Annotated in this window: 38 protein-coding genes (2 of these 38 only partly in view); 24 read left to right on the top strand and 14 right to left on the bottom strand. The window is 63.0% G+C overall.

Annotation, left to right across the window (positions count from 1 at the left end; translation table 11 throughout):
* The 3 genes in view from LJX93_RS12455 to LJX93_RS12465 are tightly spaced (at most 20 nt apart) and all read left to right on the top strand, a layout consistent with a single transcriptional unit that may run on beyond the window.
* A protein-coding gene (locus tag LJX93_RS12455; RefSeq protein WP_033697639.1) for a surface lipoprotein assembly modifier crosses the window boundary here: on the top strand, nt 1–832 show its 3' portion. 284 nt of this gene lie to the left of the window's left edge; only the last 832 of its 1,116 coding nucleotides appear in the window; the start codon falls outside the window, past its left edge; its stop codon occupies nt 830–832.
* A 20-nt stretch (nt 833–852) separates the two neighbouring features.
* Nucleotides 853–2,418, top strand: a complete 1,566-nt coding sequence (locus LJX93_RS12460) for a GumC family protein (protein WP_033697640.1) — start codon at nt 853–855, stop codon at nt 2,416–2,418.
* Between the two features lie 11 nt (nt 2,419–2,429).
* Nucleotides 2,430–3,236, top strand: a complete 807-nt coding sequence (locus LJX93_RS12465; RefSeq protein ID WP_227697242.1) for a CpsD/CapB family tyrosine-protein kinase — start codon at nt 2,430–2,432, stop codon at nt 3,234–3,236.
* A 77-nt stretch (nt 3,237–3,313) separates the two neighbouring features.
* Here the strand turns inward: LJX93_RS12465 and galE are convergent, their stop codons facing one another.
* The 3 genes from galE to LJX93_RS12480 all read right to left on the bottom strand — a co-directional run bounded on the left by galE (nt 3,314) and on the right by LJX93_RS12480 (nt 8,517).
* The gene (gene galE / locus LJX93_RS12470) at nt 3,314–4,276 is read right to left on the bottom strand and encodes a UDP-glucose 4-epimerase GalE (protein WP_227697243.1); all 963 of its coding nucleotides are present in this window, start codon (nt 4,274–4,276) and stop codon (nt 3,314–3,316) included.
* 108 nt (nt 4,277–4,384) lie between these two features.
* Complete coding sequence (locus LJX93_RS12475; protein WP_227697244.1) at nt 4,385–6,985, bottom strand: cellulase family glycosylhydrolase; 2,601 nt, start codon at nt 6,983–6,985, stop codon at nt 4,385–4,387.
* Nucleotides 6,986–6,990: 5 nt separating this feature from the next.
* The gene (locus tag LJX93_RS12480; RefSeq protein WP_033697648.1) at nt 6,991–8,517 is read right to left on the bottom strand and encodes an O-antigen ligase family protein; all 1,527 of its coding nucleotides are present in this window, start codon (nt 8,515–8,517) and stop codon (nt 6,991–6,993) included.
* A gap of 94 nt (nt 8,518–8,611) precedes the next feature.
* Between LJX93_RS12480 and LJX93_RS12485 the strand changes: the two genes are divergently transcribed.
* The 11 genes from LJX93_RS12485 to LJX93_RS12535 all read left to right on the top strand — a co-directional run bounded on the left by LJX93_RS12485 (nt 8,612) and on the right by LJX93_RS12535 (nt 20,762).
* Nucleotides 8,612–9,988 (top strand): oligosaccharide flippase family protein, encoded by a 1,377-nt coding sequence (locus tag LJX93_RS12485; RefSeq protein WP_227697245.1) that lies wholly within the window; start codon nt 8,612–8,614, stop codon nt 9,986–9,988.
* A gap of 275 nt (nt 9,989–10,263) precedes the next feature.
* Nucleotides 10,264–11,730 (top strand): FAD-dependent oxidoreductase, encoded by a 1,467-nt coding sequence (locus tag LJX93_RS12490; protein ID WP_033697655.1) that lies wholly within the window; start codon nt 10,264–10,266, stop codon nt 11,728–11,730.
* A gap of 106 nt (nt 11,731–11,836) precedes the next feature.
* Nucleotides 11,837–12,454: an acyltransferase gene (locus tag LJX93_RS12495; protein WP_033697657.1), complete on the top strand. Its 618-nt coding sequence runs from the start codon at nt 11,837–11,839 to the stop codon at nt 12,452–12,454.
* Entirely contained in the window at nt 12,447–13,403 is a 957-nt protein-coding gene (locus LJX93_RS12500; RefSeq protein ID WP_033697658.1) for a glycosyltransferase family 2 protein, read from the top strand. Before LJX93_RS12495 ends, LJX93_RS12500 begins: the two co-directional genes overlap by 8 nt.
* An 8-nt stretch (nt 13,404–13,411) precedes the next feature.
* Nucleotides 13,412–13,942 carry a serine O-acetyltransferase gene (locus LJX93_RS12505; RefSeq protein WP_033697659.1) on the top strand — a complete coding sequence of 177 codons (531 nt, stop codon included), beginning with the start codon at nt 13,412–13,414 and terminating at the stop codon, nt 13,940–13,942.
* A 5-nt stretch (nt 13,943–13,947) separates the two neighbouring features.
* A complete protein-coding gene (locus LJX93_RS12510; protein ID WP_033697660.1) occupies nt 13,948–14,925 on the top strand; it encodes a glycosyltransferase family 2 protein in 978 nt (325 codons plus the stop codon).
* Nucleotides 14,926–14,932: 7 nt separating this feature from the next.
* A complete protein-coding gene (locus LJX93_RS12515; protein ID WP_227697246.1) occupies nt 14,933–15,934 on the top strand; it encodes a DUF535 family protein in 1,002 nt (333 codons plus the stop codon).
* 49 nt (nt 15,935–15,983) lie between these two features.
* On the top strand, nt 15,984–17,186 hold the full coding sequence (locus tag LJX93_RS12520; protein ID WP_095065069.1) for a glycosyltransferase family 4 protein: 1,203 nt from the start codon (nt 15,984–15,986) through the stop codon (nt 17,184–17,186).
* Complete coding sequence (locus tag LJX93_RS12525; RefSeq protein WP_033697663.1) at nt 17,183–18,370, top strand: glycosyltransferase family 2 protein; 1,188 nt, start codon at nt 17,183–17,185, stop codon at nt 18,368–18,370. The genes LJX93_RS12520 and LJX93_RS12525 overlap by 4 nt, the downstream gene beginning before the upstream one ends.
* The gene (locus tag LJX93_RS12530; RefSeq protein WP_227697247.1) at nt 18,370–19,134 is read left to right on the top strand and encodes a WecB/TagA/CpsF family glycosyltransferase; all 765 of its coding nucleotides are present in this window, start codon (nt 18,370–18,372) and stop codon (nt 19,132–19,134) included. Before LJX93_RS12525 ends, LJX93_RS12530 begins: the two co-directional genes overlap by 1 nt.
* Nucleotides 19,135–19,346: 212 nt before the next feature.
* Nucleotides 19,347–20,762 (top strand): undecaprenyl-phosphate glucose phosphotransferase, encoded by a 1,416-nt coding sequence (locus LJX93_RS12535; RefSeq protein ID WP_033697665.1) that lies wholly within the window; start codon nt 19,347–19,349, stop codon nt 20,760–20,762.
* Nucleotides 20,763–20,779: 17 nt separating this feature from the next.
* On the opposite strand, the gene LJX93_RS12540 is transcribed toward LJX93_RS12535, so the two are convergent.
* Nucleotides 20,780–21,715, bottom strand: a complete 936-nt coding sequence (locus LJX93_RS12540; RefSeq protein ID WP_033697667.1) for a LysR substrate-binding domain-containing protein — start codon at nt 21,713–21,715, stop codon at nt 20,780–20,782.
* A gap of 146 nt (nt 21,716–21,861) precedes the next feature.
* On the opposite strand from LJX93_RS12540, the gene LJX93_RS12545 reads away from it, so the two are divergent.
* On the top strand, nt 21,862–23,238 hold the full coding sequence (locus LJX93_RS12545) for an L-serine ammonia-lyase (protein WP_033697668.1): 1,377 nt from the start codon (nt 21,862–21,864) through the stop codon (nt 23,236–23,238).
* A 39-nt stretch (nt 23,239–23,277) separates the two neighbouring features.
* Here LJX93_RS12545 and LJX93_RS12550 read toward each other — a convergent pair whose 3' ends face one another.
* The gene (locus tag LJX93_RS12550) at nt 23,278–23,955 is read right to left on the bottom strand and encodes a DUF3313 domain-containing protein (RefSeq protein WP_033697669.1); all 678 of its coding nucleotides are present in this window, start codon (nt 23,953–23,955) and stop codon (nt 23,278–23,280) included.
* Nucleotides 23,956–24,149: 194 nt separating this feature from the next.
* On the opposite strand from LJX93_RS12550, the gene LJX93_RS12555 reads away from it, so the two are divergent.
* Nucleotides 24,150–24,455 carry a helix-turn-helix domain-containing protein gene (locus LJX93_RS12555; protein WP_227697248.1) on the top strand — a complete coding sequence of 102 codons (306 nt, stop codon included), beginning with the start codon at nt 24,150–24,152 and terminating at the stop codon, nt 24,453–24,455.
* Nucleotides 24,456–24,582: 127 nt separating this feature from the next.
* Here the strand turns inward: LJX93_RS12555 and LJX93_RS12560 are convergent, their stop codons facing one another.
* The 3 genes from LJX93_RS12560 to LJX93_RS12570 all read right to left on the bottom strand — a co-directional run bounded on the left by LJX93_RS12560 (nt 24,583) and on the right by LJX93_RS12570 (nt 28,404).
* Nucleotides 24,583–25,878 carry an NAD(P)/FAD-dependent oxidoreductase gene (locus LJX93_RS12560; RefSeq protein WP_227697249.1) on the bottom strand — a complete coding sequence of 432 codons (1,296 nt, stop codon included), beginning with the start codon at nt 25,876–25,878 and terminating at the stop codon, nt 24,583–24,585.
* 13 nt (nt 25,879–25,891) lie between these two features.
* Nucleotides 25,892–26,980 carry a polyamine ABC transporter substrate-binding protein gene (locus LJX93_RS12565; RefSeq protein ID WP_047583321.1) on the bottom strand — a complete coding sequence of 363 codons (1,089 nt, stop codon included), beginning with the start codon at nt 26,978–26,980 and terminating at the stop codon, nt 25,892–25,894.
* 65 nt (nt 26,981–27,045) lie between these two features.
* Nucleotides 27,046–28,404, bottom strand: coding sequence for a glutamine synthetase family protein (locus LJX93_RS12570; protein WP_227697250.1), 1,359 nt, complete (start codon nt 28,402–28,404; stop codon nt 27,046–27,048).
* Nucleotides 28,405–28,554: 150 nt separating this feature from the next.
* Between LJX93_RS12570 and LJX93_RS12575 the strand changes: the two genes are divergently transcribed.
* Together LJX93_RS12575 and LJX93_RS12580 are read left to right on the top strand one after the other, a co-directional pair.
* The gene (locus LJX93_RS12575) at nt 28,555–29,454 is read left to right on the top strand and encodes a helix-turn-helix domain-containing protein (protein WP_033697677.1); all 900 of its coding nucleotides are present in this window, start codon (nt 28,555–28,557) and stop codon (nt 29,452–29,454) included.
* 71 nt (nt 29,455–29,525) lie between these two features.
* Entirely contained in the window at nt 29,526–31,439 is a 1,914-nt protein-coding gene (locus LJX93_RS12580; RefSeq protein WP_033697679.1) for an AAA family ATPase, read from the top strand.
* 36 nt (nt 31,440–31,475) lie between these two features.
* Here the strand turns inward: LJX93_RS12580 and LJX93_RS12585 are convergent, their stop codons facing one another.
* Nucleotides 31,476–32,861, bottom strand: a complete 1,386-nt coding sequence (locus tag LJX93_RS12585) for an aldehyde dehydrogenase family protein (RefSeq protein WP_156310293.1) — start codon at nt 32,859–32,861, stop codon at nt 31,476–31,478.
* Between the two features lie 106 nt (nt 32,862–32,967).
* Between LJX93_RS12585 and ptrR the strand changes: the two genes are divergently transcribed.
* Nucleotides 32,968–33,834: a putrescine utilization regulator PtrR gene (gene ptrR / locus LJX93_RS12590; RefSeq protein ID WP_227697251.1), complete on the top strand. Its 867-nt coding sequence runs from the start codon at nt 32,968–32,970 to the stop codon at nt 33,832–33,834.
* Nucleotides 33,835–34,130: 296 nt separating this feature from the next.
* On the opposite strand, the gene LJX93_RS12595 is transcribed toward ptrR, so the two are convergent.
* A complete protein-coding gene (locus tag LJX93_RS12595; protein ID WP_033697683.1) occupies nt 34,131–35,339 on the bottom strand; it encodes an FAD-dependent oxidoreductase in 1,209 nt (402 codons plus the stop codon).
* A 660-nt stretch (nt 35,340–35,999) separates the two neighbouring features.
* On the opposite strand from LJX93_RS12595, the gene LJX93_RS12600 reads away from it, so the two are divergent.
* From LJX93_RS12600 to LJX93_RS12610, 3 genes are all read left to right on the top strand, one after another.
* Nucleotides 36,000–36,443, top strand: a complete 444-nt coding sequence (locus tag LJX93_RS12600; RefSeq protein ID WP_033697685.1) for a hypothetical protein — start codon at nt 36,000–36,002, stop codon at nt 36,441–36,443.
* A gap of 57 nt (nt 36,444–36,500) precedes the next feature.
* On the top strand, nt 36,501–37,247 hold the full coding sequence (locus LJX93_RS12605; protein WP_033697686.1) for a phytanoyl-CoA dioxygenase family protein: 747 nt from the start codon (nt 36,501–36,503) through the stop codon (nt 37,245–37,247).
* A 197-nt stretch (nt 37,248–37,444) separates the two neighbouring features.
* Entirely contained in the window at nt 37,445–37,966 is a 522-nt protein-coding gene (locus tag LJX93_RS12610) for an acyloxyacyl hydrolase (protein ID WP_033697688.1), read from the top strand.
* Between the two features lie 145 nt (nt 37,967–38,111).
* Here LJX93_RS12610 and LJX93_RS12615 read toward each other — a convergent pair whose 3' ends face one another.
* From LJX93_RS12615 to LJX93_RS12630, 4 genes are all read right to left on the bottom strand, one after another.
* Nucleotides 38,112–40,238: a TonB-dependent siderophore receptor gene (locus tag LJX93_RS12615; protein WP_227697252.1), complete on the bottom strand. Its 2,127-nt coding sequence runs from the start codon at nt 40,236–40,238 to the stop codon at nt 38,112–38,114.
* Nucleotides 40,239–40,411: 173 nt separating this feature from the next.
* On the bottom strand, nt 40,412–41,302 hold the full coding sequence (locus tag LJX93_RS12620; protein WP_227697253.1) for a universal stress protein: 891 nt from the start codon (nt 41,300–41,302) through the stop codon (nt 40,412–40,414).
* A 55-nt stretch (nt 41,303–41,357) separates the two neighbouring features.
* Nucleotides 41,358–42,806: an efflux transporter outer membrane subunit gene (locus tag LJX93_RS12625; RefSeq protein ID WP_227697254.1), complete on the bottom strand. Its 1,449-nt coding sequence runs from the start codon at nt 42,804–42,806 to the stop codon at nt 41,358–41,360.
* A 17-nt stretch (nt 42,807–42,823) separates the two neighbouring features.
* Nucleotides 42,824–43,606, bottom strand: coding sequence for a helix-turn-helix transcriptional regulator (locus tag LJX93_RS12630; protein WP_186664619.1), 783 nt, complete (start codon nt 43,604–43,606; stop codon nt 42,824–42,826).
* A 415-nt stretch (nt 43,607–44,021) separates the two neighbouring features.
* On the opposite strand from LJX93_RS12630, the gene LJX93_RS12635 reads away from it, so the two are divergent.
* Nucleotides 44,022–50,381, top strand: coding sequence for a non-ribosomal peptide synthetase (locus LJX93_RS12635; RefSeq protein ID WP_227697255.1), 6,360 nt, complete (start codon nt 44,022–44,024; stop codon nt 50,379–50,381).
* A gap of 129 nt (nt 50,382–50,510) precedes the next feature.
* Nucleotides 50,511–57,671: the start of a non-ribosomal peptide synthase/polyketide synthase gene (locus tag LJX93_RS27350; RefSeq protein ID WP_320442646.1), read on the top strand. It continues 15,162 nt past the right edge of the window; 7,161 of the gene's 22,323 nt are visible here — the first part of the coding sequence; its start codon is at nt 50,511–50,513; its stop codon lies off the right edge, out of view.

The following is a 57,671-nucleotide window of genomic DNA, read 5'->3' on the forward strand; positions in this document are numbered from 1 at the left end:
CCCGAACGTGAGCCTTGGCTGGCAGCGAGACACCGAGAAAGGGCGTTTTGGCCTGGTAGCCCTCTACAACGAAAGCTCCACGTTATCCGGCACCGTCCAGGACACCGGTGTGGTGACGACCGATGGCACGCAAAAGCTGTATTCGCTGGCAGGCAACTGGAGCAGCGCCATCACCGAGCGCAGCACGTTGTCCAACGAAACCAAGTACACCCGTGCCCGTTATGACATCGACACCCTGACCGGCTACAACGAACTGGGCAACGTATTCACTTGGACCTACGCCTGGAGTGAGCGGGCCGACCTCTATACGCGCTTTGGCGCAAGGCGTTATGAGCCCGAGGAAGACCTTACTGCCACGGCCTCCAACAGTTACACGCCTGCGGTCGGGGTCAAGTATCAGTTTTCCGAACGCCTGAGTGCGGATGCGCACCTGGGTGTCAACAAGGTGTCCGGGTCCGAGGGCGGCCGGCGCGGTGAGGGCGGTGCTTCGCTGCTGTATACCGGGGTGCGCTCCGATGCCAGTTTCAGCGCCGAACGCAGCACGGTCGCCAGTGCCGAGGGTGGTTTTGCCCAGCTCGACATGGTGCGCGGTATCTACAGTTATGCGGTCAACGAACTGACCCGTGTCGGGGCCGATGCGTCATGGCAAGACAGCAAGGGGCAAACGCCCAATACCCTGCAAACCTACAGCATTTGGGCCAGCCGGGAATTTTCGCCTTTTTGGGATCTGCGCCTATCGTTGATGTACAAGGAACGGCGCCAGGATGATGCACCCGATGCGACCGCTACGATTGTTGGTTTGACGTTGACGTATAGGTACCCCGACCTCTGAACTTCAGCCTGGTGGCCTTTATGAAGTCTGACTACGAGCTCTCCCTCAAAGATTACATCGCCATAATCAAGGATCGGGCCCTGTTATTGGGGATCAGTATCGTAGTCATTCTTGCCGCCACCGTGGTGGTGGCGCTGAGTGTGCCGCCTATCTATCAGTCCACCGGTACCATTCTGGTGGAGTCGCAGCAGATTTCGCCGGAGCTGGTCTCGGCGAATAACAACAGCTTTGCCGATGAGCGCATCGAGGTCATCCGCCAGCGGGTCATGACCCGCGAGAACCTGCTGCGGATCATCGACAAGTACAACCTGTTCGCCGACAAGGGCAAGCAGCTCAGCGAGAGCGACAAGATCGAGCAGATGCGCAATGCCATCGTGGTCGCCTCGCTCAGTACCTTCGTCAGAGGGCGCGGTGAGGCCACGGTCGCCTTCACCGTGTCGTTCGAACACAAGAAGCCGGAAGTCGCCAAGGAAGTGGCCAGCGAACTGGTCACGCTGTTTCTCAATGAAAACCTGAAGCAGCGCACCGAGCGGGCGAACGAGACCACTGAGTTCCTGACCCAGGAAGCGAACAAACTGGGTGCCGAACTCGCCAGCCTGGAGAACCAGTTGGCAGACTTCAAGCAAGCCCATGCCAATGCCTTGCCCGAGCACCAATCGCTGCGCATGAGCATGTTGTCGCGCTCGGAGCTTGAGTTCAGGGAGGTCGACCGCGACTACAAGACGGCGCAGGAAGAGCTGCGTTACCTCGAGCTTGAGTTGTCCGCAGCCAATGCCGGGCTGACCACCAAGGCCGACGGTACGCGGCCGGCCAGTGCAGACCTGCCGCAGGACCTGCCCAGCCTCAAGGCCGAGTACACCCGGCTGCTGAGCCGGTATAAAGAAGCGCACCCGGATGTGGTGGCGGTAAAACGCAAGATCCAGGCGCTCGAAGCCAGTGGCGGCAACAGCAAGGCTGCGTCTTCGGTGAGCCTTGACGTGGCCCGCGTTCGTGCAAGGATCGGCGCCGCCCAGGAGCGCATCGCTTCGTTGGCCGAGCAAAAGCGAGAGCTGGTGAAGAAGATGGAAGGCTACGAGGCAGAGATTCTCGAAGCCCCGCAAGTCGAGCGTGGCCTGGTCACCTTGATGCGTGACCACGACAACGCCCGCAAGAAGTACGAGGAAATCCGCGCCAAGGAGATGGGCGCGAAAATTACCGAAAGCTTGGAGCAGGAAAACAAGGCAGAGCGCTTCGTGCTGCTCGAACCACCACTGCTGCCCGAGAAGCCAATCAAGCCCAACCGCAAGAAAATCGCTGCCTTGGGCCTGGTGTTGGCACCGGCAGGTGGCGGTGCGCTGGTGATGCTGCTGGAAATCCTCAATCAACGGGTGCGTGGCGTCGGTGCGCTGGAAAGCGTGCTGGGCAAGCGCGTGCTGGTCACGGTGCCGTTCATCACCACCCAGGCGGAACTGGCCAAGCGCCGGCGCTGGCGCAACCTGCTGATCATCGCGGGGCTTGTGCTGATTGCTATGCTGGTAGTGCTGGTGCACGTGTTCTACATGCCGTTGGATGTGTTGCTGTTCAAGGCTATGGCGCGGTTTGAATAGGGAAAGCAGTGATGGACAGGATCAAGCCGGTAGTTGGCAATAATATTCATCAAGTTTCTCCAGGTGCCACCCAGGCACCGCAAACCGCCCACGGGGCGGAGCAACCCGAGGTGCCTGGGCAGTTCGATTATGTGCAGACCAAGGTGGTGCCGTTGCATGCGGAGCACCTTGAGCGTCATCGCATCGTCGCTTACAACAAGAACTCGAACATGAGTGGGCCCATTGACCTGTTGCGCACGCAGGTGTTGAAGGCCATGGAGGAAAACGGCTGGCGTACCTTGGCCATCACCTCGCCAACGCCTGAAGCAGGCAAGACAGTCCTGGCCATCAACCTGGCCATGAGCATTGCCCACCACACGACCAAGACGGCGCTGCTGGTGGACTTCGATTTGCGTCGGCCCAAGGTCGGCAGCAGCCTGGGCTTGCCGATGGACAAGGCGCTCAACGAATTGTTGGCTGACGAAGCCGGGCTGGAAGAAGTGTTGGTCAACCCGACGTTGCCCCGCTTTGTGGTACTGCCGACACGGGTGCCTATTCCGCTGTCTACCGAAGTGCTGTCCTCACCCCGGGTGAGCAACCTGATCGGTGATTTGCGCAACCGCTATGAGTCGCGGATCTGCATCTTCGACCTGCCGCCGCTGTTGAGCTCTGACGATGCGATCACGGTGATGCCCAAGTTCGACTGCGTGCTGCTGGTGGTGGCCAACGGCATGAACAGCAAGCAGGAGATCGAGGAATGTCTGCACCATCTGGCGGGGGTCAATCTGATTGGCACCGTGTTGAACAAGGCGGATGAAAAACCCCGCACGTACTACTGAGACCCTGCGGTCTGTAGGAGCGGCCTTGTGTCGCGAACGGGCCGCGAAGCAGCCCCAGGGAATTGAGCAGGCAGCTCTCAATGCCAGGGGTACTGCAACTCCCACTGCCAGGCATGCGCCACAATCCGTTCAAGCGACGCATACGCAGGCTGCCATCCCAGCACCTGCATTGCCTTGCTGGCATCCGCCACCAACCTGGGCGGGTCGCCGGCGCGGCGTGGCGCATCGAGCGTAGGGATCTGCCGGCCTGTGACTGCACGGGCGGTATCGATCACCTGTTGCACTGAAAAGCCCAACCCATTACCTAGGTTGAATGCCGTGCTGGCGCCGCCTGCCATCAGGTAGTCCACCGCCAGCGCGTGCGCCGATGCCAGGTCGGCGACATGGACATAGTCACGGATGCAGGTGCCATCTGCAGTGTCGTAGTCACGACCAAACACCGTCACCGCATCACGTCGGCCGGAGGCTGCCTGGAGAATCAGCGGTATCAGGTGGGTTTCCGGGTCATGGCGTTCGCCCAACTGGCCGTCAGGGTCAGCCCCCGCAGCGTTGAAGTAACGCAGGCAAACCGACTTCAGCCCGTAGGCGCGGTCGAAATCCTCAAGGATCTGCTCGACCATCCATTTGCTGAGGCCGTAAGGGTTGATCGGTGCCTTGCCATGCGCTTCGTCGATGGGCACGTAGTGGGGGTTGCCGTACACGGCAGCGCTGGAGGAAAACACCAAGCGCTTGATACCCGCATTCACCATGGCCTGCAGCAATGTCAGGGTAGCCGCTACGTTGTTCTGATAGTACTTGCCAGGGGCGCTGACAGACTCACCCACCTGAATGAACGAAGCGAAGTGGAACACCGCATCGAACGGGCACTCGGCGAACAGGGCATCCAGCGCGGGCTCATTGGCAATGTCCAGTTCGGCCCATTGCACCCCAGGGCCAGGCGACACCAGGTCCGCCACCACCACTTCGTGGCCTGCGGCCAGCAAGTGCTTGACCATGTGCGAGCCGATATACCCCGCGCCACCGACAACCAGTAACTTCATCCGTGCCTCCTGGACGCTGCTGTTGTACCGACGCAGTGAGTCGTCCCTGAATCGAACCGGCGGGAGTATCAGCTACAGGTCTTCAGAGACTGTAGATGGCCAAATGCCCTATTTCAAGAACAGCCAGTTGGACATGTACTGGCCATCGAAGGTGATGCTGTATCGCCCGTCCTGGTAGGCCGCTGGCAGTTCCTTCAGCTGTGCCTGGGCGTCGCGCGCGAAGAGTTTCAAGCCAGCTGCAGCCTTGATCGACAACGTGCCTTCGAAGGGCTCGACATTGAACGGCGTCTTGTCATCGGCCTTGGGCACGGCCCGGGTGCCCAGAGAGATCAGCAGGCTGCGCGATTGACCGAGCGGTTTCGCATCAAGGCTTTGCACGACGACGCTGGCATACGGTGTTTTTGCCTGTACCGCGATTTGCCCCAGGTTGACCGTTCGCCCGCCAAGCCAGCCCGTCGCGGCCTGGGTGAGGGGCGTGTCGATGGTGTAGAGGCCTTGTTGCCAGTTGCGTTTGAGCTCCCCGGTATCAGTCACCGACTCGCTGGCATCGGCGTCCAGCAGCGACTGCCCAGGGTCGTGTAGCACCTGTGCGTTGGCAGGGATGGCGCTGGGTTTCAGCCACGGCAACTCCGGCGTCTGAGGCATGGCAATCTGCAGCCTGCCTTTTTCCATGGCGGTACGCAGGGCCAGCGCGTTGCGCGGGGTGATGTCCTGGTCGAACAAGGTGGCCGGTGTTGGCGCGAAAACGTAGCGGGTGGTGGCTTGGCGTACATCGGCGCGGCGATAGAGCAGGGCGGCGGCGGGCAGGGTGGCCAGCATCGCTGGGTCGTTGTAGGCGTGCCAATTGTCTGCCGTGCGCCAGCCGCTGTTGAAGGCCTGTTGGCTGTAGGCGTATTGCATCATGGCGTCCCAGCCCTGGTGGCTGGCGGTGCCTGCCACATACAGGGGCAGTGAATGGCGGTCGGGCAGCGGGAAGGGTTCGGCGTTCCACTCGGTGACCGTCAGGGGCAAACCGACCACCTGGGCTGCGGCTATCCAGTTGATCATCCCGTCGCTGGTCAGCGGGTTCTTTTCGAGCTGGCCGATGGCGCCGTAGCTGTGTGCGTCGATCACATCGCCAGCGGTAAGCGCCGGCAGCGCGCTCAGGCCGTTGCCACCCCAGGTGCTGGTGGTGGCAATGGGTACCTTGACCCCCAGGCTGTGCAGGTGCGCGATCATGTCGACATCGAAGCGCCGTTCCAGGTCGTTCAGGAACAGTTTCGACGGGCCATGCTCCCAGGCACGCCAGGTGCGGTCTGCCGACAGGTCATGGCGCTTGGCGAAGGCTTTGGCTTCCTCCATGTAGAGCTGGCTGTGCTTGGGCACGCGCTTGTCCGGCATCAGGGCGTTGCCGTAGTGCTGGGTGATGTCGTTCTCGTTGGTGATCAATACCGCGGCAATTGCCGGGTCGTCCTTGTAGGCAAGCCCGGTGTAAGGGTTCACATGGGTCATGTACTGCTCGGCAAAGCGCTTCATCGCCTGTTGAATGCTCAGGTTCACATAGGCATAGCCCTTGAGGTCGACCCGGCTCTCGCCCTTGGCCAGTTCGTCGAAGGCATAGATATTGTCATTGGCAGTGAGGGCGCGCTGTACGTGCATGTCGAGCCATACGTAGATGCCTTCGTCCTTGAGGCTTTTGACCCACAGGTCAATCTTGCGCAGTGATTCGGCATTGAGTTGCTGGGTATCGCGAATCAGGGTGCCGTCGCCAAACACGTTCGGGCTGACCCACGGCGAGTCATGGTGGTGCAGCCGCACGAGGTTGAAGCCCAGTGCCGACAGGCGCTTGGCCTGTTTGGTGATTTCCTCGTCCGGCGTCTTGAACAGCGAGTATGCGGACAGGTTGGTGCCCCAGAAGCGTACGGGCGTGTTGTCCTCGAACACCAGTTGCTCGCCAGAGGCTTTGACAAAACCGCGCTTGCCTGCCGGTTTCTCTGGCGCATTGAGAAAGGACAGGTCGACCGGCGAGGTTTGCCAGTCGAGCTGGTCGTCGGGCCATTGTGTGGGGTCGGCCAGGCCAAAGCGTTCGGTTGGGGTGGGACCAAGCTCGATATCGCCGGTCACGTTCAACGTGGCCTTGATCTGCTGCTGGCCAGCGCTGATGGGGGCTTTGTAGAAAAACGCGCGAATTTCGGAGGTGTTGCCCTGTTCGAAGTACACCTTCGCCAGCGCAGGCTCGAAGCGCATCTCGATGCGCCTGCCTTGCGCATCCTTGCCCCAGGACCAGCCGCGGTTGCCGGGTAGCAGCACCGGCTCGCCCATTTCCCCGGCGACCACGGCAGGGTCGAACTGGAACACGATGCCGCCGCCCATCACGTCGCTCTGCCTGCTGTGTGCGGTCAGGTCGAACGCCCAGGTCAGGGTTTGCGCCTGCTCCTTGCGGATATCCGCTGCCAGGTCGAAGTCCAGCTCCTTATTCTTGCCTTGCAGGGTGTAGCGGTAGGGCGCATTGACCTTGAAGGCGGTATAAAAGCCGGTCCAACTCCAGTCAGCCGCCCAGAAGTCGAACTTTGCTTTCATCACGGGGCCGCCACCGCGGGTCACGGTGGGCAGGCCGTTCTGTTCTTCGACGCTGACGAGCCAGCCTGATGCCCAGCCAGCCTGCGACACCACGGCCAGGCCAGCGAGCAGCGAAGCCCGCACGAAGCGGTGCATGGAAAAAGCGGTCATTGGCATCACCTGGGTTGAAGTCGTGCATCGGCAAGGGCGCTGGCCTGGCTGGCACGGAGCCTGCGCACCCTTTGTATGTAGGCCACCCCAAGCCCGGCGATCGACCAGTACACCGTGGGGATGATGGTGATGCTGCTGACGGTGAAAATGATCACCAGAATGCCCACCAGGGTCGCCAGCAAGGCCCGGCCCAGTTGCCGTTGCTCGTCATCCTTGTCGGGGAATGCGCGCATGGCCTTGCGGATGCCCAGCAGCACGGTGACGAAGAACGCCACGAACAGCGCGAGCCCGACCAGCCCGACCCGCAGCGCCAGGCTGACGTAGGTGTTGACGATGTCGATGATGCCTTCACCCTGAATCATCGATTGCATTTCCGGGGTGTTACGGAAGTCGAACGAGCCGAACAGCGGGTTGCGCTGGATGACGATCCAGGCGTTGTCGATCAACCGTTCCCGGTAGGTAATGTTCTCTTTCTCGATATTGCCGATGAAGGGCAACAGGTCCAGCACCTTGTCGCCCCCGGGCAGCACCGTCAGCAGCGGCAGCGCCAGCACGCCGGCGAGGGCGAGCACGGTCAGGCGCTTGACCGCGCCTTTGCCCAGGGCAATGAACACCACCACGATGACCACGGCGCCGATCCAGGGGCCGCGGGACAAGGGTGCGAAAAGCCCGGCGGCCAGCAGCAGCGCGCCGAGTACCCGCTGCAGCTGGCTGCGGACGTAACCCTGGACGAACAGGTACAGGCCGATGGCCACGCTCATTACGTAACCCAGCGCAATCGCCTGGCCGGTGGTGGCGCTGGCGCGCAGCGAGCCACCGCGGCTCAGGTAGCCGGACATGCTCCACTGCACGCCCATGGCATCGATCAGGGCGTTGTACAGCAGCCAGTGGCGGACGAACTCGGCGACGCCGATCAATGCCAGGACGAAGGAGGCCAGTACGAACGCCAGCATGGCATCCTTGAAGTCACTGATTTCCTTGAGCCCACGGCTGGCGACGTAGTACGGCAGGAACACATCGATGTACAGGTACAGTGCCTGGCGCAAGGTGTCGGTGAGGGTGGTTTCACGCAGGTACAGCACACTCATCAACACCAGGCTTGCCGCCAGCAGCTTGTCCGGCCAGGTGCGGCCGAAGCGCAGGGTGTCGCTTTGCCTGCTCAAGGCCAGCGCCGCAGGGAGCAACACGCACAGCGTCAGCAGGCGAACATGGTTGAGGTCGACCAGGTAGTTGACCACGCCGAACCCGGGTATCTGCACCGACGCAGGTGGAATCAGGAACAGCAACATGAAAAACAGCGCCATGGCATTGCGTTCGCGCCGCCCTGCGATATACATGATGATCGCGGCCGCAGCCACGTACACCCAGAAACTATGGGAGGCAAAGGCCACCAGCGTCAGGACGAACCATAGGTTGCGTCGGCGCTTGAAGTCGCTGTAGGGGATGAGATCTGTCGCCGGGCGGCGCGCCATGACGAAAACGACGCCTGCCAGAAACAGAATGACGACAAGTGCACGAAAATGTTCAGGCATTGGCTAAGGCACCTATCCCTCGGTAAGCAACGGCTAGCATCATGGCTAATTGAAACTATAGTGACTTTTAGCGAATCAGTCAGAGATTGAAGTCATGCCGTCGATTGATGTGTCAGCCTCAGCGAGCCTGCGCAACCGCGCACTGAAGGCCGGGTCATGGAACCTGGTATCGCTGGTGGCGTCACAGGTCATGCGCCTGGGCGGCAACCTGATCATGGCCCGTTTGCTATTGCCGGAAATGTTCGGTGTGATGGTCATTGCCACCACGGTTTCGGTGCTTTTGCACTTGCTCTCCGATGTCGGCTTGCGCCAGAACATCATCCAGAGCCACCGGGGTGACGACCCAGAATTTCTCAATACCGCCTGGACCGTACAGATCATCCGCGGTTTCGTGCTGTTTGCCCTGACCTTGCTGCTGGCGGCCGCGTCCTGGTTCGCGCAGCTTGCCAACCTGTGGCCGGCGGACTCCACCTATGCGGCGCCGGAGCTGCCGATGGTATTGGCGGTGACTGGCCTTTCGGCAATCATCTGGGGCTTCCAATCCACCAAGATAGATGTCGCTGTACGAACTTTCCAACAAAAGCGCGTGGTGCTGGTAGACCTTGCCTCGCAAGTGGTCGGTTTGATCGCCATGCTGGTGATCGGCTACTTCACGCGGTCGATCTGGTCACTGGTGGTCGCGGGCCTGGTCAGTGCCCTGGCGGGTACTGTACTGGGCCACACGGCCCTGCAAGGGCCGAACAACCACTTGCGCTGGGACCGTAGTGCACTGACCGAGCTGATCGTGTTTGGCCGCTGGATCCTGCTGTCGTCGATGGTGGGGGTGTTGGCCATGTACGGCGACCGCATCTGGTTTGGCGCCAGCATGACGGCGGGGCATCTGGGTGTGTATTCCATTGCCGTGCTGATCCTCGGGTCTGTGCAGACCGGGTTGCTGAAACTGGTGGGTTCGGTGGCGCTGCCGGCCTTCAGCGAAGCCGCCCGGGAAGGTGACAAAGAGCGCCTGAAGGCCCTGTACTACCGTTTCAGGTTGCTGGTCGACCTGGCCATGCTGTTTGCCTGCGGGGTGTTCCTGACCGCCAGCCCGTTGCTGATCGGCTGGATGTATGACGCGCGTTACACCGAGGCAGGTACGATCCTTGCCATTCTGTCGCTGTCCTTCTTCACATTGCGCTATACCTTGGCACACCAGATATGGATTGCCCTGGGCCTGACCAAGTACCAGGCCATGGACAACATCATCCGGCTAGTCTCGTTATGGGCGTTGTTGCCACTGCTGCTGGCCATTGGTGGGGTGAACTATGCAATCTGGGGGGTTGCCCTGCATACCTTCCCGACGCTGCTGCTGATTGTCTACGTCAACTGCAAGCTTGATATCTTCAGCATCAAGCGCGAGCTGGTGGTCTTGCCGATGCTGGCGGTGGGCGCGCTCTGCGGCCTGCTGGCGACCCGTTTGTTCAACTGGCTGTAACGCCGCCGTCTGGCGAGCGATGTTTCAACGTCGGGGCGGTTGAGTGACTGACTTTTGAACACTTCATCGAGATAGGTCGGGATCATGGGGAAGCTTACGTTGTGTACTGCGCTTTTGGGTCGTAGGGGCTTTCTTCAGAGCTGTGTCTTGCTGGGCGTTGGCGGCGCCGTGTTTGGCGGGGGCGCAGACGTTGCACGCAAACCCGTCGAAAAAACCGGCTACGTGGTAATCAATGGCTGGGTGTTGCCCTCGCAGTACTTCCGGAACGAGCAAGCATGATCAAGGACTATCAGCAGCAGAAAACGCTGCGTGACGGCTACGATTTTTGCATCATCGGGGCTGGCCCCGCAGGCATTACCCTGGCGCTGCGGTTGGCGGCTGCCGGGTGGAACGTGATGCTGGCCGAAGGGGGCGGGCACGAGTATTCGCCGCATTCGCAAGGGCTGTACCAGTGCACGTCGACTGGCCTTGAGTTGTACGCCGAGGAAACACGCCTGCGTTATCTGGGCGGCACGTCCAATCACTGGGCGGGGCGCTGCCGGCCTTTTACCCCTTCGGATTTCGCCATTGCACCGCCCGGTGACTTGCCCGGCTGGCCCATCCCGTATTCGGAAATCGAGGGTTATCTGGCGGCGGCCATGGAGATCGTCGACCTGCCGTCAGGCGCGGCATTTCATGCGATGAACACCGGCCTTAGTGGCGGCGAGTTCGAGCCTGACCGCTTCCTGCTCAGCCCGCCGACGCGCTTTGCACAGAAGTACGCAACAGCGCTGAATGAGACTGCGGGGCTGGATGTGTTCATCAATTGCAACTGCGTCGATCTTGAGTTCGACAAAGCCTCAGGCCAGGTGATGGCCGCCGTGGTGTCTGACTACGACCGCCATCGGCAGCGCGTGCAGGCCAGGCACTTCATCCTGGCGACCGGCGCCATCGAAAATGCCCGGCAATTGCTCAACAGTGAAACCCTGCTGGCCGCCGGTATCGTCGACAAGCAAGGGCTGACCGGGTGTTGCTTCATGGAACACCTGAATATCGACATGGGGACCTTCATCCTGAAGTCGGACCAGGACAAGGAGATGCGCCAGTACTACACCACCGATGCCTTTGTCGCGGAGTACCAGGCAGGTAAAGGCAATGTGACTGCCGCATTGCTCTCGGATGTACAGACCTATGGCCGCACGGCCGAGGTCAAACACTTTCTGGAGAACCTCGCCTGTGACATGGGCGTTGCCAGCAAAATCGAATTTTTCGCCAAGTTCAGCTGCCCCGGCGACGGCGTGATCGGCACGATGATCGAGCAGTTCCCCAACCGGCAAAGCCGCATATCGCTGCTGGATGAAAAGGATGAACTGGGGGTGGCCAAGGTCAACGTCAATTGGGCGTTGAGCGACACCGACCGGCACACCATTAAGTGCATTGGTACTGAACTGGCCAAGCAGTTCGCCGACATGGACCTTGGCTACGTCAAGCTCAATGACTTCGTGTATGACACGTCGGTGCCGCTGAAGATGGCGCCGCATGCCCACCATATGGGCACCACGCGCATGGCCGCGTCCCCCGAGTTCGGTGTGGTCGATGCCGACTGCAAAGTCTTCGGCACCCAGAACCTCTACATTGCGGGAAGCAGTATCTTCGCCAAGGGCGGCGCTTCCAACCCGACCATGCCGTTGTTGCAATTTGCCGTGCGGCTGGCGGACCACCTCAATGAAAAATTGAAATCGGCTACGGGTGCCACGGTGTAACGCACGTTGTAAACGGGTTGAGTGCGATGCGGTCAGCACCAAGAAGAACGAGACCGAATTCGCCTCAGGGACAGTCCAGATTCGCTTTGATTGCGAGGCTTGCAGAATGAATGGATGGCTACGGAGTGCACTGACGTATTATGTCAATTCCACAGGGCGTGGAGGCTCGACATACAAAAAGTTCTGTAACCCTACAGGGCGGGAGTGGGGCAACTACCTGGCCCGTTGGGGCAAGTTTCATTCGGTAGGCAACAACTTCCACATCAACCCTGGGTGCAACGTCACTGACCCTGCGCTGGTGCGCATTGGCAATAACGTCGGGCTCTCGGATTGCACCCTGATCGGGCACGATGGCGTGGTCGCGCTGATCGAACTCTGCTACGGCAAACACCTCGATTCCGTCGGCTACATCGACATCAAGGACAATTGCTTCATCGGCCATGGCGCAATCGTCATGCCCCGCGTGACCATCGGGCCCGACTCGATCGTGGCTGCCGGTGCGGTGGTCACCAAGGACGTGCTGCCCGGCACCGTGGTCGGCGGCAACCCGGCCAAGTTCATCTGCACCACCGAGGCCCTGATCAAAAGGGTCGAGGATCGCTGCGAAAGCTACCCCTGGATCGAAATGGTCAAACAGCGCAAAGGTGCATTCGACCCGGCGGTCGAGCCAGCCCTTGCTGCGCAACGGCGGCAGTACTTCTTCGGGGACGGTAGCAATGGATAGAAAACCCGTCGATGTCATGGTGGTCAACTTCAATACCGCGTCCTTGCTACAGCCCATGTTCGATGCGCTGCGCCAGGCCGATAGCGAAAAACTCGCCAGTTACCTGGTTGTCGACAATGCCTCGGTCGATGACTCTGTAGAGCGCATGGCCAAGGTGTGCCCCGAGGCGCTGTTGCTGAGCAACAAGAAGAACGTCGGTTTTGGCCGTGCCAACAACCAGTTGCTTGCGCACCTGCAGGGCAAGTACGCGCTGCTGCTCAACACCGATGCCTTCGTGGCGGCCGACTCCCTGGCCAAAACCATCGAGTACATGGACAACCACCCTGAGTGCGGTGTGCTAGGCGTGCGCCTGGAAGGTCGCGAGGGTGACCTGCAACCCAGTTGCCGCTACTTCCCAACCCCCCTGAACGTGTTTGTCGGCCGCACCGGGCTGGGGCGCTTTTTCCCCGGCTTGAAAATGGTCGACGAGATGAGCTGGGACCATGGCTCGGTACGGGAGTGCGACTGGCTGCCCGGTTGCTTCTACCTGGTCCGTCGAGAAGTGCTGGACCAGGTCGGCCTGTTCGACCCGCGCTACTTTCTGTACTACGAGGAAGTTGACCACTGCAAGCGGGTCAAGGAGGCGGGCTGGAAGGTGGTGTTCTATCCCCATACCACGGTGGTGCACATCGGCGGCGAAAGCTCCAAGTCAGTCAGCGAACTGGAGGCGGCCAGCCGGCAGATCTCCAGTTACCAGATCGAGAGCGAGCTGCTGTACTTTCGCAAACACCACGGTGTTGCCGGGCTGGCACTGCACATGCTGCTGGTGTGCATAGGGGACCTGGTGCTGGCGCTCAAGGCGCTGTTGAAGGGAAGGGGCCGCGCTGCGATACGGGCCTGCTGGCGGCATTGCCAGACCACCTGGTCGCTGTTGTTCAAGACCCGGTTCGCAACCCAACCCACACGGTAGGTGAAGCCATGTTCGAGAATATCCGCGCGGACTTGCGTGCACACGGTGGTGATTGGGGCGCCCAGGGGTTCTGGGTGCTGCTGGTGTATCGCTTTGGGCGCTGGCGCTATGGTGTGCGCCCGGCCCTGCTGCGCAAACTGTTCTCCATCCTCTACAAGATCTTGTTCAAGTTCGTGCAGATCATCACCGGGGTGGAATTGCCCTGCGAGGTGGTGATCGGCCGCAACTTCGTCATCGACCATTTTGGCGGCATCGTCATCAGTGGCTACGCCCGGTTCGGCGATGACTGCCGTATTCGCAACGGTGTGGTGGTGGGCCTGAAGAATGTCAACGAGCCGATTGCGCCGGTGTTTGGCAACAACGTCGATATCGGCGCAGGGGCCAAGGTGCTGGGCAATATCCGCATCGGCAACAACGTGACCATTGGCTCCAATGCCGTGGTGCTGATCGATGTGCCCGACGACTCACTGGCGGTCGGTGTACCCGCGACCGTCAAGCGTCGAAAACCAACTGAAGCTGTGGCGTGCCCGGTCGAGTGAGGCCCATGGAGACAGGTATCGGCGTGGTGGTGATCGGCCGCAATGAGGGGCTGCGCCTGGAGCGCTGCCTGCGCTCGTTGGCGCACGGTGCGGACCAGGTGGTGTACGTCGACTCAGGTTCTAGCGACGGCTCCGTGGCCATGGCGCAGGCTTTGGGCGTGCACGTGCTGGCGCTCGACATGGCCCGCCCGTTCACCGCAGCCCGGGCGCGTAACGAGGGCTTCGCTTGCCTGCAACGGCTGTTGCCATCGATGCGCTACGTGCAGTTTGTCGACGGTGATTGCGAGGTGGATCCAGGCTGGTTGGCCAGCGCCCAGGCATTTCTGCAGGCGCACCCTGAGGTGGCGGTGGTGTGCGGGCGTCGGCGCGAACGGTTCCCCCAGCGCTCGATTTACAACTGGCTGTGCGACCTGGAATGGGACACGCCCATCGGTGAAGCCAAGGCCTGTGGTGGCGATGCATTGATGCGTGTCGACGCGTTCACCCAAGTGGGCGGGTTCCGCCCGGACCTGATTGCCGGCGAAGAGCCAGAGTTGTGCGTGCGCTTGCGCGCCAAGGGTTGGAAGATCTGGCGGCTGGCCGCTGAAATGACCTTGCACGATGCGGCCATGACCCATTTCAGACAGTGGTGGCGACGCAGTTTGCGGGCCGGCCATGCCTATGCCGAAGGTGCTTTCTTGCATGGGGGCGCGCCAGAGCATCATTGGTTGCGCGAGTCTCGCCGCGCCTGGCTGTGGGGCTTGGGTATCCCGCTGGCGACAGTGCTTGCCAGTGGCCTGCTGGGTGGCTGGGCGCTGCTGCTGTTGCTGATCTACCCGCTGCAGGCCGCGCGCCTGGCGCGTCGCGGTGGCAAGTCGAGGCGCGAGAACTGGTTGCAGGCGGTGTTCCTGGTGCTTGGCAAATTCCCTGAAATGCTTGGGCAGGTAAAGTTCCTGTTGAACCGGTTCGCTGCCGGCAAGGCCGCGTTGATCGAGTACAAATGAGAGCCCTATGATTGCCAGATCGATAGTGAAAAGTGTGCTCACCCTGCAACCCGGCTACTCGCTGCGGGCCTTGAACAACAAAGCCAAGCTGACGGTAGAGATCGCCAGGCAGTGGCCCGCACTGAAGGCGTTCATGCAGCGCATGTCGGCTGCGCTGGGTGATGACCGCTTCGCAAGGCTTGGGGTGGATTGCATCGGCGTCGTGCAGTGGCCCTACATCAGCAAGAATTGGCAGGCGCAGGAGCGCCTGGGGGTGGTGGCGTCGCACTTCGAAGAGGTGGCCAGGCAGTTTCCGAAATTGTTGCTGCTGGGCCGGGACGACCGCCTGACCTTGTGTGACCTGTCAGCCTATTCGAAGGGGTGCGCGCTGCTGCTGGACCGGCCCATCTGGTTCAAGCGTGAAGGTGAACTGGTGCTCAACCTGTTCCAGGGCGATCTGCGCGTGGCGTCACTGGCGTTCACCCTGTGCCGTCAGCACGGTGCGTTGTGCCTGTTCATTGGCGCCGTCCAGGGCATTCACAAAGGCATCGACAGCGAAACGTCGTTGAACATCTACAGGGACCTGACCAAGGACTTCGAAGGCCTGCGCCCCAGAAGTTTTCTGCTGGAAGCCTTCAAGTGCATGGCCAGGGCGCTGGGGGTAGTGCGCATCTACGCCGTCGGCGATGCGTACCGCCACCATCGTCATCCCTATTTTGGCGCCGACAAGACGCAAGACCTGGCCGCCCATTACGACGTCATCTGGCAGGAAAACGGCGCCACAGCGTCGGAGCGCGAGGACTTTTTCAGTCTGCCTTTGGCCGCGGCCAAGCGGGCTGCAGACGACATCGCGCCCAAGAAGCGGGCGATGTACCGCCGGCGTCATGCCTTGCTGGATGACGTTTTCGCCCGCGTTGAAGCTGCATTGTCAGGCAGCGAGCGCAACCATGGGCTACAAGGGATGAAGGGGGATGTGCTTGAACGTGCATCGGCAGGGGGGCCGCCGCCGGCGATCGACAGCCTGAAGTAACGGGTTGCCGTTGGCAGGGTTCATTACGCAGGCATTGAATTGGATTCCTATGCGCATTGCTTACTTCATCAACCAGTACCCGAAGGTCAGCCATAGCTTCATTCGACGCGAAATGCTGGCGCTGGAGCGCCAGGGCATGGAGATCCAGCGCATTGCCCTGCGGGGCTGGGACGCCGAACTGCAGGACGCCGAGGACATTGCCGAGCGGGACAAGACCCGCTACGTGCTGCAGGACGGCGTCAAGGGGTTGTTGGCACCGACGCTGCAGGTACTGCGCGCCGAGCCCCGGCGCTTCTTCGCCACCCTGTGGCTGGCCTTGCGCATGGGCCAGCGCGCAGACCGGGCCTGGCCTTATCACCTGGTGTACCTGGCAGAGGCGTGCAAGGTCTTGCTCTGGTTGCAGGCCTTTGGCGCCAAGCACGTGCACGCGCACTTTGGCACCAACTCCACCGAGGTGGTGATGCTGGCCCATGCACTCGGCGGGCCTGGCTACAGCTTTACCGTGCACGGCCCGGAAGAATTCGATAAACCGCAATTTCTGCACGTGGGCGAAAAGGTGCGCCGCGCAGCGTTTGTCGCGGCGGTCAGTTCTTACGGGCGCAGCCAGTTGTTCCGCTGGGTGGCCCATGAGCACTGGGGGAAAGTGAAGGTGGTGCATTGTGGCCTGGAGCGCGAGTTTCATGCCGTCGCCGCTGTTGCAGCACCTTCGGCGCCACGCCTGGTGTGCGTGGGGCGCCTGTGCGAACAGAAGGGCCAGCTGTTGCTGATCGAGGCGGCCCGCCTGTTGGCCGCCCAAGGCGTTGCATTCGAGCTGGTATTGGCAGGGGATGGCGAGATGCGCGGGCAGATCGAAGCCCTGGTCGCCCGCCATGGCTTGCAGGCACAGGTGCGGATAACCGGCTGGATCAGCGGCGCCCAGGTGCGGGACGAAATTCTGGCGGCCCGTGCCTTGGTGTTGCCCAGCTTCGCCGAGGGCTTGCCGGTGGTCATCATGGAGGCCATGGCGTTGCGCCGGCCGGTGTTGACGACTTATGTGGCGGGCATCCCCGAGCTGGTTCGCCAGGGCGAGAATGGCTGGTTGTTCCCAGCGGGCACGGTGGAGGAGCTGGTTGCGGCAATGGCCGATTGCCTGGCGCAACCCGCCGATGTGTTGCAGCGCATGGGCGAGGCGGCGTATGAGCGGGTGCTGCAACGCCACGATATCGATACCGAGGCCGCCAAGTTGGCCAGCTACTTCAAGGCCTGCGCATGATCAGCCTATTGGCGTGGCTAATAGGCCTGGTGGCGGTTGCCATCCTGCTGCCATCGATGGTGTTGTTCGCGCAGGTGCTGCTGGCTTGCCTGCCTGCACGATCACCGCCCGCGGCCGGTGCCAGGCGCCCGCGCGTGGCGGTGCTGGTGCCTGCGCACAACGAGGCGTCGATCATCGCGTCGACGCTGGCAAGCGTCGGCCCGCAAATGCTGGCGCATGACCGTTTGCTGGTGGTGGCGGACAATTGCAGTGACGACACCGCGCAATTGGCGCGCAGGGCGGGCGCTGAAGTGATGGAGCGGCACAACGATCAACTGCGTGGCAAGGGCTATGCACTGGACTTCGGTGTGCGGCATCTGGCGCAGGACCCGCCAGAGGTGGTGATCATCGTCGACGCCGACTGCCAGGTGGGTGAGGGCGCCATTGACCTGCTGGCACGCCGCTGCCTTGAAGCTGCGCGGCCTGTGCAGGCGCTCTACCTGATGCATGCGCCCGCCGGCGCGGGCCTGAAAGTGCAGATTGCCGAATTTGCCTGGCGGGTGAAGAACCTGGTGCGCCCGCGAGGGTGGGCACGCCTGGGCTGGCCTTGTCAGCTGATGGGGGCGGGCATGGCATTCTCCTGGCAGGACCTGGCAGCGGTCGATTTGGCCAATGGGCACCTCGTCGAAGACTTGAAGCTGGGCCTGGATTTGTGCCGGGGCGGCAAGCCACCGCTGTTTTGCCCTCTCGCGCAGGTCACCAGCCAGTTCCCGCTCAGCCAGGAAGGCTTGAGCAGCCAGCGCACCCGCTGGGAGCATGGCCACCTGGGGGTGATCGTGGCCGAAGTGCCTAGCTTGCTGGTGGGCGCGCTCGCGCGGCGCAATTGGCCGCTGCTGGCCATGGCCCTGGACCTGATGGTCCCGCCGTTGGCGTTGCTGGTACTGGCCTTGATAGTGGTGGTAGGCGTGTGCTGGCTGGCCGCGCTGCTGTTCGGTATCACCGCACCGGCGTGGATCGCCACGGCGGCCTTGGCAATGCTGGGTGTGGCGGTGCTGCTGGCGTGGTGGCGTTTCTCTCGGGAACTGATCCCGTTTTCGGTGTTGCTTTACGCCCCTTTCTACGCCGCGAGAAAGATCCCTTTGTATCTGGGTTTCTTGATCAAACGCCAGGTTGAATGGGTGCGCTCGAAACGGGATGACAGCTGATGAGCGAATGGCAAAGCCGCTGGAAAACGATTATCGGCAAACTGCAGGTAGTCAGTGACCCTGCGCAAGCGCAACACCTGCTTGAGGCACTGTGCCGGCCCGAGGCGCCGACGGTACTGGGTTTCGTCAATGCCCATGGCATGAACCTGGTGGCGGGTAATGCGGATTACTGCAAGGCGCTGTGTTCTGCCGATGTGCTGCTGCGTGATGGGGCCGGCATGGCCATCCTGTATCGCCGCCTGGGGCTGGACCCTGGGCTGAACATGAATGGTACAGACCTCATTCCCAAGCTGATGGCGGCGTTCAAGGGGCGCCGAGTTGCGTTCTGGGGTACCCGAGAGCCGTTTCTGGGCCAAGCGGTGCAGTGCTGCGAGGCCCGCTTCGGTCTGGTGCCGGTGTCGGTCCACGATGGTTTTGCCGATGTGGCCACTTACCTTGAACTTGCCCGGGCAACGCAGCCGGAACTGATCGTGCTGGGCATGGGGATGCCCAAGCAGGAAGCGCTTGCCCAAAGGCTGGTTGCCAGTGGCGGGCCGTGCCTGATCGTCTGCGGTGGGGCGATTCTGGACTTTCTTGGCGGCAAGGTCAGCCGGGCCCCGGCCTGGCTTCGCCGGTTGGGCGGGGAGTGGATCTTCCGTTTGGTGAAGGAGCCTAAACGCCTGTTCATGCGTTACGTGGTGGGTAACCCGGCGTTCCTTATCCGAACCCTGTTCTGCACCAAGGCGAAGACGCTCGATGCCCGTAACACGCCCAGGCGTATCTGACGATTCGGCCAGGCGAGCCGTCTGAAATGGCCAAAATCCATGGCAGGGCGGATTCCGCCCGCCGGGTGGGCGAGCGACTGCTACAGTGATAACAAGCGGCCTTGGGGGGCGGCGAAGACTATTCAGAATACAGGATTCTACTTCAAAGGCTGTTATGGATTGATTGAGTAAGCTGCCAGGCACTTGCTACGCTCAAATTAATGAGGTCTGAAATGGTTCTCGAACCCAGAAGCAGTCGTTCCTTACTTCAGCGAAGAAGCAGCGTAAGTAACGCCATTCAAGCGGGTCTAGATGGAATTGCAGTAACCGGTGTTGCCTGGTACTTGATCTATGATCAATTCGGTCACATTACCTCTGACTATGTGATCATGCTGCTGTTGTTAATTGGTGCGCTGGCTGTTATTTACGACCATTATGCAATTTATCGAACCAACGTCGGCTTGTCGATCAAGGCGTTCAGGTTGTTCAAGGCGTGGTCGGCAACCTTTTGTTTTCTGGTGGTCATGGCATTTCTTACCAAACAAAGCGAGACGTACTCGCGGTTGTTGGTGGTGCAGTTGTTTGTCTTTGGTTATTTTGCCCAGCTGTTTTTACATGTGGTGGTGCGTGAATTGCAAAAACGCTTTACCGCCCACGCCCGCCTGGACAATGCGCTTATTATCGGAGCGGGTGACCTTGCCAACTTCCTGCACCAGAAGATCAGCAACAACCCCTGGTTCGGTGAGCGGGTGCTGGGTTGCGTGCTGATCAATGATTCGGCTGAGCAGGGCAGTGCCGACGCAAAGCAGCGCCTGCCGGTACTCGGGCATGTCACCGACCTTGACGAGATTGTCGCCAAGCACGCCATTCGCACGGTGTACCTGGTCACCCCGCTGGGTGGCTCCGAAGTGATTAACGATGTCTATTTGAAGTTGCTCGACAAGTGCATTGCGGTCAACTGGGTGCCGGATATCTTCTCGTTGCGCTTGATTAACCACAGTGTGCGGGAAATTGCCGGTATTCCGGTATTGACCTTGTCGGAAACACCCTTGACCGGCATGAGTTTGTTTCTGAAGAACCTCGAAGACCGGGTGCTGGCCGCATTGATTTTACTGTGTGCCTCACCGGTGCTGCTGGCGGTGGCTATCGCGATCAAGATCGACAGTCGCGGCCCGGTCTTCTTCAGGCAAGAACGGATGGGCTGGACGGGGGAATCCTTCCGCATCTGGAAGTTCCGTAGCATGCATGTTCATCAACCGGAAAATGGCGTTGTCAAACAGGCTCAGAAGAATGACCCAAGGCTCACCCGGGTGGGCGCCTTTATTCGCAAGACCAGCCTGGACGAGTTGCCGCAGTTGTTCAATGTATTGACCGGCGAAATGTCGTTGGTGGGGCCGCGCCCCCATGCACTTCAGCACGATACGCTGTATTCGCAAGACATTGTCGACTACTTTGCGCGGCACAATATCAAACCCGGCATGACCGGCCTGGCGCAGGTCAGGGGCTTCCGGGGTGAAACCAAAGACATTGAGCAGATGATCCAGCGGGTCGACTCGGACATCGAGTACATCAACAATTGGTCGTTGTGGCTCGACTTTGTCATTTTGGTCCGCACGCTCAATGCCTTTACCGGCAAGCAGGCCTACTAGCCCGACGCTGTCGACCCTCACGCCAGCGGGTGCAGTTCCCTGAACCCGCGAGCCTCTTCCACCAGCCAATCATGCACCGCGCGGGCGCCGGGCTGGGTCAGCCCGCCGGGCGGGTAATGCACCACATAGCGTTTGTGGTTGGCGATCGCTACCCCGAATGGCACGATCAGCGCCCCCCGCTCCAGTTCATCGTTGAGCAGGGTGCGCCGGGCGATTGCCACGCCAACCCCGGCAATCGCCGCCTCGATGGTCAGGTGGTTGCGGTTGAAGGTATGCCCCCGCCGTACATCGAGGCCGCCCGCGCCGATACCTTCCAGGTAGAACTCCCATTCAGCGTACTCCGAGGCCCCTCGCCAGGCGGTGATGTCATGCAGCAAGGGGTAATGCGCAAGGTCAGCCGGCCCGTGCAGCGGTGGTCGGCCACGCAGCAGCGTGGGCGAGCAGACCGGGAAGATCTGCTCGTCCAGCAGCGGCGTCGACAGCATGCCCGGGTAACTGCCATCGTTCAGGTCGATGGCCAGGTCGAAGTCCCCCGGGTGCAGTGCCTGTGCGCTGTCTTCGGCCACCAGCCGCAACTCGATGTCCGGGTAGCGCTGCTGAAAGCGCGGCAAACGCGGCGTCAGCCATTTGGCCAGAAATGACGGAATAGAACGCAGGCGCAAGGTGCCGCGGATCTCACCGGCGTCCAGGCGCAGCAGCTCGGCCTCGATGCTGCCATAGGCCTCGGCCACTGTCTGGGCCAGGCGTTGCCCTTCGGCGCTCAGCTCGACGCCGCGGGCGCGCCGCAGGAACAGGCGATAGCCCAGCCGTTCCTCCAGCTGGCGCATCTGCTGGCTGACTGCGCCCGGTGTGATGTGCAGTTCTTCGGCGCAGCGGGTAAATGACAAATGCCGGGCCGCACAGGAGAACACATACAGCCAGACGAACATCTGGCCATTGAGTTGTCGTCTCATCGTTTAGTACCACTAAAGCCTTGCTTAGGAGGTTTCGTTGGTCATCCTTGCCGCAGCAGGTCAGTATCGCTCAACTTCGCAGTAGCGTTCAATTTTCCCAGTGAACCGTGCATGGGCGTTTCTGTCCAGCCCGGTCAGGCATTAGTATGGCTATCAGTGTTTTCGACCTCTTCAAAATCGGCATCGGCCCTTCGAGCTCCCATACCGTGGGCCCGATGCGGGCAGCGGCGACCTTTGCCCAGGCCCTGCGCGAGCGCGGTTTGCTGGCCCAGGTGACGCGCGTCGAGGTGCGGCTGTATGGCTCGCTGTCGGCCACCGGGGTTGGCCACGCCACCGACCGTGCGTGCCTGCTCGGGCTGATGGGCCAGTGGCCGGACCGGATCGACCCCGCCACCATCGAGCCGCGGATCGACCAGCTGATGCAGGAGCACTGCCTGATGCTCGATGGTAGCCACCCGCTGGCGTTCAACTACACCCGCGACATGCGGCTGCTGGACGAAAGCCTGCCATATCACCCGAACGCCATGACCCTTGAAGCGCTGGGCGGGCAGAGCAGCCTGTTCAGCCAGACGTACTATTCGGTGGGTGGCGGTTTCATCGTCGAGCAGGCTGAGGTCGATGCCCCGCAGAGTGAAGCGAATTCGGTCGATCAGCCGTATCCGTTTGCCAGCGCGGCTGAGTTACTGGCGCTGTGCAAGGCGCACCGATTGAGTGTCGCGCAACTGATGATGGCCAACGAATGTGCCTGGCGCACGGAAGCCGAGGTGCGCGAAGGGCTGCTGCGCATTTGGGCAGCAATGGGTGAGTGCGTCGAAAATGGCCTGCGCAATGAGGGCATCCTGCCGGGTGGCCTGAAGGTCAAGCGCCGCGCCGCACGACTGCACCGCAGCCTGCAGGAGCTTGGCAAACCGAACGTGATCGGTTCGACCCTCAGCGCCATGGAGTGGGTCAACCTGTTTGCCCTGGCGGTAAACGAAGAAAACGCCGCCGGCGGGCGCATGGTGACGGCGCCCACCAACGGTGCGGCAGGCATCATCCCGGCCGTGCTGCACTACTACATGAAGTTCAACCCGGATGCCTGCGATGACGATGTGGTGAGGTTCCTGCTTGCAGCGGCCGCAGTCGGCATCCTGTGCAAGACCAACGCTTCGATTTCCGGTGCCGAAGTCGGTTGCCAGGGCGAAGTGGGGTCGGCGTGCTCGATGGCGGCGGCTGGCCTTGCCGAAGTGCTCGGTGCCACGCCACCGCAACTGGAAAATGCCGCCGAGATTGCCCTGGAGCACAACTTGGGCCTGACCTGCGACCCGGTCGGCGGGCTGGTGCAGGTGCCATGCATCGAGCGCAACGCGATTGCTGCGGTCAAGGCAATCAACGCGGTGCAGATGGCCCTGCGCGGCGATGGCGAGCACTTCATCTCGCTCGATCAGGTTATCCGCACCTTGCGCGACACCGGTGCGGACATGCATGCCAACTACAAGGAAACCTCGCGCGGCGGCCTGGCTGTCGCCTATGTCGAGTGCTGATTCACCCTGCCCGGGGCCGCTTTGCGGCCCCGGGTCTGGTTAGCGGCTTTTCTGTTTCAGCGCTACAAAGCTTGCGCGCATGTCCTTGGCCCAGCCATCCAGCACGGGCTTGACGTCATCCAGGGTCAGCTTCTGGGTGTCGTTCTCTAGCTCCTTGCCTGCGCCCTTGCGCACCACCTGAGCGAGCACCTTCTGGCTGGCGCCGTCGAGGAAGGCTGCCTCGACACCGACATCTACGTCTTGGTCACGGCCGCCCATGGCGGTATTCACGCCTGCCGAGATCAGCGCAATCGGGATCACTTCGTAGGCCTTTAAGCCCTCGTTGCTGGTGGAGACCGCAGTAATCGCCGGGCGTACGACGATGGTGCCCGGGCCGGGGGCCTTGGCCAGGGTCAGTACACTGCCCAGTTCACGGCGCATCGCTTCGTTGAAGTAACGGGTGATCTCCTGCAGCGTCTGCGCCGAGATGACCGCTGTCGGTTGCGGTTTGGGGTAGAACTGACTGGGCTCGATGAACACCTGGCTGTACTGATTGACGTTGACCTTGGGGTCCATCCAGCGCATCACCGGTGCGCCAGAAGGGCTTTCAGCGGGTTGCAGGCGGCTGTAGTCCTTCAGGAAGCCGGAGTAGTCGCTGGGGTCCACGCGGTTGCTGGAGCAGGCCGCGACGGCAAGCAAAGCTGCGCATAACAGGGTGATGCGAGGCAGTGATTTCATGATCGTGATGCATCCATGAGGGGTCGGCCAGAACAACGCTAGCAGGTGCGGGCGAGTTGGCCAGTGGTCAGGGGCAATCTCGAAAGGCGGTGGCGGTATGCTGTGCCAGGGCTTGGCCGCCGTTCAACTGGCATGAATCCCGGCAACTCGGCGCATAACACAGAAACTTCCTACGCTACGGTAGGAGGTCTGTTGTGAGCAGCAAACTGATTGAGTCGTTGCGTGATGACCTTGCCGTACTGCATGAGGCGGGTGCTATCGGCAAGGTGACCCTACGAGATTTCGAAGCGATCTGCCCCGCGCCCGTGCGGGAATTCAGTGCGCTGGACATCCGCCATTTGCGTGAGGCACTCAACTTCAGCCAGCCGGTGTTCGCCATGCATCTACACACGAGTGCTTCGACAGTTCGAAAATGGGAGCAGGGGGAGACGCGCCCTGCAGGGCCGGCGCTTAAATTGCTAAACATCATACAATGCAAAGGGTTACAAGCGATTCTTTAAGTGCTTTGTACTAAATGGTCTTGCCTTGCTTGCCCTATAAATCAGTAAGTTAGCGAATATTCTTCAGGTTCTACATTGGTGTGCCCTCATCACACAGGCTTGCATGATGAGGGCGCAGAGGCAGCGCCTACCCCAGCACCTCGCGCAACCGATACCACAACATCCCCAACGCCAGCAGCGGTGAACGCAGCGCCTTGCCGCCCGGGAAGGTCAGGTGCGGTACCGCACTGAATACATCCAGCCCTTGGCTTTGGCCCACGGCAATGCCTTCGGCGAGCAGTTTGGCCGTCCAGTGCGTCACGTTCAACCCATGCCCCGAATAGCCCTGGGCGTAGTAGACGTTCGGGTGCTGGCTCAGCCGCCCGACCTGGGGGAAGCGGTTGGCCGTAATGCCGATCATGCCGCCCCATTGGTAATCGATGCGTACCTCGGCCAGCTGCGGGAACACCTTGATTACCTTCGGCCGCATGTAGGCGGCAATGTCCTTGGGGTCGCGCCCGGAATAATGGCAGGCACCCCCGAACAACAGACGGCGGTCAGCGGTGAGGCGGTAGTAGTCCAGGCCGACCTTCTGGTCGCACAGCGCCATGTTCTGCGGGATCAGGCTACTGGCGAGCTCCTCTGGCAACGGCTGGGTGGCCACCACATAGCTGCCGGCTGGCAGCACCTTGCCACTCAGGCGCGGCTCCAGTTCATCGAGGTGCGCGTTGCAGCCCAGCACCAGGCTGTGTGCCCTGACTTTGCCGTGGGCGGTGTGCAGGGTCACGGTGGGGCCATGCTCGATGCGCAGTACCGGGCTCTGCTCGAAGATGCGCACGCCAAGGCCCGCGGCCGCGCGCGCCTCGCCCTGCACCAGGTCCAGTGGGTGCAGATGGCCCGAACCCATGTCCACCAGGCCACCGGCGTACTGGTCGCTGGCGACGACCTGGTGCATGTGCTCGGGGCTGACCAGGCGTGTTTCGTGCCGATAACCCAGCGCGGCGAGGTCGTCCTGTTCGGCCTTGAAGGCGGCAAACTGGGCGGGAGTGTTGGCCAGTTCGCAGAAGCCCCAGCGCAGGTCACAGGCAATACCGTATTGCGCGATGCGCCCGGCCACCAAGGCCACCGAATCGATGCCAGCCTGTTGCAGGTAACGCACGCCATCCTGGCCGACATAACGGGCAAAACCACTGACGTCATGGCCGATGCCGCGGATCAGTTGGCCACCGTTACGCCCGCTGGCGCCCCAACCGATGCGCCGGGCTTCGAGCAAGATCACCGACAGCCCCCGTTCGGCAAGTTCGAGCGCGGTATTGACCCCAGTGAGGCCGCCGCCGACCACGCAGACATCGGCCGTCAGTTCGCCGTCCAGGCTGGGGTAGGGCGCCGTGTGGCGTGCCGTGGCGGCATAATACGAAGCGGTGTGCAGGGTATCGAAAGGCATGGGTGTTCTCGGCTCAGCGGTTGGACTTGATCTTGCTCCAGGAGCGGGTCATCACGCGCATGATCTTGGGGCTGGGCGTGCTGGAGATGTACAGCTTGTCCAGCACGTGCTGGGGCGGATAGACCTCGGGGTTTTGCACCAGGGCTTTGTCCATGTAGGCCTGGGCGTCGGGGTTGGCATTGGCATAGCCGACCGTGGTGCTGACCTTGGCGATCACCTGCGGCTCGAGCAGGTAGTTGATGAACGCCAGGGCCTGGTCCGGGTTGGCGGCGTCCTTGGGGATGGCCAGCAGGTCGAACCACAGGTTGCTGCCTTCCTTGGGAATGCTGTAGGCAACCTTGACGCCGTTGTTCGCCTCCACCGCGCGGTTGGCGGCCTGGAACACGTCGCCGGAGTAACCGAAGGCTACGCAGACATCGCCGTTGGCCAGGTCCGAGACATATTTTGAGGAGTGGAAGTAGGTGATGTAAGGGCGCAATTGGAGCAGGCGGGCTTCTGCCTTGGTGTAGTCCGCAGGGTTTTCGCTACGTGGGTCCATGCCCAGGTAGTTGAGGATCGCCGGGAACAACTCGTCGGGCGAGTCCATGAAGGCCACGCCACACTGCTTGAGTTTTTTCAGGTTCTCGGGCTCGAACAGCACCGCCCAGGAGTCGATGTGGTCGATGCCCAGTGCGGCCTTGACCTTGTCGACGTTGTAGCCGATGCCGTTGGTGCCCCACAGGTAGGGCGCTGCGTACTGGTTGCCGGGGTCGTTCTGCTCAAGCTGCTTGAGCAGCTTTGGGTCAAGGTGCTTCCAGTTGGGCAGCTTGCTGCGGTCCAGCGGTAAAAAGGCCCCGGCCTGGGCCTGGCGAGCGAGGAAGTGGTTGGAAGGCACGACCACGTCGTAGCCGGTGCGACCGGCCAACAGTTTGCCCTCCAGGGTTTCATTGGAGTCGAACACGTCATAGACCACCTTGACCCCACTGCTGGCCTGGAAGTCGGCCAGTGTGGTGTCACCGATGTAGTCGGTCCAGTTGTACACGCTGACGGTCGGTGCAGCTTGGGCGGCAGCGCCGAACAGCAAAGTGAATGCAGCTGGAACCAGGGATTGCAGATGACGCATGTCGACACCTCGTTGGTCTTGTTCTTGGTTTCGATGGAGGTGGGGCGCCGCGCGCCCCGGGCAAATCAAACGCTGAGCATCAGGAATTCACGCTCCCAGGAGCTGATCACCCGTTTGTAGTTCTCGTGCTCGGCACGCTTGACCGCGACATAGCCCTGGACGAATTGCTTGCCCAGGTATTGCTGCACGGTGTCGCAGTCTTCCATGTGCTGCAGGGCATCTTCGATAGTGATTGGCAGGCGCAGGTTGCGTCGCTCATAAGCCCGGCCCTGCACCGGCGCGCTCGGGTTGATCTTCTCGATCATGCCCAGGTAGCCGCAAAGCAGGCTCGCGGCGATGGCCAGGTACGGGTTGGCATCGGCGCCCGGCAGGCGGTTCTCGACGCGCATCGCCTCGGGGCTTGAGGTTGGCACCCGCAGCCCGGCCGTGCGGTTCTCTTCGCCCCACTCGACGTTGACCGGTGCCGAGGTGTCCGGCAGGAAGCGGCGGAACGAGTTGACGTTTGGCGCGAACATCGGCAGCAGCTTGGGGATGTACTTCTGCAAACCGCCGATATGGTGCAGGAACAGCTCGCTCATGCTGCCGTCTTCATTGGCGAACACCGGCTTGCCGGTGGCGATGTCGACCACGCTCTGGTGCAGGTGCATGGCGCTGCCAGGTTCATCGGTAATCGGCTTGGCCATGAAGGTAGCCGCAACGTTGTGCTTGAGCGCCGCCTCGCGCATGGTGCGCTTGAACACGGTGATCTGGTCGGCCAGGTCCAGGGCATCACCGTGGCGGAAGTTGATCTCCATCTGCGCCGGGCCGTCTTCGTGGATCAGCGTGTCCAGGTCCAGGCCCTGCAGTTCGCACCAGTCATAAACGTCTTCGAACAGCGGGTCGAATTCGTTGGCGGCGTCGATCGAGAACGACTGGCGACCGCTTTCAGCGCGCCCGGAGCGGCCCAACGGTACCTGCAGTGGCAGGTCCGGGTCTTCGCAGCGCTTGGTCAGGTAGAACTCCATCTCCGGCGCGACGATCGGCTGCCAGCCTTGGTCGGCGTAAAGCTTGAGCACCTTCTTCAACACGTTGCGCGGTGACAGCTCGATGGGGTTGCCTTGCTTGTCGAAGGTGTCGTGAATGACGATCGCGGTCGGCTCGATCGCCCAGGGGATCTGGTACACCGCAGCCGGGTCAGGGCGGCAGATCATGTCGATGTCGGCGGCATCGAGCAGGCTGTAGTAGATGTCGTCGTCAACGTAGTCGCCGGTGACCGTCTGCAGCAGCACGCTTTCGGGCAGGCGCATGCCGCGCTCATGCAGAAACTTGGCGGTCGGCGCGATCTTGCCGCGGGCGATGCCGGTCAGGTCGCTGATCACGCATTCGACTTCGGTGATCCGGTGTTCTTTCAGCCAGGTGGACAGCTGATCGAAGGGGGCGTTCATACAGACCTCTTGGTTGGGTTTTTGTGTGCGCGGCGGGAGCCGGTGGCTTCCCAGGTGACGCGCTGGGGGCTATCTTGGTCGCAGCCCCCAGGGCAATCTATCCACTTTCTCCGGCAATCAATGCACCAAAAGAGTGCAACAGGACGATGCGTGACAACGCCCAATGCCTTGCAGGTCCAGGCTTTCCACACCACCGATGTCACCGAGCAGGTGCGTGCCACCCCAGGCTGGCAACAGCAGTACCGGCAAATGTCGCCGGGGCACTTCAGCGGCGAACTGCGCTGCCTGGGTCTGGACGGCGTGGAGGTGTATGAAGAGCGTCTCAACACCCGTGTCGAGCAATTCTTCCGCCCCCCGAGCGGTTCGCTGGCGTTCTGCTTCGACCGCACGGAGAACAGCCTTTACCTGCTCAACGAGCAGAGCCGCAATATCTGGATCACCCCGGAAAACTACGAAGAGGTGGCGGTGGTGTTCGACCAGGCGTTCCTGGCCCGTCATGGTCTCGATACCCAGCGCCTGGACGGGCTGTTCATGGTGCCGTTGGGCAGTGGCCAGAACGCGTTGTTCGGCAGTTGGCTGAGCGCCACCCTGACCCGCCTGGGCCATGCCGATTGCCCGCTGCAGGGGCAGGCGCTGGCCGAGCAACTGCTGGAAGACTGCCTGTTCATTCTCGACAGTGCCTGCCAGCGCCTGGACGGTGGTGCGCTGGGCAGGCGAAGTGAAGCGCGCGAGATCATGCGCCGGGTCAGTGAATGGGCGGCGGACTGCCCCGAAGAAACGCTCAATTTGATGGCGCTGGCCGACGTGGCCGGTGTTTCCCTGCGCCAGTTGCAACAGGCGTTCAAGGCGTTCACCGGTATGCCGCCGGCGCACTGGCTGCGCTTGCGCCGGCTCAACGGCGCGCGCCGAGACCTGCTGCGCCAAGCCGATGTCACGGTGGCCGAGGTGGCGATGCGCTGGTCGTTCTGGCACCTGGGGCGGTTTTCCGAAAGCTACCGGCAGTTGTTCCGCGAGTTGCCGAGTGAAACGCTGAAGCGGGGCAGGGGCTGAGGGCAACACTGAACCCAGCACACCCCTCGGAAAGTTGCTATCGTGCCGGGCTGTTCCGACCCGAGGTCCCGATGTTCTACCTGCCTTTGCCCAGTGACCTAGCCGACCGTCTCGCCAGCGAGCCTGCTGCCAGCGACTTTTTCTCAACCGCCAGTGTTGTGCAGGCGGCTGCAGTGCTGTTCGTGCAGAACCTGCCGCGCCAGCCGGCCACCGCGACGGCAGACGCGCAGGAACGGCGCTTTGCCGAAATCGTGCGCATCGCCAGCGAAGTCGAAACCGCCGCACCGGGCCGCTTTCAGGGCCAGGTGGCGCAGCACTTCGACCGCGAGGCGTTCGCCATGGGGTTGGGCATGTTGGGAGAGAATGGCATCGGCCTGCTGGCCAGCGAGGTCGAGTACGACAGCGACGCCTTGCTCGATGCCGAAGGCCAGTGGAATTTCCGCTTTGCCGACAGCTACCGGCAGCAGGTCACGCCGCTGCACCCGGTCTACCTGCCCTCATTGGCCAGTGACCTTTTGTTGAGTGATCAACAAAACCGCCTGCTGCGAGAGTTTCTCTCCGGCGTCGACGAGTCTGTTGCGGTGCAAGGTTTCGCCGGCACCGGCAAGACCTTCCTGATCCACCAGTTCGCCCGCTTGCTCGACCCCCAGCGCACGCTGCTGCTGGCCTTGACCGAGGGCCAACTGCGCGCATTGCAGGCACGCGTCAAGGATGCCCAGGCCTACACCGCGCTGACCTTCGGGCAGTTGGCAGACGAACTCCTCAACCGTGACCTCACCAGTAATGGTTGGCGCCTGCGCGACCCGTATCGCACCAAGCTGTCCTGGCGCCCGCAGGAAGCGCAGGTGGTGAAGTGGCTGAATATCCCCGATATCGGCCCGCTTGACGCCCGCGATGTCGTGGCCTTGTGTATCAAGGCCGTGCGCAGTTTTTGCCGAACCGGTGATGCCCAGTTGCAGTTGCACCATTTGCCCTGGGCTGGGCCCGGCACCTCGCCGCTGGACCAGGAAGTGCTGCTGGAGAAGGCGCGCTTGTACTGGCAGGAGCTGATCCGCCCATCAACCCGAGAAATTCAGCTGCCGGTGCGTGATTACCACCGGGTCAAACTGCTGTCGTTGACGCAGGACGTGATCGACAGCCGGTACACCCACATCATCGTCGACGAGGCCCACGAGCTTTCGGCGCCGATGCTCGCGGTGCTGGACCGCAGCCCGCAATCGGTCATCACCCTGGGCGACGAACTGCAGAACCTCAACGGCCTGAGCCCGCACCATGGCGGCTTTATCCGTCAGCGCTACATCGACCATTCGCTGCGCGCCGGGCCGGCGATGGACAACGTGCTCAACCCGTTGATCCAGGCGCACCCGGCCAAGATACAGGCCGCGTTCAGTGGCAGTGCCGAACACTACACCCGGGTCAGCTTCTTCGACACCGTCACGGTGCCGGAACAGCCCACGGCGTTGATCGTCGATGATGAATGGGGGCTGTTTGGCTGGTTCCAGCGCCTCACTCACCAAGGCGTGCCCTTCGTGCTGCTGAAGAGCGCACGCAAGGATTTCGAGCTGTTCGTCGAGGACTGCATCGAGCTGTACCGGTTTGGCACCCGGCCGCGCCACCCCATGTTGTTCCGCTATGCCAGCTGGCAGGCGCTGGAGCAGGACAAGGGCGATGACAAGGCCTTCGTGGCGGTGGCCAACATGCTGCGCAAGGGCTATACGCCAGAGCATTTTGCCAAGGCCAAGAGCCGTTATCGCTGGGACAAGGCGCCCAAGCTGTTTCTGGGGCGGGTGAGCGACGTGAAGAACATGGAGTTCGCCCGGGTGATGGTGTCACCGGAGCTGATGGTCACGCCGGTGGTGGCGGGCAATCGCAACGAACGTGCACGGATGCTGGCGGGCCTGTATACCGCCTGTTCGCGGGCACGGCATGAGCTGATCGTGCCAGGTGGGATGCTGGACTGGGTGAAAGACCAGGTCAGGGATTGAAGTGATTGGGGCCGCAAGGCGGCCCCAATGCACCGGTCAGTTACGGTCCAGCCACACCGTTTGTGCGTTGGTGAACTCGCGTACACCAAAGTGCGACAGCTCACGGCCAAAACCACTCTTCTTCACGCCACCAAAGGCGACGCGCGGGTCGGATGCGCAGTAGCCGTTGATGAACACGCCACCGGTATCCAGTGCCGCGGTCATGCGTTCAGCCAGTGCATAGTCAGCCGTGTAGATAGTCGCGGCCAGGCCGAACTCGCTGTCGTTGGCCAATGCCACCGCATGGTCGGCATCCTGCGCCGTGATGATCGCGGCCACGGGCCCGAACAGCTCCTGCTTGAACGCGGTCATCTCAGGGGTGACGTTGGCAAACACGGTCGGTGCGTAGAAGTTGCCCACGCCTTCGACCTTGTTGCCACCCAGCAGCAGGGTAGCGCCTTCGGCAAGGGTCGCCTGGACCTGGCCATCGAGTTCGTCGCGCAGGTCATAGCGGGCCATCGGGCCGATGTAAGTGTCGTCTTCCAGCGGGTTGCCGACTTTCAGCGCGCGCGTCGCTTCAACGAACTTGCGGGTGAAGGCTTCAACGATGCTCTCTTCGACAATAAGGCGCTTGGCCGCGGCGCAGACCTGGCCGGTGTTCTGGTAGCGACCGATGACAGCCGCCTTGACTGCGGCATCCAGGTCGGCGTCGGCCAGCACGATGAACGGGTCGGACCCGCCCAGCTCCAGCACGCACTTCTTCAGCGCGGCCCCGGCTTGTGCACCAATCGCCATGCCAGCGCGCACGCTGCCGGTCAGGGTCACGGCGGCAATGCGTGGGTCGTTGATGGCGCGGGTGACACCGTCCGGCGTCACGTTCAGCACTTCGAAGACGCCCTCCGGCAGGCCGGCATCCTTGAACAGTTCACCCAACAGGTAAGCGCTGCCCATGACGTTCGGGGCATGCTTGAGCACGTAGGTGTTACCGGCGAGGATCGCCGGCACAGCGCCGCGCAGCACCTGCCAGACCGGGAAGTTCCACGGCATCACGGCCAGGATCGGCCCCAGCGGGCGGTACTCGATACGGGCTTTCTCGATCTGCGTCGGCTCTGCTGCCAGCATGGCCGGGCCGTGCTCGGCATACCAGCGGCACAGCCCCACGCACTTGCTCACTTCGCCACGGGCCTGCGTGATCGGCTTGCCGATTTCACGGCTGATCATCTGCGCAAAGGCTTCGGCCTTGGCTTCGAGGGTGCTGGCCAGGGCAAGCAGGTACTCGCTGCGCTGACCCAGCGACACCAGCCGCCATTGCCCATAGCCCACCTTGGCACGTTGCAGCGCCGCTTCCAGTGCGGCGTCGGTATCGAAGGGGTAGGCGCCAATCTGCTCGCCGCTGTGCGGGTCGAGGGAGATGGCATGGGTCAGGCTGCTGATCGCGCTCATGGCGGACACTCTCGTTGTTGTTAATCAGTGACGCCAGACTAGTGGTGTAGGGTTTTAATGAAAACTGAATAATAATGAGCGAAACATTCACGTTTGGAGAATGACTGTGGACCTGATGCAACTGGAAATCTTCAAGGCAGTGGCCGAGCAGGGCAGCATCAGCGCTGCCGCGCAGCATATCCATCGGGTGCCCTCGAACCTGACCACGCGCATCAAGCAGTTGGAAGAAGACCTGGGCGTAGAGCTGTTCATCCGCGAGAAAAGCCGCCTGCGCCTGTCGCCGGCGGGTTGGAACTTTCTCGAGTACACCCGGCGCATTCTCGACCTGGTGCACGAGGCGCGGTTGACCGTGGCGGGCGAGGACCCGCAGGGCACCTTTGCCCTGGGCTCGCTGGAAAGCACCGCGGCAGTGCGTATTCCGGCCTTGCTGGCGGCGTACAACCAGCGCTACCCCAAGGTCGACCTCGACCTCTCGACCGGGCCTTCCGGCACCATGCTCGAAGGGGTATTGTCCGGGCGCCTGGTCGCGGCGTTCGTCGACGGGCCGCTGCTGCATCCAACCCTGGAGGGCATGCCGGTGTTCGAGGAAGAGATGATGGTCATCGCGCCCCTCAACCATGCACCGGTAACCCGTGCCCAGGACGTCAACGGCGAGAGCATCTACGCGTTTCGCGCCAACTGCTCGTACCGCCATCATTTCGAGAACTGGTTTGTGCAGGACCAGGCCGTGCCGGGCAAGATCCATGAGATGGAGTCTTATCACGGGATGCTGGCCTGCGTGAGCGCCGGGGCGGGGCTGGCCATGATGCCGCGCAGCATGCTCGACAACATGCCGGGTTGCAGCACGGTGAGCGCCTGGCCGATGTCGGAGGATTTTCGCTATTTGAAGACGTGGCTGGTGTGGCGGCGGGGCGCGGTTTCGCGGAGTTTGAGCATGTTTGTGAAGTTGCTTGAAGAGCGGCGCCTGAGTTGATGTTTCGGGTGCCATAACGAAGGGGGGGTATAGCACACGCCGGGTTCAGGAAGCTTGGGAGGCCTCGGGGGTGGGGCTTCGAGAAATACGAAGCCTGTCACGACCCGAAGGCGCTCTCCTTGGGTTTGATCGACTCAACGATGGACGCTGCCGGGGAAGCGCTGGCGATCAGGCTGGATCACCATGACGTTGATAGATCTCCTGGCTCAGGGGATGCAGAACGCGAGCGGGTTCGGCTTCCACGGTTCAACGTGACGCAGCGTGCGGCAAGTTGACCAGTACCCAATGCGATGCAACTATCCAATGCGTGCGATAAACGTTGCAGCTTGCTCAAGAATGGCCTTGGCCTCAACAAGGTCTGGCGCATCGTTGCTATTGTTGAAGTTCCCTGTTTCGTCCATATTCTGCACGATCAATCCGTCACGACGCGGCATGACGAGAAACTGTTCAGCTCTTAATCCGTGGATGACCTCCGGCTGCGGCATCAAACGCACTGTTTGCCCGCGCACAGGAATAACGGTCTCGTCATTGAACAACGCCTTGGCACCGTAACCGGTAGCGTTGATAAAGGTGCATTCTGGCAATGTCAGCAGCTCGTTTGGATGGTTGAATGCCCTGATATCAACCTTTCCACCAGCGGCCAAGAAATCAGCCACCAGCTTACTCGCATAGGGCGTGATGTTGAACATCAAGCTGGTCCAGCACCGCGCGTATCGGGTTGGGAACGGGTGACCGCCAGGAAGCAGATCTATCTGCGGCGGCAGGAAGTCGTTTGCAAACCTAGCATACTCAGGCTCGTCTTCATCTTTTGTTTGTGGAGGCGAGCCGTAGAGGTCTTTAACCGGGAATGGTGTATCGGAGAGTTTATAACCATTGAACCATTCGACTAGTCTGCCTGGCAAACCCGCCGTTTGCTGATACTTATCGAATGAAGTTCTAGCCATCTCATTCCAGCGTGCCGCCCAGTCAGCCTCATGTTGCAGGTCGCAGAAGCGCGAATCCGGGGACCATAATCCGGTGGCTCCCATGGATGACACGTTCGGTGGTAGGGCCTTTGCGTATATACGTACAGACAGACCCGCGTGTTGTGCCAATAACGCAGAAGTAAGGCCAAGCGGGCCGCACCCGATAACACCAAGGGTACGCAGCCCAGGCGTCGCTGCCTGTGCCATGCGTAATGCTTGCATACTTGAACCCCAGGAGAGTGACCAACCAGAACCACCATGCCCATAATTGTGTACCACAAGCTTGCTTCCCAGCAGCTCTGCTTCTATGCGCGGCCCCGCGTGGCGGAATGGACGGGTACACGCATGGACACCGGCGATACGACTCATCTGTGCATTGATCAGCTTGATCGCTTCGCCGTCCGTTGGGCAAGTGGGCATTATTGGTAGCCTCGCTGCCTTCTGCTGTGGTGAGGCATCTGCCAGTTTTCTTAAGAACAGAGGAGATGCTGTTGAAGCCAATGCAAGCGCGCTACCCATAAAAAATTGACGTCGTTTCATAAAGGAACTCTTTCATAATGTGTTGAATAACTTCTAACTGCTACTACTCGCCTGCTTAATCGGCGCCGGGCCTCTGGGGACAGGGGGGCGCTGTTCGAGACATCCTCGTACAACGGGTGCATCAGTCCCAGTAGCTGGAAGTAGGCGTACGGGTGTGCGCTGCTTAGCGCGATATCGGCTTGTTTTCGACGTATGTCTTCATCGGGCCTGTCCATTGCGTGCTGCGCGCTCCAAAAATTAATCAAATGCCTACCGTGGCGTTCGTGCGTTCATTGTTTATAGAGGTCAACGTGCTAAGTAGTTTCTCTGGGTGGTGCGATGCTGAGCCAGATGTTTGTAGGAAATTCCCTACTGTCTCACTCAGCTGTAAACTGAACGTATATTGGTTTGTGCAAGCAGGGTAAATAACCATGTACCGATAGTTGGTGTCATGTCGAGCGTTTGGATGTAAGCGAATGTGTGATTTGCAAGTTATTTCTGATCCAGGCTGTTTATGAAAATAGCTGTCGTAAACACCGCAAGTAACAAGCCCGTGAACAATCGCGCTGCAGCACTCCGCGAGGCTGTAGACGTGGCTGGACGACCACGCATCAGTGCAAACGCCAGTGCCTTCAAATGATCGGATAATAGGTAAACCATCCTCAGAAGGAGGGTCATACCATGCGCAATCATCACTATGCCCTTGGCGCGGCGCTGCTGCTCACCCTGGCGATGCCCTGGACGTTGGCGGCAGCCGCCGACCTCAATGCGCCCATCGACATGCAGGCCGTGCAGTTGCAACCGCAAGAGCAGAACGGCGTGCGTTACCTGCAAGGCGGTATCGGCCAGGATGAAGCCAATGCCCTGCGCAAGACCAAAGGCTATGACTTGCACGTCGAGCTCTCGACTGGCGCGCAAGGCAAGTTCCAAAGCGGTGCCTCTGTTGATATTCAAAGTGCGCAAGGGCAGCCCGTGCTCAGCGTTACCGATGTCGGCCCGCTGCTCTTTGTGCAGCTACCACCGGGTCATTACAAGGTCACCGGCAATGCCGAGGGTGAGACTGTCCAGCAACAGGTGGTAGTGGATGGCAAAGGACCTGCCACGGTGAACTTGCACTGGCGTTGACAGATAAAATGCGGGCAGGGGTACATTTGTACTCCTGCTGTAATGGAGCACACCGCCATGAGCTTGGCGCTTCAGCTGGAGATGTTGGACGAGCAGGGTTTCGTGCTGATCCCCGGTGTGCTCGAACCCCTGCGCATCGCGCTGCTGCGCTGCGCTATCGATGACTTGCAGCCGATTCACTGGGACTACCAGGGGCTGCTCGAACACTACAAATGCGTGTTCAACCGCAACTCGCTGTGGTTGCCGTTTCTTGATCTGCCACCGCTGATCAACCTGGCAGAGGCCGCGCTTGGCGAGGACTGCCACGTAATCGGCCAGACCGCCTGGCGTAGCCACCCCGGTTACCCCGGCATGGCGCTGCACCTTGACCATCTGCCCCTGCAACTGCCGGCCTGGATCAGCGAGCGCGGGACCTTTACCCAGCCGATGCAGATTCTGACTGCGCAGGTGTACCTCTGCGATATCGATCACAGCATCGGGCCGACCTGGATCGTACCGGGCAGCCATCGTGCCGCTCGCCCGCCGCAGGCCGGCGAAGTGCAATGGCAAGGGCGTGAAGCGCTTCCGGTATTGTGCAAGGCGGGGGATGCTTTGCTGTTTCGCAGTGATGTCTGGCACAGCGGCGGCGCCAACTGCACGCAGGCGCGCGAGCGCGACATGCTGCAAGTGCATTACGGCCGGCGCATGGTGGCGCAGAAGTTTTCACCGTACCTGCATTGGCAGTTCAACCCTCGTGTGCTGGAGGAAGCCACGCCCAGGCAGCGGCGGCTGTTAGGGGAGCATGAAGAGGGGGAATACGACTGAACCCGCTCGGGCCACGGGGCAGGGCGTTGGCCATCAGCATTAGCCGATAGTGGCAAAGCTCTTTCAACTTTCTGATTATCTGGACAATAATCGAAAAAGTATTACCTCGTGTGACCGGTCTGGATGCGCCGGCCACCGCACAAGATCGAGGGGCTCAAGCCCCCACTTGCCGTGTAGACCATCAGGAGATGTCATTGATGAAAACCCGTCTCGCTGCTTCGCTGGCCGCTGCAGTGCTGGCCTTCGCCGGGGCCAATCTGGCTCAGGCTGCGCAGATTTCCGGTGCCGTTGGTGCCACCGGCCAAGGCGACATGACCTACCGAATCGGCCTGTCGTTCGATTGGGACAAGAAATGGCTGGAAAGCAGTACTGGCTATGTGACCGGTTACTGGGATGCGGCTTACACCTATTGGGAGGGCGGCGACGCCAGCGGCGCGCACTCGCTGTCGTTCAGCCCGGTGTTCACCTACGAGTTCAGCGGCTTCACCTACACCCCCTACATCGAGGCCGGTATTGGCCTGGCAGCGTTTTCCAAGACGGATGTGGGCAACCAGCGGCTGGGTTCTGCGGTCAACTTCGAGGACCGCATCGGCTTTGGCCTGAAGCTGCCTGGGGCGCAGAAGGTAGGCATCCGTGCCATGCACTACTCGAATGCGGGCATCAAGCAGCCGAACGACGGGATCGAGTCGTACTCGCTGTTCTACAGCAAGGCGTTCTAACCGCGGTGCCGGTGCCTTGTAGGAGCGGCCTTGCGTCGCGAAAGGGCTGCGCAGCGGCCCCCTACGTCCTTGCTGGCACCCGAAAACCCGGGGCCGCTACGCGCCCCTTTAGCGACGCAAGGCCGCTCCTACAATTGCGCTGCGGTCAGAACGTGTAGGAAACCCCGGCCTGCACCGTGCGCGGTGCGCCTGGGTAGGCGTAGCTATTGAACGCCCCTTCGTCATACCCCTTGTTGAAGACGTTCTTCACATCCAGGTTCAGCCGCACGTGTTCATTGACCTTGTAGAAGCTGAGCAGGTCGACCACGCTGTAGCGTTCCATGGTGTAGGTCGTCGCGGCTGTCTGGCCGGCGCGATCATCCACGTACTTGACCCCCACCCCAAGCCCCAGGCCTTTGGCCAGGCCATCCTGGAACTCGTAGGTGTTCAGCAGGCTGAAGCTGTTACGCGGGATGTTGGCCAGGCGGGTGCCGGTCGGCACGGTGGTGTCCTTGGTCACTTCGGCATCGACATAGGCGTAGCCACCCATCACACGCCACTCAGGGGTGATATTGCCAGCGATGTTGATGTCCAGGCCGCGGCTGCGCACCTCGCCCGTTGCGATGCTGTAAATACCCAAGGGGTCGTTGGGGTCGCGTGCCAGCACGTTTTCCTTGACGATGTGGTACACCGCCGCATCAATGCTCAGCTGGCGATCGAGCGCTTCCCACTTCACGCCCAGCTCGTAGGATTTGCCCTTCTCGGGATCGAAGCCACCGCTGCCAGCGGGCGTGCCACTGTTAGGCTTGAATGAGCGCGCCGTATTGGCATAAACCGCCACGGTGTCGGTCAGGTCGTAGATCAGGCCAAAGCGCGGGGTCACGCCATTCTCGCCCTTGCTGAAGTCGCGGGTGTTGACCAGCTTGTCGTCGTAGTCGTGCTCGAAGCGTTCGAAGCGCACGCCGGCCAAGGCCTTGAGGCGCTCGGTCAGGGCCACCTGGTCCTGGATGAAGAACGCCCAGGTCTGCAGGTTTTCCTTGTCCCACGTTGTGGTACGCGTCAGCGCGGGCCTTGGCTGGCCGAGCACTGGGTTGTAGATATCGATCGGATAGGCCGCCGAGGAGCGCTGGATGATCGAGTTGTAGTCGTAGTTCTCGTACTCGATGCCAGTCAGCAGCGTGTGGCTGAAACCACCGGTATCGAAGTGGCCGGTGAGGTTCAGTTGCCAGTCACGGTCGGTCCATTCCAGCTTGCGGTAGTTGAAGTTGCGCTGCAGGGTGCGCCCGTCAGCGGGCGCGCCATTGGCTTCAACCGCGTTGCCCTTGAGCGAGCCATCGAGAAACTGGAAACCGCCAGCCAGCGTCCAGTTGTCATTGAGCAGGTGCTCGAAGCGCACCTGGGCCATGTTGTTGTCGTTGTGCAGCAAATTGTCGCTGCCTTTCTCCCAGATGTAGGTGTCGCGCGAGGCGCTCCCGGTCTGGGTGGCATAGCGGGTCAGGCCACGGTCGAGCGGGTGGTTGTTGCGCATGAAGTCGCCTTCGAAGACGATCCGGGTGCTGTCGTTGACCTGCCAGCTGAGCACGGGCGCCACGTCGTAGCGCTCGCTCTGCACATCATCGCGAAAGCTTTCGCCGCCTTCACCGAGCACGTTCAGCCGGTAGGCGAGGGTGCCTTCCTCATTTAGCGCGCCGGTGGCGTCGAGGGTGGCGCGGTGCATGCCCTGGTCGTCGATCTGGCTGCCCAGGGTGACCTTGCGTTCAGCCTGCGGTTGCTTGCTGACCACGTTGAAGGTCCCACCGGGGTCGCCGCGGCCGTACAGGCTGGTGGCCGGGCCGCGGATCACTTCCAGGCGCTCGACGGTGTTGGCGTCGGGGGCATTGGGGTAGCCGCGGTTGATCGGGAAGCCATTGCGGTAGAACTCGCCCGTGGTAAAGCCACGTACCGTGAAGGTGGTCAGGCCCTGGCCACCGAAGTTGTTGGCGCGGCCTACACCGCCGGCGTAGTCCAGGCCATCCTGTAGCCGCGTGGCGCCGGTGTCTTCGAGCACGTCCTTGGGTACCACGCTGACCGACTGCGGGGTCTCGTGCAGGGCGGTGTCGGTGCGCGTGGCGCTAGCCGAACGGCTCGCCTTGTAACCAACGACCGGGCCATCGGCACGTTCACTGTCGGCGGTACCGGTGATGTTCAAGGCCTGGAGTTCAATCTGGGCGGAATCGCTGAGCGAGTCGGGTTCAGCCCAGGCCAGCGGGGAGACAGCATGAAGCACACAAAGCGAAACGAACGTGCGACGCATCGACGGTACGATCCTGGAGTAGGGCGCTAGGGGAAGGGGTACAAAGCGTCGCGAAATTACTACGAATCATTATCAAATGCATTCTTTTTAAGTGGAGCGCCCGTGCCAGTTCACCTCTCGCCGCCCCGGCAAGGCCGCTCCTACGCCGCGCAACCTGCAGGTAACGAAAACCCTCAGGCCCCCGCCTTGATCGCCAGCACGTTGCACAACGGATGCTCCAGCACATGCGCCGTGGTGCCGCCCAGGAAGGTCTGCATGGCGTCATGCCGATGGCTGCCCATGACGATTACATCGACCCGGCTATGGCTGATGAACTGGGCAATCGCACGAATCGCCGGCCCCTCCACGAAATGCCTGCGCTCCAATGGCACCTGGTGATGGTCACCCAGGCGGTTGAACGACGCCCGTTGCGCGGTGCGCACACTGCCATCGAACCCAGGCATGGTGACCGTGCCGGCGCCGAAGTCGGCGATATGGGTTTTGGCTGCGTCGCACACATGCAACAGGTGCAACTCGGCGTTGCACTGCAAGGCCAGGGCATGGGCGCTGTGAATCACCTGCTCGTCCAGGTGCTCGCCTGCGCCATGGCTGTTGAGGTCTACTGCGGCGGCGATCTGCCGGGGCAGGGGCAGGCGGATGTCGCTGACCAGGTGCACGGCGACTGGGCTGTCTTTGAGCAACTGCCAGTCCAGGGGGGTTACCAGCAAACGCTTGAGCACCGGTTCGTGCTGCACATCCTTGACCAGCAAGTCGCAGCCCAGGCGTTCGATGCGCTCGATCACACTGGCCAACGGGTCGCGGGTCAGCAGCAATTCGGTGGACACATCCCGGCCGGCATCGGCCAGTTGCTCGGCTTCATCGGCCAGCCATTGGCGGTTATCGCTGAGCAGCCGTTCACGTTCCCGGCCGTCGCTCATCAAGCCGAACGTGTCGACATCGTCGACGAATACGTTGATATCGAGTAATGCACCGCTAGACTCGGCCAAGGCCGCCGCACGTTGCAGCGCGGGCGTGTGACGCATCTGCGGGCCGAGCATGACGAACAAACGTTTGAACTGGCTCATCTCACACCTCCGCGTGTGGAAGCCCCCCGGTTCATGCCTGGTGATCTGGCCCTGTTCAGTTTAGACCCACGAACGCGCTGCCGGGCGCCCCATCGCGAGCGTGAGCGTCGGCAGCCTCCTGCCAGCCGCCACCCAACGCCGCATACAGATTCACCTCCGCCACCAGCTGCGCCAAGCGGTCATTGATCAGCCCCTGCTGGGCACTGAACAACGACCGCTGCGCATCGAGAAACGTCAGGCTGCTGTCCACGCCAATGCGGTAACGGTGCTCGGCCAGGTCGTAGTAGCGCTGGTTCGACGCCACCAAGTCGCGCTGGGCCTGCAACTGCCGCTGGTAGGTCGCGCGCGCCGCCAAACCGTCCGCCACTTCCTGGAAGGCGCCCTGGATCGCCTTCTGGTACTGCGCCACCTGAATCTCCTTCTGCAGCCGGGCGTAGTCCAGGCTGGCTCGCAGGCTGCCGGCGGTGAAGATCGGCAGGTTGATCTGCGGCTGGAACAGCCAGGTACCCGAGCCTGCATCGAACAGCCCGCTGAGCGCGGGGCTGGTGCTGCCGGCATTGGCGGTCAGGCTGATACTGGGGAAAAACGCCGCACGTGCTGCGCCAATGTCGGCATTGGCCGCGCGCAGCTGGTACTCGGCCTGGACAATGTCCGGGCGGCGTTGCAGCAGGTCGGAGGGCAGGCCGGCTTGCAAGCCGGCGATCTGTTCATGGGCCAGGGGCAGGGCGCGGAGGTCGGCAGCCACAGGGGCACCCACCAGTAGCGTCAGTTGGTTGAGGTCCTGGGCCACCTGGCGTTTGTAACGGGCCACGGCCGCGCGCGTGCTGTCGACGCTGGTACGTGCCTGGATCTGGTCCAGAGCCGAAACAGTACCCGCGCGGCGCTGGTTGACGGTCAGGCGCAGGCTGCGCTCGTCCGCTACCAGGGTGTCGTTGGCCAGGGCCAGCAGCTCCTGGTCGGCACGCCAGGTCAGGTACACGCTGGCGACGCTGGCCACCAGGCTCAACTGGGTGCTGCGCCGGGCCTGGTCGCTGGCCAGGTAGGTCAGCAGCGCTTGGTCACTGAGGCTGCGCAGGCGGCCGAACAGGTCGAGCTCGTAGGCGCTCACGCCCAAGGTCGCCGCATAGGTGGAGCTGATCATGCCCTGATCGGTGCCGGTCATGCGCCGCGGCAGGTACTGACGCTGCCCCTGCCCATTGGCGGAGACCTTGGGCAACAGCTCGGCGCGCTGAATGCGGTACTGGGCACGGTAGGCCTCGACATTAAGCGCTGCACTGCGCAGGTCGCGGTTATTGGCCAAGGCGTTGTCGATCAATTGGCGCAATACCGGGTCCTGGAACACTTGGCGCCAGTCATCGACGGCCGGGTGCGCCTGCACATCGCCTTGATAGGCAGGCCCTTGTGGGTAGTGCGCGGCCACCGCTGCGCCTGGGCGCTGGTAGTCAGGGGCCAGCGAACAGCCACACAACAGCGCAGCGCACAGGATAAGGCTAGATCGGGGCATCGGTGTGTCTCGCAGAGTCAGGCGCCGGCCATCCATTTGGTCAGGCCATGGCGGCCACTGACCCCCAGCTTGGCGGTGGCGCGCTTGAGGTAAGTTTCGATCGAGCTGTTTTTCACGTTCAGCCGCTGCGCCATTTCCGGCACCGTGCCGCCGGTCAGCAGGCCCAGGCAGACCTCCTGTTCCCGGGTCGACAGCCTCACGGCTTCCTGCACCAGGCGCTCGCCAAACGAATGGCGCAACGAGCCTGCTGGCAAATCGGCCAGCGGCGAGCCGGCATGCCGTGCCCCCCCTTGGCGCAGCAACTGGCCGTGGTGCTCGACCAGCGGCAGCAAAGTGTCAGACAGGCTTTTCAGTTGCGACAGTTCAGCCAGCGAAAAGCCACGCTGGCTGGGCAAGCGATGAAAGCAGATGACCCAGCGCTGCACACCGCTGCAGGACACCAGGTTGCACTGGTGGGCACTCTGGCGAGGCTGCCCTGCGTGTTGTGGGGCTTTGAATTCGATCAGCAGCGGGTCCTTCATCTGCATGATGCTTTGCAGCAGCGGGTGGCGCAGGTTGTTGACGTTGGGCAGTTCAGGGGCAGGGCCGGCACTGCCCAGTACCCTGATGCGGCTGACGCTGGCCTGGCGTGGGTCAAGGGTCCATTCACTGAGGTCGAGCCTGTGGACCGGCACCTGGGCATTGACCAGATGCAACATCTGGTCGGCGAAGCGCTCGGCGCCGGTACTGGCGATCAGTTCGCCCAGTTGCAGATACAACTGCGGGTCGGGGCGGTGTTCGAGGCTGTCGGTCAGCTTCATATCATTGTCTTCCTTGATTCTAAGCTTTGCGGCGGGTGGTCTCGCGGTCGAGTCCTCTGGGGGGTAGGTGGGAGTGGCGGTATTCAAGCCCGGCCGGGGTGCTGCGTCTGTAGTGGAAAACAGGGACAGAAAGTGCCACCGATTGCGGATCAGGTGGGCAGGGGCACGGACGGTGTCGGTACTGGCGAATGAGGGCTTGGCCAGCCAATTGACGCCAGAAGCGTGGCGATCCAGGCCTGTTCCATGCCGATAGTTTCGGGTGTAGGCAATACCGGGTAGATGCTGTAGCAAATCTCCTACATGTTTTTCAGCAGGCTTCTACAGGTCCAGCGTGTGTCCGGGTTTCGGGGGCCATACAGCCTGGGGGCGGGGTGCTTGAATCCGCGGATGATCAATCAGAAGGACCTGCCGACTCATGCCTGCCGCCGAAACCTTTGCCCTGAGCGTTGCCCAGCGCGACATCTGGTTGGACCAGATCAGCCACGGCGACTCGCCGCTGTACAACATCGGCGCCTATGTCGAAATGAACGGCGGGGTGGATGCCGCGCGGCTGCGCCAGGCACTGGCGCACCTGGTTGCCCAGCATGACGGCCTGCGTACTGTGCTGGTGACACAGGGGGGGATGGCGCGGCAGTACTTTGCCCCCACCCTGGAAGTGGAACTGGTGCGGCACGATGTGCGCGATGCAGAGGCGCCGTGGGCGGCAGCCCAGGCCCTGCTGCAAGCCCGGATGCAGACGCCCTATCGCCTGGATGCCAGCCCGCTTTGGGGCACCACACTGATTCGCCTGGGCGAGCAGCGCTACCTGTTTGCCGTACAGGCCCACCACCTGGTCCTCGACGGTTGGGGGGTGGACCAGTGGTTCAAGCAGATCGCCGAATACTACAACCTGCTCGAACAGGGGCTGCCCCTGCCGAGCGGCGCACCGTCCTATCGGGCGTTCATCGAGGACGATGCCCAGTACCAGGGTTCGCCACGGCACGACCGCGACCGCGATTATTGGCTGGCTAAATACCAGCAATTGCCGGACGCCTTGCTGGCGCCGCGCGAGCGTAACGCGATACACCTTTCGCCGCCCAGCGCAGTGCTCGAACAGCCATTCGATACCCGTTTGCTGGCACGTATGCGAGCGCTGGGAAGCACGCTGCAGGCCTCGCCATTTCATGTACTGCTGGCCGCCCTGCATGTGTGCAGCGCACGCACCTGGCAGCGTGACGAGTGGGTGGTCGGTTTGCCGGTGCGCAACCGCGGCAACGCGCAGTTCAAGTCGACCCTGGGGCTGTTTACCCAAGTCAGCGCGTTGCGCATGGACTTTGGCCGCGAGCGCACCTTCGCGGCGCTGGTGCAGGGGATACGCGATGCGCTCAAGCAGGACTTCCGCCACCAGCGTTTCGCCCTCAGCGAACTCAACCGCAGCCTCGGTGCATTGCGTGAAGAACGGCCACAGCTGTTCGAACTGATGGTGTCGTTCGAAGAGGATGGCAACGACCTGCGTTTCGGTGACGTGCCTGGCCACACCGTGATGGTTTGCAATGGCCATGAACCCACCCCGTTGAGCATTCACCTGCGCTGCAACAGCCAACGTGACAGCGCTCGCCTGCACCTGGTGCACAACCGCGCCTGGTTCAGTGAACAGGACGCTACGGCGCTGGCCGAGCGCCTGTTGCACGTCCTTGAGCAAGGCCTGGAACAACCGGAGCAAAGTATCGCGTCCTTTGACCTGCTGACCGCCAGCGAGCACGCCCGCCTGCGGCAGTGGAATGCCACGGCGCAACGAGGGCCCGACAATGGCGAGGCGTTGATTCATCGTCGTATCGAGGCCCAGGCCAAGGCCACGCCGAAGGCCTTGGCAGCGCTTCAGGATGGCCAGAGCCTGAGCTACGGCGAGCTCGACCGCCGCGCCGACGCGCTGGCCCAGCACCTGGCGAGCCTGGGTGCCAAGCCTGACCGGCGCGTGGCGGTGGTCGCCCAACGCGGCCTGGACACCCTGGTCGGCCTGTTGGCCGTGCTCAAGGCCGGTGCCGCCTACGTGCCGATCGACCCGGCCCACCCGCAGGAACGCCTGGCCTACCTGCTGGACGACAGCGAGCCAGACGTCGTGTTGACCCAGTCATGGCTGTGTGATCGCCTTCCCGCGCATGGTCTGGCGCAGATCGAGCTGGATCGCTGGGACTGGAACGCGCCGCCCGCCGCCCTGGCCCGGCCTGCGCAGCCGCTGCCCAGCGATCTGGCTTACGTCATCTATACCTCCGGCTCCACAGGGCAGCCTAAAGGCGTGATGGTCGAGCACCACATGCTGGCCAACCTGATCGACTGGCACTGCAGTGCGTTCGAGCTGGGCCCAGGCCGCCATCAGTCGAGCCTGGCCGGCTTCGGCTTCGACGCCATGGCCTGGGAGGTATGGCCGGCCCTGTGCAGCGGCGCGACCCTGCACCTGGCACCCGTGCGTGACGGTGCCGAAGACATCGATGCCTTGCTCCGCTGGTGGCGCGCCCAGCCGCTGGATGTCAGCTTCCTGCCCACGCCGGTGGCCGAGCATGCCTTCGCCCAAGGTGAGCTACACCCCACCTTGCAGACCCTGCTGATTGGCGGCGACCGCCTGCGGCGCATGGCCCGCGAGCGGCGCTACCGGGTCATCAACAACTACGGCCCCACCGAAGCCACGGTGGTGGCGACCTCGGGCGAGGTGACGGCAGGTGGCCCGCTGCATATCGGCGGGCCGGTGGCCAACACGCAGTTGTACGTGCTCGACGAGCAGCGCCGCCTGTTGCCCATCGGGGCCCCGGGCGAGCTGTATGTGGGCGGCAAGGGGGTTGCCCGGGGTTACCTCAAGCGGCCGCAGATGAGCGCCGAGCGCTTTCTCGACGACCCGTTCAGCACGCTGCCACGGGCGCGGATGTACCGCACCGGCGACCTCGTGCGCTGGCTGCCCGACGGCACCCTGGAATACCTCGGGCGTAACGACGACCAGGTGAAAATCCGCGGTGTCCGGGTTGAGCTGGCCGAAATCGAGGCCGCCCTGGCCAGCCATGCGGCGGTACGCGAGTGCGTGGTGATGCTGCGCGAAGGCCAACTGCAAGCGTGGTACATCGGCCAGTTGGCGGTAACACCGCGGGCACTGCATGAACACCTGCGCGAACGCCTGCCAGCGGCTTTGCTGCCGGTGGCCTATGTCAACCTGGCGGCCTGGCCGCTGACCGCCAATGGCAAGCTCGACCGCCGCGCCTTGCCGACTGCGGACGAAGCCGCCAAGGTGCGCCGCGAACATGAGGTGCCCATTGGTGAAGTCGAGCAACGCCTGGCCGTGCTTTGGGCTGAATTGCTGCAGGTCGAGCGGGTAGGGCGCCAGGATCACTTTTTCGAGCTGGGCGGCCATTCGCTGCTGGCCGTGCAACTGATCGAGCGAATGCGTCAGCAAGGCCTGCAAGCCGATGTGCAGGTGCTGTTCGGCCAATCGACCCTGGCCAGCCTCGCCGCATCCGTGATGGTCGGGGAAGCCGTTCGCATACCGGCCAACCGGGTAGCGCCGCAGTGCCAGCGCATCACGCCTGACATGCTCACGCTCAGCGTGCTGACGCAAACCGCCATCGACCGTATCGTCGCCTCGGTACCGGGCGGTGCTGGCAACGTGCAGGAAATCTATCCGCTGGCCCCCCTGCAACAGGGCCTGCTGTACCACCATGTCACCGATGTACGCGACCCTTACCAGCAGCAGGCGTTGTTCGCCTTTGCCAGCGCCCAGCAGTTGCAGGCCTTCGGCGAGGCGTTGCAGCAGGTGATCGACCGGCACGACATCCTGCGTACCAGCCTGGCCTGGGAGGGGCTCGAACAGCCCCAACAGGTGGTCTGGCGCCAGGCGCGCCTGCCGGTCGATAACTGGCTGACGACAGCGCCCGACGGCAACATCGCCGGGCAACTGCGCAGCCACTACGACCCCCAGCATCGGCCCTTGGACCTGCGCCAGGCACCGATGATGGCGCTGGCCTGCACCGAGGATGCCCTGCACGGGCGCTGGCTGGGTTTGCTGCGCTTCCACCACCTGGTCAACGATGCCGTCTCGCTGCAGGTGCTGTTGGGCGAGCTCGAAGCCTTCATGGCCGGGCGTGGCGAACAGCTGCCGGCGCCTGTGCCCTATCGCGAGTATGTGGCGCTGAGTGCGGCTGCCGAGCGCCAGGCACGGCACGAGGCGTTCTTTCGCGAGCAACTGGCCGGCGTTGAGCCGCCTGCGCCTATTGCCGGGCTCGGCGGCGAGCCGGTGGATGCGTTTGATCTGCACAGCCATAGCCAGGCCGTCGAAGCGCCGCTGGCGGGGTTGTTGCGTACCCAGGCCCGGCATCAGGGGGCGAGCCTCGCCAGCTTGCTGCACCTGGCCTGGGCCCAGGTGCTAGGGACCCTCGGCGGGCGTGATGAAGTCACCCTTGGCACAGTGCTGCTGGGCCGCAGCATGGCGGGCAAAGGCGCTGATCGTGCCTTGGGCATGTTCATCAACAGTTTGCCGTTGCGGGTGCAGCTGGAGCATCGTTCGGTCGAACAGGCGCTGGGCGAGACCCACGCGGGGCTGGCTGCATTGCTCGGCCACGAGGACGCACCGCTGATGCTCGCTCAGCGGTGCAGCGGCCTGCCGGCGGGCACCGCGCTGTTCGACAGCCTGATCAACTACCGCCAAGGGGCCGTGTTGCACGGGCAGGTGCTGCCGGGTGTGGAACTGGTCGAGGCCAGTGAAGTCCTGAGCCATGGCCTGGTGTTGACGGTCGACGACCACGCCGACGGGCTGCAGCTTGCCGTGCGTGCGCCGCGAGCGATTGGCGCGCAGCGGGTACTGAACTACTTGCTGGCGACCTTGCGCCAGCTGGGCAGCGCCCTTGCCGAACGCCGCAGCGTGAGCCTGACGGCGTTGTGCGCGGTGCCTGAAGGTGAGCTACACCGCTTGCTGCATGGTTTCAACGCCACGCAAGACCTGCAAAGCCCGGTCACGCAGACCTTGCCTGCGCTGTTCCAGGCCCAGGTGCGGCGTACGCCCCAGGCCATCGCGCTGCAGACCGACGACAGTTTCCTCGATTACCAGGCCCTCAACGCCCAGGCCAACCGCCTGGCCCACCACCTGATCGGCCTGGGCGTACGCCCGGATGCGCGGGTGGCGGTGTGCGTCGAGCGCGGCGCTGCACTCATGGTGGCGTTGCTCGGCGTGCTCAAGGCGGGCGGTGCCTACGTACCACTGGACCCTGGCTACCCGGCCGAGCGCCTGCGCTTCATGCTTGATGACAGTACCCCGACGGTGGTGCTGGTACACGGCGCTACCCAGGGCCTGTTCGACCAACTGTCAGGCCCTGTGCTCGACCTCGACCGTGGCGACTGGCACGCCTGCCCGACAACTGACCCGCAGGTAGCTGGCCTGGGCCCGTCGCAACTGGCCTATGTGATGTACACCTCGGGGTCAACCGGCACCCCGAAGGGGGTGATGATCGAGCACCGTGGCCTGTGCAACCTGATGCACTGGGGTTCGCGAATCTGCCCGCCACGCCCGGGCGATGCCTTGCTGCAGCGGGCACCGTTCAGTTTCGACGGTTCGGTCTGGGAGCTGTTCTGGCCGCTGACCGCCGGCCTGCGCCTGGTCCTGGCACGCCCTGACGGGCATCGTGACCCTGCGTACCTGGTGCAACGGGTCCAGGCCAGCCAGGTGACCACGATCAAGTTCGTGCCGGCGTTGCTGCATCAGTTTCTCGAAGAACCTGGTGTCCAGGGTTGCACCAGCCTGACGGACATCTTCTGCGGCGGCGGCGAACTGACACTGGCGTTGCTGCAGCGTGTGCGCGAGCGCCTGCCCAACGTGCGCCTACACAACGTCTATGGCCCCACGGAAGCCACGGTAGACAGCACCGCCTGGACCTTGCAGCCCCATGAGCCCCTGCCGCTGCTGGCGCCGCCGATTGGCCGGCCGATCGCCAATACCCGCCTGTATGTGCTCGATGCGCACGACCGGCCGGTGCCGCTGGGTGCGGTGGGCCAGTTGCACATTGGCGGTGTCGGCGTTGCCCGTGGCTACCTTGGGCTGCCGGCGTTGCAGGCCGAGCGTTTCATCGCCAGCCCATTTGTCGAGGGCGACCGGCTGTATCGCACCGGCGACCTGGTGCGCTACCGCCTGGACGGCGAATTGGACTTCGTCGGCCGCAACGACTTCCAGGTCAAGCTGCGCGGTTTGCGGGTGGAGCTTGGCGAGATCGAAGCGTCGCTGACCGCACACCCGGCAATCGGCCAGGCCGTGGTGCTGATGCGCGAAGAGCGCCTGGTGGCCTACTTCACCTGCCGCGAGGGCAGCAGCGCGCCGGCGCTTGAAGTACTGCGCAGTCACCTGTTGGCGCGCATGCCCGAGTACATGGTGCCGCAGGCGTTCGTTGCTTTGGCCCAGTTGCCTTTGAGCAACAACGGCAAGATCGACCGCCAGGTCCTGCCGGCGCCGGGTGCAGAGTCGGTGATCAGCCGCGCCTACCAGGCCCCGCGCGGCGAGCTGGAAACCGCGCTGGCCGAGATCTGGACCGATGTGCTGAAAATCGAGCAAGTCGGGCGGGATGACAACTTCTTCGAGCTGGGTGGCCATTCACTGCTGGCCGTCGGCCTGGTGGCACGCATGCGCCAGGCCGGCCTACATGTGGATGCCCGCACCTTGTTCAGCCAGCCGACGCTGGCGGGGCTTGCGGCCAGCACCCGCCTCGAACAGGTCGAGGTGGTGATACCGCAGACCACCATTCCCAGCCTGGGCAAACGCAGGCGCATCTGAAAGCACCGGGGCCGCATAGCGGCCCCGGAGCTATCCGCAATTGTCCCCGCTTCCCATGTCAGACCGACCGGTCACGATCCTTTAGCGTGTCCACGATCCCTATTTCCAGGCAAAGCAGGATGCTTACCGATGCACTTCAGCGAACTGATGGCTGCTCTTTCCACCCGTGCAATCCGACTCCAGCGTGAAGACCAGGACCTGATCGTCCTCGGCGATGACGACACCTTGGACGATAGCTTGTGGGAGGCGCTGTCGCGGCACAAGCCGGCGTTGCTGGAGATGCTCGCCGAACGCGATGACGACTGGCTGAGCCCGGCCTTTTGCATCACCCCCGATATGTTGCCGCTGGTAGCCCTGGAGCAACAGGCCATCGACCGCATCGTCGCCAGCGTGCCCGGCGGCGCCGCCAACGTTCAGGACATCTACCCGCTGGCGCCGCTGCAGCAGGGCATGCTGTACCACCACCTGTCCGCCAGCGACGGCGACCCGTACCTGTCGCAGGTGCAACTGCGCTTTGCCAGCAAAGCCCACCTCGAAGCCTTCGCCGAGGCACTGCAGTGGGTGATCCAGCGCCATGACATCCTGCGCACCGCGCTGCACTGGGAGTACCTTGACCAACCGGTGCAAGTGGTCTGGCAGCAGGCGACGCTGGTTCGCGTAGCCGTCCCGGTTGCCGGTAGCGCGGCGCTGGCCGAGTTGTGCGCGCGCTTCGACCCGCGCCAATACCGCCTCGACCTGCGCCAGGCGCCGCTGATGCAGTTGATGCACGCGCAGGGCGAAGGTGAGACGTGGGTGGCACTGCTGATGTTCCACCATGTGGTCATGGACCATACCGCGCTGGATATCGTGCGCCGGGAAATCCAGGCGCACCTTGCCGGCCAGGCCGAACACTTGGCCGCGCCCATGCCGTTTCGCAACGTGCTGGCCGCCGCTCGCCAGGCACTGGATGAGCAGGCCCATGAAGGGTTCTTCCGCGAAATGCTGGGTCACATCGATGAGCCGACACTGGCCTTCGGCCTGCAAGCCAAAGGCGATGCGCTGCTGGAGCAGGCACGCCTGACTCTGGCCCCGGCGCTCAGCCAGCGCCTGCGCAGCCAGGCCCGGCAACTCGGGGTAAGCCCGGCGAGCGTGCTGCACCTGGGCTTCGGCCGGCTGGTGGGGCAGCTTTCGGCGCGTCAGCAGGTGGTGTTCGGCAGTGTGCTGCTGGGCCGCATGACCACCGGCGACGGCAGCGAGCAGGCGCTGGGCATGTTCATCAACAGCCTGCCGCTGCGTATTGACCTTGGCGCAACCGGCGTGCGTGATGCGTTGCTGGCCACCCACCGACGGCTCAGCGCCTTGCTTGGCCACGAACAGGCGTCCCTGGCCCTGGCCCAGCGCTGCAGCGGCGTGGCTGCACCGGCGCCGCTGTTCAACACCCTGCTCAATTACCGCCACAGCGATGCGGGCGATGCTGCCGAGGTCATCCCGGTGGCCGACGGCATCGATATCGTCGGCGCCGAGGAACGTACCGATTACCCGTTGACCGTCAGCGTCGATGATTTGGGCGACGATCTGCGCCTGACGGTACAGAGCCTGCCCGAATGGGGCGCGGCGCGCTTGTGCGCGCAATTCGAGCAGGTCCTGGCCAGCCTGGTCGAGGCGTTGGAACATGCGCCCACTGCACCCATGCAAGGGCTGCAGGCACTGCCCCTGGCAGAGCGCGAACAGTTGCTGCAACAGTTCAACCACACGGCTGGGGCGTACCCACAGGGGCAGACCGTCCACGCCCTGGTCGAGGCCCGCGCGGCCCGCGCACCGGCTGCGGTGGCGCTGCTGCAGGGTGACCAGGCTTTGAGTTACGACGCACTCAACCGCCACGCCAACCAGCTTGCGCATCAGCTGATCGCGCGTGGCGTCAAGGTGGGCGACCGTGTTGCCCTATGCCTGCCGCGCAACAGCGGGCGCGTGGTCGCGTTGCTGGGTGTGCTCAAGGCGGGCGCGGCCTATGTACCGGTAGACCCCGCCTACCCGGCAGAGCGCATTGCCTATCTGCTGGCCGACAGCGAACCGGCACTGGTGGTGAGCGAGGCTGCTATTACCGGGTTGCCGGCCGGGGTGCCGCGCCTCGACCTGGATCTTGCACAAAGCATCGCTGTGCACGACAGCAACCCTCAGTTGCCTGAGTTGCACGCGCAGCACCTGGCGTATCTGGTCTACACCTCCGGCTCCACCGGCCAGCCGAAGGGTGTGATGATCGAGCATCACACCCTCGCCAACCTGGTGCACTGGCACTGCCAGGCCTTCGCGCTGGACGCCACTGCACAGGCGTCCAGCGTGGCCGGTTTCGGCTTCGACGCCATGGCCTGGGAAGTCTGGCCCGCTCTGTGCGCCGGGGCCACGTTGCACCTGCCGCCTGCGCACATCGCCAACGAGCATGTCGATGAACTGCTCGACTGGTGGCTGGCGCAGCCGTTGACGGTCAGTTTCCTGCCTACACCGGTGGCCGAGCAGGCCCTGCGCCGCGAACGTCAGCACCCGACCCTGCGCACCTTGCTGGTAGGCGGCGACCGCCTGCGCCAGTTCGAGCGTGACCCAGGGTTTGCCTTGGTCAACAACTACGGGCCGACCGAAACCACCGTGGTCGCTACCTCCGGGCAGGTGGTGCCTGGCGGGCCTCTGCACATCGGCCGGCCGATCGCCAATACCCGCGTCTATGTGCTGGACGAAGGCCTGCAGCCGGTACCGGTCGGCGTCACCGGTGAGCTGTTCATCGGCGGGGCGCAAGTGGCGCGTGGCTACTTCAACCGCCCGGCGTTGACCGAGCAGGCGTTTCTCGTCGATCCGTTCAGCGCGCAGCCCAACGCACGGATGTACCGCAGCGGTGACCGGGTGCGCTGGAATGCCGATGGCACCCTCGATTACCTCGGCCGCAACGACGACCAGGTGAAGATTCGCGGCGTGCGGGTAGAGCTGGGCGAAATCGAAGCCACCCTCGCAGCGCAGCCCGGCATCGACACGGCCGTGGTCCTGGTGCGGGGCGAGCGTCTGCTGGCCTGGTTCACCGAGACCGCCCCGGTGGATATCGAAACTTTGCGCCAGGCCCTGCAGGCCCGCTTGCCGGCGCACATGGTACCGCTGGCGTTGCTGCGCCTGGCTGAGCTGCCGCTGACCAGCCACGGCAAGCTGGACCGCCGCGCACTGCCCGACCCGGCTACCTCGCAGTTGTTCGGCCAGGCATTCGAGGCGCCTGAAGATGAGACCGAAACCACGATGGCGGCCATCTGGGCCGATGTGCTGGGCGTGGAACGGGTAGGGCGGCACGACAACTTCTTCGAACTGGGCGGCCACTCGCTGCTGGCGGTGACGCTGGTCGAGCGCCTGCGCAAGGCTGGCCTGCTCATCGATGTGCGTGTGCTGTTCGCCCAGCCGACCCTGGCCGCGCTGGCCAGCGCAGCGGCTATCGGCCGCGAAGTGACGGTGCCCGCCAACCGGGTGCCGCTGCACGCTGAACGGATTACCCCGCAGATGCTGAGCCTGGTCACCCTGGAGCAGGCGACCCTCGACGACATCGTCGCCAGCGTGCCGGGTGGCGCTGCCAACGTGCAGGAAATCTACCCGCTGGCACCCCTGCAGGAGGGCATTCTCTACCATCACCTGAGCGCCGAGCAGGGCGACCCCTACCTGCTGCAGACCCGCCTGGCCTTCGACAGTGTCGAACGCCTGCTGGCCTGGGTCGGTGCCCTGCAACAGGTTATCGACCGCCATGACATCCTGCGCACTGCAGTGCTCTGGCAAGGGCTGGCGCAGCCGCTGCAGGTGGTCTGGCGCAAGGCCGAACTGGTGGTCAGTGAAATCGATGACCTGGCTGATGAGGATGGCAGGCCACGGATCGAGCAGTTGCATGCGCGTTTCGATGCACGGCAACACCGGCTGGACCTGACCCAGGCGCCGCTGACCCGCCTGTACTACAGCCTGGACCCCGCCAACCACCAGGTGGTGGCGATTCTGCTGTTCCACCACCTCACCCTCGACCACACGGCCATGGACGTGGTCGCCCGCGAAATGCGCGCATTGCTGTTTGGCCAGGGGCACACGCTGCCAGCCGCGGTGCCGTACCGCAACTATGTGGCCCAGGCCCGCCTGGGTGATCAGGCCGGCCACGAGGCGTTCTTCCGCGAGATGCTCGCCGATGTCGATGAGCCGACCTTGCCGCTGGGCTTCGCCGACGTGCAGGGCGATGGCCGGGGTATCGAAACGGCCTTCCAGGCCCTGGACGGCGAGGTTGCCCTCGGTTTGCGCGCCCAGGCCCGGCAACTGGGTGTCAGCGCCGCGAGCCTGATGCACCTGGCCTGGGCGCGGGTACTGGGGGTGCTTGCCAACCGCCATGACGTGGTCTTCGGTACCGTGCTGATGGGCCGCCTGCAAGGGGGTGAGGGCGCCGATCGGGCGCTGGGCATGTTCATCAACACCCTGCCGCTGCGGGTGGACACCACGCTGGCCATGCGTGCCGCCGTGCGCGCCACCCATCGTAGCCTGTCGGCCTTGCTCGGCCATGAGCACGCGCCGTTGGCCCTGGCCCAGCGCTGCAGTGGCGTGGCGGCCGCTGCGCCGCTGTTCAGCGCCTTGCTCAACTATCGGCACAGCGCCGACGATGCAGCGCGTGACGGTGAGGGCATCTGGGAGGGCGTGCGCCTGCTCGGGGGCGAGGAGCGCAGCAATTACCCGCTGACCCTCAGTGTCAACGACCTGGGTGATGGCTTCACGTTCAGTGTGCTGGCCGTCGAGGGTATTGGTGCGGCGCGGGTTGCCACGTGGATGGCCAATGCCGTCACCGAGCTGCTGCAAGCACTGGAGCAGGGACAGGAGGCGCCGGTCGACAGCCTATCGATCTTGAACGATGAAGCTCGCCAGCAACTGCTGGGCAGCTTCAATGCCACCGCGCAGCACTATCCGCAAGGGCTGACGGTGCATGCTCTGGTCGAGGCCCGGGCAGCCGCGACCCCGGATGCCACGGCAGTCAGCCAGCCGGGCATGGCGCTCAGCTATGGTGACCTGAACCTTCGGGCCAACCGCCTGGCGCACCAGCTGATCGCACGCGGCGTGCGTTGCGGTGACCGGGTGGCGTTGTGCCTGGGCCGTAGCGCCGAGCGGGTGATCGGCCTGCTGGCCGTGCTCAAGGCCGGGGCCGCCTATGTACCGGTGGACCCAAGCTATCCCGCCGAACGCATCGCCTACCTGTTGGCCGACAGCGCGCCCGCCCTGGTGTTGAGCGAAGCGGCCATCGACGGCTTGCCTGCTGGCATACCGCGCCTGAACCTCGACCAGGCCGCCAGCGATGACGCCCTCGACAGCAATCCGCACGTGCCCGGGTTGGATGCTCACCAGTTGGCCTACCTGGTCTACACCTCTGGCTCCACCGGCCAGCCCAAAGGGGTGATGATCGAACACCATACCCTGGCCAACCTGGTGCACTGGCACTGCCAGGCCTTTGCGCTGGAGACCGGTACACGTACTTCAAGCGTCGCGGGCTTCGGTTTTGACGCAATGGCCTGGGAGGTCTGGCCGGCATTGTGTGCCGGTGCCACGCTGCACCTGCCACCTGCGCACATCGGCAATGAACATGTCGAAGCGCTGCTTGACTGGTGGCTCGAACAGCCACTGACCGTCAGCTTCCTGCCCACGCCCGTGGCCGAGCTGGCGCTGCGCCGCGAACGCCAACACCCGACCTTGCGCACCTTGCTGATAGGTGGCGACCGCCTGCGTCAGTTCGAGCGTGACCCAGGCTTTGCCCTGGTCAACAACTACGGGCCGACCGAGACCACGGTGGTCGCCACCTCTGGGCAGGTGCAGCCCGGCGCTGCGTTGCACATCGGCAAGCCCATCGCCAATACCCGCGTCTACGTGCTCGACGCGCGTCGCCAAGCGGTGCCGGTGGGCGTTGTGGGCGAGCTGTACATCGGCGGTGCGCAGGTGGCGCGGGGGTACTTCAATCGCCCTGAACTGACCGAGCAGCGCTTTTTCGCCGACCCGTTCAGCCGCAAGCCTGGCGCGCGCATGTACCGCAGCGGCGACCTGGTGCGCTGGAACGCCGATGGCACCCTCGATTACCTCGGCCGCAACGACGACCAGGTGAAGATTCGCGGCATGCGCGTGGAGTTGGGTGAAATCGAAGCCGCCCTGGCCGCACAGACGGGTATTGCCGATGCCGTGGTGCTGGTGCGGGGCGAGCGCTTGCTGGCCTGGTTCACCGAGTCCGCACCGGTGGTGATCGACGCTGTGCGTCAAGCGCTGCAGGCCAGCTTGCCGGGGCACATGCTGCCGCAAGCGTTTATCCGTGTGGAGGAGTGGCCGCTGACCAGCCACGGCAAGCTGGACCGCCGTGCCCTGCCCGAACCGGATACCGCCGATTGGGTCAGCCGGGGTTACGAGGCGCCCGTCGGCGAGACCGAAGCGGCCATGGCCAGCGTCTGGGCCGAGGTGCTGGGCGTGGAGCGGGTAGGGCGGCATGACAATTTCTTCGAACTGGGCGGCCACTCGTTGCTGGCAGTGGCCCTGATCGAACGCCTGCGCCAACAAGGCCTGCCTACCGACGTGCGGGTGCTGTTCGGCCAACCGACCGTGGCCGCACTGGCGGCCGCACTGGGCAATGGCCGCCAGGTAAGCGTGCCGGACTACTGCATTGCAGAGGGCTGCACCCACATCACCCCGGCCATGCTGCCGTTGCTGGCCCTGGACGCCGCCGCCATCGAGCGCATTGTCGCCACGGTGCCGGGTGGCGCCGCCAACGTGCAGGACATCTACCCGCTGGCACCGCTGCAAGAAGGCATTCTCTACCATCACCTGAGCGCCGCCGACCAAGACCCGTACCTGCTGCAATGGCGCGTGGCATTCGACAGCCAGGCCCGCCTGCACGCGTTCGCCGCTGCCCTGGACCAGGTCATCGCCCGCCACGATATCCTGCGCACCGCCGTGCTGTGGGACGGCCTGGCGCAGCCAGCCCAGGTGGTCTGGCGCAGCGTGCCAGGGTCGGTGCTGGTTGAGCGCACCGAACAGGCTGGCCGAATTGACCTCAGCCAGGCCCCATTGATGCGCCTGCTGGCGAACCCGCAGCCGGGCGCGGAACGCATCGAGGCCACCCTGCAATTCCACCACATCGCCCTTGACCATACGGCCATGAAAGTGGTGCTTGCGGAGATCCGCGATCACCTGCGCGGGCAACAGCCCAGCCAGCCGGCCGTGCCCTACCGCAACTATGTGGCCCAGGCCCGCCTGGCCATCAGCGAGGCCGAACACGAAGCGTTCTTCCGC

This window comes from Pseudomonas sp. HN2-3, assembly GCF_020691745.1.
Lineage (GTDB): Bacteria > Pseudomonadota > Gammaproteobacteria > Pseudomonadales > Pseudomonadaceae > Aquipseudomonas > Aquipseudomonas capeferrum.

Coding starts and splice junctions, on each gene's coding strand:
- LJX93_RS12460 (WP_033697640.1), top strand. CDS start 853: ATGAAGTCTGACTACGAGCTCTCCCTCAAAGATTACATCGCCATAATC.
- LJX93_RS12465 (WP_227697242.1), top strand. CDS start 2,430: ATGGACAGGATCAAGCCGGTAGTTGGCAATAATATTCATCAAGTTTCT.
- galE (WP_227697243.1), bottom strand. CDS start 4,276: ATGAAGTTACTGGTTGTCGGTGGCGCGGGGTATATCGGCTCGCACATG.
- LJX93_RS12475 (WP_227697244.1), bottom strand. CDS start 6,985: ATGACCGCTTTTTCCATGCACCGCTTCGTGCGGGCTTCGCTGCTCGCT.
- LJX93_RS12480 (WP_033697648.1), bottom strand. CDS start 8,517: ATGCCTGAACATTTTCGTGCACTTGTCGTCATTCTGTTTCTGGCAGGC.
- LJX93_RS12485 (WP_227697245.1), top strand. CDS start 8,612: ATGCCGTCGATTGATGTGTCAGCCTCAGCGAGCCTGCGCAACCGCGCA.
- LJX93_RS12490 (WP_033697655.1), top strand. CDS start 10,264: ATGATCAAGGACTATCAGCAGCAGAAAACGCTGCGTGACGGCTACGAT.
- LJX93_RS12495 (WP_033697657.1), top strand. CDS start 11,837: ATGAATGGATGGCTACGGAGTGCACTGACGTATTATGTCAATTCCACA.
- LJX93_RS12500 (WP_033697658.1), top strand. CDS start 12,447: ATGGATAGAAAACCCGTCGATGTCATGGTGGTCAACTTCAATACCGCG.
- LJX93_RS12505 (WP_033697659.1), top strand. CDS start 13,412: ATGTTCGAGAATATCCGCGCGGACTTGCGTGCACACGGTGGTGATTGG.
- LJX93_RS12510 (WP_033697660.1), top strand. CDS start 13,948: ATGGAGACAGGTATCGGCGTGGTGGTGATCGGCCGCAATGAGGGGCTG.
- LJX93_RS12515 (WP_227697246.1), top strand. CDS start 14,933: ATGATTGCCAGATCGATAGTGAAAAGTGTGCTCACCCTGCAACCCGGC.
- LJX93_RS12520 (WP_095065069.1), top strand. CDS start 15,984: ATGCGCATTGCTTACTTCATCAACCAGTACCCGAAGGTCAGCCATAGC.
- LJX93_RS12525 (WP_033697663.1), top strand. CDS start 17,183: ATGATCAGCCTATTGGCGTGGCTAATAGGCCTGGTGGCGGTTGCCATC.
- LJX93_RS12530 (WP_227697247.1), top strand. CDS start 18,370: ATGAGCGAATGGCAAAGCCGCTGGAAAACGATTATCGGCAAACTGCAG.
- LJX93_RS12535 (WP_033697665.1), top strand. CDS start 19,347: ATGGTTCTCGAACCCAGAAGCAGTCGTTCCTTACTTCAGCGAAGAAGC.
- LJX93_RS12540 (WP_033697667.1), bottom strand. CDS start 21,715: ATGAGACGACAACTCAATGGCCAGATGTTCGTCTGGCTGTATGTGTTC.
- LJX93_RS12545 (WP_033697668.1), top strand. CDS start 21,862: ATGGCTATCAGTGTTTTCGACCTCTTCAAAATCGGCATCGGCCCTTCG.
- LJX93_RS12550 (WP_033697669.1), bottom strand. CDS start 23,955: ATGAAATCACTGCCTCGCATCACCCTGTTATGCGCAGCTTTGCTTGCC.
- LJX93_RS12560 (WP_227697249.1), bottom strand. CDS start 25,878: ATGCCTTTCGATACCCTGCACACCGCTTCGTATTATGCCGCCACGGCA.
- LJX93_RS12565 (WP_047583321.1), bottom strand. CDS start 26,980: ATGCGTCATCTGCAATCCCTGGTTCCAGCTGCATTCACTTTGCTGTTC.
- LJX93_RS12570 (WP_227697250.1), bottom strand. CDS start 28,404: ATGAACGCCCCCTTCGATCAGCTGTCCACCTGGCTGAAAGAACACCGG.
- LJX93_RS12580 (WP_033697679.1), top strand. CDS start 29,526: ATGTTCTACCTGCCTTTGCCCAGTGACCTAGCCGACCGTCTCGCCAGC.
- LJX93_RS12585 (WP_156310293.1), bottom strand. CDS start 32,861: ATGAGCGCGATCAGCAGCCTGACCCATGCCATCTCCCTCGACCCGCAC.
- LJX93_RS12595 (WP_033697683.1), bottom strand. CDS start 35,339: ATGAAACGACGTCAATTTTTTATGGGTAGCGCGCTTGCATTGGCTTCA.
- LJX93_RS12600 (WP_033697685.1), top strand. CDS start 36,000: ATGCGCAATCATCACTATGCCCTTGGCGCGGCGCTGCTGCTCACCCTG.
- LJX93_RS12605 (WP_033697686.1), top strand. CDS start 36,501: ATGAGCTTGGCGCTTCAGCTGGAGATGTTGGACGAGCAGGGTTTCGTG.
- LJX93_RS12610 (WP_033697688.1), top strand. CDS start 37,445: ATGAAAACCCGTCTCGCTGCTTCGCTGGCCGCTGCAGTGCTGGCCTTC.
- LJX93_RS12615 (WP_227697252.1), bottom strand. CDS start 40,238: ATGCGTCGCACGTTCGTTTCGCTTTGTGTGCTTCATGCTGTCTCCCCG.
- LJX93_RS12620 (WP_227697253.1), bottom strand. CDS start 41,302: ATGAGCCAGTTCAAACGTTTGTTCGTCATGCTCGGCCCGCAGATGCGT.
- LJX93_RS12625 (WP_227697254.1), bottom strand. CDS start 42,806: ATGCCCCGATCTAGCCTTATCCTGTGCGCTGCGCTGTTGTGTGGCTGT.
- LJX93_RS12630 (WP_186664619.1), bottom strand. CDS start 43,606: ATGAAGCTGACCGACAGCCTCGAACACCGCCCCGACCCGCAGTTGTAT.
- LJX93_RS12635 (WP_227697255.1), top strand. CDS start 44,022: ATGCCTGCCGCCGAAACCTTTGCCCTGAGCGTTGCCCAGCGCGACATC.